The organism is Frigoribacterium sp. AC512 (assembly GCF_979258295.1).
Genome location: NZ_OZ409850.1, coordinates 2,224,252 through 2,280,844, shown reverse-complemented (window position 1 = coordinate 2,280,844; position 56,593 = coordinate 2,224,252). Strand labels below are relative to the sequence as shown.

The 56,593-nt window shown below is 73.6% G+C and carries 51 protein-coding genes, 1 tRNA gene and 2 pseudogenes (2 of these 54 running past the window's edge); 35 read left to right on the top strand and 19 right to left on the bottom strand.

Annotated elements, in window-relative coordinates:
- The 5 genes from ACZZ97_RS10380 to ACZZ97_RS10360 all read left to right on the top strand — a co-directional run.
- Positions 1-900, top strand: the 3' portion of a protein-coding gene (locus ACZZ97_RS10380) for a DMT family transporter (protein WP_463473089.1). 84 nt of this gene lie to the left of the window's left edge; only the last 900 of its 984 coding nucleotides appear in the window; its start codon lies beyond the left edge, outside the window; it ends in the stop codon at positions 898-900.
- A gap of 13 nt (positions 901-913) precedes the next feature.
- Complete coding sequence (locus tag ACZZ97_RS10375) at positions 914-2,584, top strand: MmgE/PrpD family protein (protein ID WP_463473793.1); 1,671 nt, start codon at positions 914-916, stop codon at positions 2,582-2,584.
- Positions 2,584-3,483 (top strand): methylisocitrate lyase, encoded by a 900-nt coding sequence (prpB, locus tag ACZZ97_RS10370; RefSeq protein WP_314102526.1) that lies wholly within the window; start codon positions 2,584-2,586, stop codon positions 3,481-3,483. Before ACZZ97_RS10375 ends, prpB begins: the two co-directional genes overlap by 1 nt.
- A gap of 72 nt (positions 3,484-3,555) precedes the next feature.
- The gene (locus ACZZ97_RS10365) at positions 3,556-4,737 is read left to right on the top strand and encodes a bifunctional 2-methylcitrate synthase/citrate synthase (RefSeq protein WP_314102527.1); all 1,182 of its coding nucleotides are present in this window, start codon (positions 3,556-3,558) and stop codon (positions 4,735-4,737) included.
- 175 nt (positions 4,738-4,912) lie between these two features.
- Positions 4,913-6,988 carry a thioredoxin domain-containing protein gene (locus tag ACZZ97_RS10360; protein WP_463473088.1) on the top strand — a complete coding sequence of 692 codons (2,076 nt, stop codon included), beginning with the start codon at positions 4,913-4,915 and terminating at the stop codon, positions 6,986-6,988.
- A 114-nt stretch (positions 6,989-7,102) separates the two neighbouring features.
- On the opposite strand, the gene ACZZ97_RS10355 is transcribed toward ACZZ97_RS10360, so the two are convergent.
- From ACZZ97_RS10355 to ACZZ97_RS10340, 4 genes are all read right to left on the bottom strand, one after another.
- Complete coding sequence (locus ACZZ97_RS10355; RefSeq protein WP_463473087.1) at positions 7,103-7,936, bottom strand: sulfurtransferase; 834 nt, start codon at positions 7,934-7,936, stop codon at positions 7,103-7,105.
- Positions 7,937-8,104: 168 nt separating this feature from the next.
- Positions 8,105-8,704 (bottom strand): CoA-binding protein, encoded by a 600-nt coding sequence (locus tag ACZZ97_RS10350; protein WP_463473086.1) that lies wholly within the window; start codon positions 8,702-8,704, stop codon positions 8,105-8,107.
- A gap of 1 nt (position 8,705) precedes the next feature.
- Positions 8,706-9,998 carry an O-acetylhomoserine aminocarboxypropyltransferase/cysteine synthase family protein gene (locus ACZZ97_RS10345; RefSeq protein WP_463473085.1) on the bottom strand — a complete coding sequence of 431 codons (1,293 nt, stop codon included), beginning with the start codon at positions 9,996-9,998 and terminating at the stop codon, positions 8,706-8,708.
- Positions 9,999-10,102: 104 nt separating this feature from the next.
- On the bottom strand, positions 10,103-11,818 hold the full coding sequence (locus ACZZ97_RS10340) for a dolichyl-phosphate-mannose--protein mannosyltransferase (RefSeq protein WP_463473084.1): 1,716 nt from the start codon (positions 11,816-11,818) through the stop codon (positions 10,103-10,105).
- Positions 11,819-11,886: 68 nt separating this feature from the next.
- On the opposite strand from ACZZ97_RS10340, the gene rsmI reads away from it, so the two are divergent.
- From rsmI to ACZZ97_RS10310, 6 genes are all read left to right on the top strand, one after another.
- Entirely contained in the window at positions 11,887-12,717 is an 831-nt protein-coding gene (gene rsmI, locus ACZZ97_RS10335) for a 16S rRNA (cytidine(1402)-2'-O)-methyltransferase (RefSeq protein ID WP_463473083.1), read from the top strand.
- A 75-nt stretch (positions 12,718-12,792) separates the two neighbouring features.
- Positions 12,793-14,361 carry a methionine--tRNA ligase gene (metG, locus tag ACZZ97_RS10330; protein ID WP_314103335.1) on the top strand — a complete coding sequence of 523 codons (1,569 nt, stop codon included), beginning with the start codon at positions 12,793-12,795 and terminating at the stop codon, positions 14,359-14,361.
- Positions 14,362-14,408: 47 nt separating this feature from the next.
- Positions 14,409-15,311: a TatD family hydrolase gene (locus ACZZ97_RS10325; RefSeq protein ID WP_314103350.1), complete on the top strand. Its 903-nt coding sequence runs from the start codon at positions 14,409-14,411 to the stop codon at positions 15,309-15,311.
- On the top strand, positions 15,311-16,150 hold the full coding sequence (rsmA, locus tag ACZZ97_RS10320) for a 16S rRNA (adenine(1518)-N(6)/adenine(1519)-N(6))-dimethyltransferase RsmA (RefSeq protein WP_314103338.1): 840 nt from the start codon (positions 15,311-15,313) through the stop codon (positions 16,148-16,150). The genes ACZZ97_RS10325 and rsmA overlap by 1 nt, the downstream gene beginning before the upstream one ends.
- 43 nt (positions 16,151-16,193) lie before the next feature.
- Complete coding sequence (locus tag ACZZ97_RS10315) at positions 16,194-16,760, top strand: hypothetical protein (RefSeq protein WP_463473082.1); 567 nt, start codon at positions 16,194-16,196, stop codon at positions 16,758-16,760.
- Between the two features lie 13 nt (positions 16,761-16,773).
- Positions 16,774-17,712, top strand: a complete 939-nt coding sequence (locus ACZZ97_RS10310; RefSeq protein WP_314103343.1) for a 4-(cytidine 5'-diphospho)-2-C-methyl-D-erythritol kinase — start codon at positions 16,774-16,776, stop codon at positions 17,710-17,712.
- A 92-nt stretch (positions 17,713-17,804) separates the two neighbouring features.
- On the opposite strand, the gene ACZZ97_RS10305 is transcribed toward ACZZ97_RS10310, so the two are convergent.
- Complete coding sequence (locus tag ACZZ97_RS10305) at positions 17,805-19,496, bottom strand: glycosyltransferase family 39 protein (protein WP_314103345.1); 1,692 nt, start codon at positions 19,494-19,496, stop codon at positions 17,805-17,807.
- On the opposite strand from ACZZ97_RS10305, the gene ACZZ97_RS10300 reads away from it, so the two are divergent.
- The gene (locus ACZZ97_RS10300; protein WP_463473081.1) at positions 19,495-20,736 is read left to right on the top strand and encodes a ThiF family adenylyltransferase; all 1,242 of its coding nucleotides are present in this window, start codon (positions 19,495-19,497) and stop codon (positions 20,734-20,736) included. The two genes, ACZZ97_RS10305 and ACZZ97_RS10300, sit on opposite strands and share 2 nt — an antisense overlap.
- A gap of 168 nt (positions 20,737-20,904) precedes the next feature.
- Here the strand turns inward: ACZZ97_RS10300 and ACZZ97_RS10295 are convergent, their stop codons facing one another.
- The 7 genes from ACZZ97_RS10295 to ACZZ97_RS10265 form a co-directional block, all read right to left on the bottom strand.
- The gene (locus ACZZ97_RS10295; RefSeq protein WP_463473080.1) at positions 20,905-21,174 is read right to left on the bottom strand and encodes a MoaD/ThiS family protein; all 270 of its coding nucleotides are present in this window, start codon (positions 21,172-21,174) and stop codon (positions 20,905-20,907) included.
- Positions 21,175-21,176: 2 nt separating this feature from the next.
- Positions 21,177-22,289, bottom strand: a complete 1,113-nt coding sequence (gene moaA, locus ACZZ97_RS10290; RefSeq protein WP_463473079.1) for a GTP 3',8-cyclase MoaA — start codon at positions 22,287-22,289, stop codon at positions 21,177-21,179.
- A gap of 199 nt (positions 22,290-22,488) precedes the next feature.
- Positions 22,489-23,730 carry a sulfate/molybdate ABC transporter ATP-binding protein gene (locus ACZZ97_RS10285; RefSeq protein ID WP_463473078.1) on the bottom strand — a complete coding sequence of 414 codons (1,242 nt, stop codon included), beginning with the start codon at positions 23,728-23,730 and terminating at the stop codon, positions 22,489-22,491.
- On the bottom strand, positions 23,706-24,506 hold the full coding sequence (locus ACZZ97_RS10280) for an ABC transporter permease (RefSeq protein WP_399540362.1): 801 nt from the start codon (positions 24,504-24,506) through the stop codon (positions 23,706-23,708). Before ACZZ97_RS10280 ends, ACZZ97_RS10285 begins: the two co-directional genes overlap by 25 nt.
- A gap of 118 nt (positions 24,507-24,624) precedes the next feature.
- The gene (gene modA / locus ACZZ97_RS10275; protein ID WP_314102907.1) at positions 24,625-25,488 is read right to left on the bottom strand and encodes a molybdate ABC transporter substrate-binding protein; all 864 of its coding nucleotides are present in this window, start codon (positions 25,486-25,488) and stop codon (positions 24,625-24,627) included.
- The gene (locus ACZZ97_RS10270) at positions 25,485-25,967 is read right to left on the bottom strand and encodes a TOBE domain-containing protein (protein WP_463473077.1); all 483 of its coding nucleotides are present in this window, start codon (positions 25,965-25,967) and stop codon (positions 25,485-25,487) included. The genes modA and ACZZ97_RS10270 overlap by 4 nt, the downstream gene beginning before the upstream one ends.
- A gap of 37 nt (positions 25,968-26,004) precedes the next feature.
- Positions 26,005-27,459, bottom strand: a complete 1,455-nt coding sequence (locus ACZZ97_RS10265) for a glycosyltransferase 87 family protein (RefSeq protein ID WP_463473076.1) — start codon at positions 27,457-27,459, stop codon at positions 26,005-26,007.
- 69 nt (positions 27,460-27,528) lie between these two features.
- On the opposite strand from ACZZ97_RS10265, the gene ACZZ97_RS10260 reads away from it, so the two are divergent.
- Together ACZZ97_RS10260 and ACZZ97_RS10255 are read left to right on the top strand one after the other, a co-directional pair.
- Positions 27,529-28,869 (top strand): molybdopterin-dependent oxidoreductase, encoded by a 1,341-nt coding sequence (locus tag ACZZ97_RS10260; protein WP_314102912.1) that lies wholly within the window; start codon positions 27,529-27,531, stop codon positions 28,867-28,869.
- Entirely contained in the window at positions 28,869-29,381 is a 513-nt protein-coding gene (locus ACZZ97_RS10255) for a hypothetical protein (protein ID WP_463473075.1), read from the top strand. Before ACZZ97_RS10260 ends, ACZZ97_RS10255 begins: the two co-directional genes overlap by 1 nt.
- Before the next feature lie 150 nt (positions 29,382-29,531).
- Here the strand turns inward: ACZZ97_RS10255 and ACZZ97_RS10250 are convergent, their stop codons facing one another.
- The 5 genes from ACZZ97_RS10250 to ACZZ97_RS10230 form a co-directional block, all read right to left on the bottom strand.
- The gene (locus tag ACZZ97_RS10250; protein ID WP_314102921.1) at positions 29,532-30,263 is read right to left on the bottom strand and encodes a class I SAM-dependent methyltransferase; all 732 of its coding nucleotides are present in this window, start codon (positions 30,261-30,263) and stop codon (positions 29,532-29,534) included.
- A gap of 2 nt (positions 30,264-30,265) precedes the next feature.
- Positions 30,266-30,937, bottom strand: a complete 672-nt coding sequence (locus ACZZ97_RS10245; protein ID WP_463473074.1) for a TIGR04282 family arsenosugar biosynthesis glycosyltransferase — start codon at positions 30,935-30,937, stop codon at positions 30,266-30,268.
- Positions 30,934-31,602 carry a glycosyltransferase family 2 protein gene (locus ACZZ97_RS10240; RefSeq protein ID WP_123548036.1) on the bottom strand — a complete coding sequence of 223 codons (669 nt, stop codon included), beginning with the start codon at positions 31,600-31,602 and terminating at the stop codon, positions 30,934-30,936. The genes ACZZ97_RS10245 and ACZZ97_RS10240 overlap by 4 nt, the downstream gene beginning before the upstream one ends.
- 185 nt (positions 31,603-31,787) lie before the next feature.
- Positions 31,788-32,843, bottom strand: coding sequence for an NAD-dependent epimerase/dehydratase family protein (locus ACZZ97_RS10235; protein ID WP_463473792.1), 1,056 nt, complete (start codon positions 32,841-32,843; stop codon positions 31,788-31,790).
- Positions 32,844-32,911: 68 nt separating this feature from the next.
- Positions 32,912-33,799: an MTAP family purine nucleoside phosphorylase gene (locus tag ACZZ97_RS10230; RefSeq protein ID WP_463473073.1), complete on the bottom strand. Its 888-nt coding sequence runs from the start codon at positions 33,797-33,799 to the stop codon at positions 32,912-32,914.
- A gap of 38 nt (positions 33,800-33,837) precedes the next feature.
- Between ACZZ97_RS10230 and ACZZ97_RS10225 the strand changes: the two genes are divergently transcribed.
- From ACZZ97_RS10225 to ACZZ97_RS10200, 6 genes and pseudogenes are all read left to right on the top strand, one after another.
- Positions 33,838-35,088, top strand: a complete 1,251-nt coding sequence (locus ACZZ97_RS10225; RefSeq protein ID WP_463473072.1) for a molybdopterin molybdotransferase MoeA — start codon at positions 33,838-33,840, stop codon at positions 35,086-35,088.
- Positions 35,081-35,611, top strand: coding sequence for a cyclic pyranopterin monophosphate synthase MoaC (gene moaC, locus ACZZ97_RS10220; protein WP_463473071.1), 531 nt, complete (start codon positions 35,081-35,083; stop codon positions 35,609-35,611). The genes ACZZ97_RS10225 and moaC overlap by 8 nt, the downstream gene beginning before the upstream one ends.
- Positions 35,608-36,135, top strand: a complete 528-nt coding sequence (locus ACZZ97_RS10215) for a MogA/MoaB family molybdenum cofactor biosynthesis protein (RefSeq protein WP_463473070.1) — start codon at positions 35,608-35,610, stop codon at positions 36,133-36,135. Before moaC ends, ACZZ97_RS10215 begins: the two co-directional genes overlap by 4 nt.
- A complete protein-coding gene (locus ACZZ97_RS10210) occupies positions 36,128-36,688 on the top strand; it encodes a molybdenum cofactor biosynthesis protein MoaE (RefSeq protein WP_314101941.1) in 561 nt (186 codons plus the stop codon). Before ACZZ97_RS10215 ends, ACZZ97_RS10210 begins: the two co-directional genes overlap by 8 nt.
- 64 nt (positions 36,689-36,752) lie before the next feature.
- A pseudogene (locus ACZZ97_RS10205) lies at positions 36,753-37,221 on the top strand (ATP-binding cassette domain-containing protein); the annotation flags it as partial.
- A 227-nt stretch (positions 37,222-37,448) separates the two neighbouring features.
- A complete protein-coding gene (locus ACZZ97_RS10200; RefSeq protein WP_463473791.1) occupies positions 37,449-38,567 on the top strand; it encodes an ABC-F family ATP-binding cassette domain-containing protein in 1,119 nt (372 codons plus the stop codon).
- Positions 38,568-38,771: 204 nt separating this feature from the next.
- On the opposite strand, the gene ACZZ97_RS10195 is transcribed toward ACZZ97_RS10200, so the two are convergent.
- Positions 38,772-39,371: a MarR family winged helix-turn-helix transcriptional regulator gene (locus ACZZ97_RS10195; protein ID WP_314101945.1), complete on the bottom strand. Its 600-nt coding sequence runs from the start codon at positions 39,369-39,371 to the stop codon at positions 38,772-38,774.
- 143 nt (positions 39,372-39,514) lie between these two features.
- Between ACZZ97_RS10195 and ACZZ97_RS10190 the strand changes: the two genes are divergently transcribed.
- The 5 genes from ACZZ97_RS10190 to ACZZ97_RS10170 all read left to right on the top strand — a co-directional run bounded on the left by ACZZ97_RS10190 (position 39,515) and on the right by ACZZ97_RS10170 (position 42,921).
- Positions 39,515-39,664 (top strand): hypothetical protein, encoded by a 150-nt coding sequence (locus ACZZ97_RS10190; RefSeq protein WP_463473069.1) that lies wholly within the window; start codon positions 39,515-39,517, stop codon positions 39,662-39,664.
- Between the two features lie 28 nt (positions 39,665-39,692).
- Positions 39,693-39,764, top strand: a tRNA-Gln gene (locus ACZZ97_RS10185).
- Positions 39,765-39,846: 82 nt separating this feature from the next.
- Positions 39,847-40,341 carry a hypothetical protein gene (locus ACZZ97_RS10180; protein ID WP_463473068.1) on the top strand — a complete coding sequence of 165 codons (495 nt, stop codon included), beginning with the start codon at positions 39,847-39,849 and terminating at the stop codon, positions 40,339-40,341.
- 127 nt (positions 40,342-40,468) lie between these two features.
- Positions 40,469-41,902 (top strand): bifunctional UDP-N-acetylglucosamine diphosphorylase/glucosamine-1-phosphate N-acetyltransferase GlmU, encoded by a 1,434-nt coding sequence (gene glmU / locus ACZZ97_RS10175; protein ID WP_463473067.1) that lies wholly within the window; start codon positions 40,469-40,471, stop codon positions 41,900-41,902.
- A gap of 41 nt (positions 41,903-41,943) precedes the next feature.
- The gene (locus ACZZ97_RS10170) at positions 41,944-42,921 is read left to right on the top strand and encodes a ribose-phosphate diphosphokinase (RefSeq protein WP_314101950.1); all 978 of its coding nucleotides are present in this window, start codon (positions 41,944-41,946) and stop codon (positions 42,919-42,921) included.
- 148 nt (positions 42,922-43,069) lie between these two features.
- On the opposite strand, the gene gndA is transcribed toward ACZZ97_RS10170, so the two are convergent.
- Positions 43,070-44,473 (bottom strand): NADP-dependent phosphogluconate dehydrogenase, encoded by a 1,404-nt coding sequence (gene gndA / locus ACZZ97_RS10165; RefSeq protein ID WP_244644803.1) that lies wholly within the window; start codon positions 44,471-44,473, stop codon positions 43,070-43,072.
- 220 nt (positions 44,474-44,693) lie between these two features.
- On the opposite strand from gndA, the gene ACZZ97_RS10160 reads away from it, so the two are divergent.
- The 10 genes and pseudogenes from ACZZ97_RS10160 to ACZZ97_RS10115 form a co-directional block, all read left to right on the top strand.
- On the top strand, positions 44,694-45,215 hold the full coding sequence (locus tag ACZZ97_RS10160; RefSeq protein ID WP_314101954.1) for a gluconokinase: 522 nt from the start codon (positions 44,694-44,696) through the stop codon (positions 45,213-45,215).
- Between the two features lie 224 nt (positions 45,216-45,439).
- The gene (locus ACZZ97_RS10155) at positions 45,440-46,075 is read left to right on the top strand and encodes a 50S ribosomal protein L25/general stress protein Ctc (RefSeq protein ID WP_146903971.1); all 636 of its coding nucleotides are present in this window, start codon (positions 45,440-45,442) and stop codon (positions 46,073-46,075) included.
- 103 nt (positions 46,076-46,178) lie between these two features.
- Positions 46,179-46,766, top strand: a complete 588-nt coding sequence (gene pth / locus ACZZ97_RS10150) for an aminoacyl-tRNA hydrolase (protein ID WP_146903974.1) — start codon at positions 46,179-46,181, stop codon at positions 46,764-46,766.
- 95 nt (positions 46,767-46,861) lie between these two features.
- On the top strand, positions 46,862-50,512 hold the full coding sequence (gene mfd / locus ACZZ97_RS10145; RefSeq protein ID WP_463473066.1) for a transcription-repair coupling factor: 3,651 nt from the start codon (positions 46,862-46,864) through the stop codon (positions 50,510-50,512).
- 64 nt (positions 50,513-50,576) lie between these two features.
- On the top strand, positions 50,577-51,272 hold the full coding sequence (locus tag ACZZ97_RS10140) for a MazG nucleotide pyrophosphohydrolase domain-containing protein (RefSeq protein ID WP_463473065.1): 696 nt from the start codon (positions 50,577-50,579) through the stop codon (positions 51,270-51,272).
- Between the two features lie 596 nt (positions 51,273-51,868).
- Positions 51,869-53,113: a histidine--tRNA ligase gene (gene hisS, locus ACZZ97_RS10135; protein WP_463473064.1), complete on the top strand. Its 1,245-nt coding sequence runs from the start codon at positions 51,869-51,871 to the stop codon at positions 53,111-53,113.
- 98 nt (positions 53,114-53,211) lie between these two features.
- Positions 53,212-54,492: a phosphopyruvate hydratase gene (eno, locus tag ACZZ97_RS10130; RefSeq protein ID WP_463473063.1), complete on the top strand. Its 1,281-nt coding sequence runs from the start codon at positions 53,212-53,214 to the stop codon at positions 54,490-54,492.
- A 132-nt stretch (positions 54,493-54,624) separates the two neighbouring features.
- Positions 54,625-55,161, top strand: coding sequence for a septum formation initiator family protein (locus ACZZ97_RS10125; RefSeq protein WP_463473062.1), 537 nt, complete (start codon positions 54,625-54,627; stop codon positions 55,159-55,161).
- Positions 55,158-55,658: pseudogene (locus ACZZ97_RS10120) on the top strand (DUF501 domain-containing protein); the annotation flags it as partial. The gene ACZZ97_RS10125 and the pseudogene ACZZ97_RS10120, both read left to right, overlap by 4 nt.
- Before the next feature lie 131 nt (positions 55,659-55,789).
- A protein-coding gene (locus ACZZ97_RS10115; RefSeq protein WP_463473061.1) for a S8 family serine peptidase crosses the window boundary here: on the top strand, positions 55,790-56,593 show its 5' portion. Its footprint extends 471 nt past the window's final position; 804 of the gene's 1,275 nt are visible here — the first part of the coding sequence; it begins with the start codon at positions 55,790-55,792; the stop codon falls past the right edge of the window.

Genomic DNA, 56,593 nt, shown 5'->3' with positions numbered 1-56,593 from the left:
GCGACCGGCGCGGCGACCATGTGCGTCGGCGGTCTGCTGCTCGCGCTGACGGCGCCGAGGCGGGCCGCGTCGGTGCTCCGAGGAGGCGGCGCCTCCTGGCGCTGGATCGTCCCGGGAGCGCTCGCGGTCGTCGCGTACCCGCTCGCGTTCTACTCGTCGATGTCGCTGGCCGGGGTCGCCGTCGGCAACGTCGTCTCGCTGGGGACGGCGCCGCTCTTCGCGGCGCTGCTCGAGCGGCTGCTCGACCCGGCCGCGCGCCGGCGACGGCTCGACCGGTGCTGGGCGGCCTCGGCCGGAGCGGCAGTCGCCGGGGTCGCGCTGCTCGCCGCGTTCGGGCACGGCGGCTCGCCCGACGTTGCCGGGGCGGCGGCATCGGCGACGTCCGGGCCCGGCGCGACGTTCCTGGCCGGGGTCGCCCTCGGCCTGCTCGCCGGTCTCGCGTACGCGACCTACACGTACACGGCAGGCCGCCTCCTCGATCTCGGGCACAGCTCGCGCGGCTCCGTGGCCGCGCAGTTCGGCGTCGGGGCGGTCGTCCTCGTGCCGGTGCTGCTGCTGACGGGCGGCCCGATCGTGCAGACGGGCACTTCGGTCGGCGTGCACCTCTACCTCGCGCTCGGGCCGATGTTCGTCGCGTACCTGCTGTTCGGCGCGGGGCTCCGCACCGTGTCCAGCTCGCGGGCGACGACGGTGACGCTGCTCGAGCCCGTGGTGGCGACGCTGCTCGCGGTGCTCGTCGTGGGGGAGCGGCTGGCCCCGCCCGGGTGGCTCGGCCTCGCGCTCGTCCTCGCCGGGGTCGCGGCCGTCGTCACGTCGCGGCCGACGCCGACGCCGCTGACGCTGACGCCGACGCCGCCGGAGCCCGATGCCCCTCGACGATCGGTCGGCTCCGACGCCTAGGGTGGGTCGGGTGATGCTCATCGACGTGCACGTCCACCGTTCCGACGACCCGCTCGCGCGGCACGACGAGCTGGCCCACCGGCTGGCCTCGGTCGCGGTCGATCCCGTGGCGGTCGACGACGACGTGGCCGAGATGGTGGTCAACCGCGTCATCGACAACGCGGCCGTCGCCGTCGCGAGCCTCGGCAGGGCGCCCGTCACTGCGGCCCGGGCACAGGCGGCTGCACGGCTGCAGCACCGCGCCCGGCACGCCGGGACCGGACGGGGCGACAGCGGACGCGGCGGCAGCGGCCACGGTGACAGCCCCGCGGACACGACCGACCGCCCCGAGAGCACCCTGCGTGCCGCGGGCCCGGCCGGCATCGCCAGCTCGGACGCCCGCAGCCCGCGCGCGGGCTCGACCGTCTTCGGCCTCGACCCCGAGCTGCGCGTCCAGCCCGAGTGGGCCGCGTGGGCGAACGGCGTCGCCGTCCGCGAGCTCGACTACCACGACACGTTCCTCGCCGCCGAGTACTCGCACCCCGGCGACAACATCCCGCCCGTGCTCGCCGTCGCGCAGCACGTCGGCGCAGACGGCGAGCAGCTCGTCCGGGGCATCGCGGCCGGCTACGAGCTGCAGATCGACCTCGCCCGCGCGATCAGCCTGCACGCCCACAAGATCGACCACGTGGCGCACCTCGGCCCGAGCGCGGCGGGCGGCATCGCGGCACTGCTCGGCCTCGACGTCGAGCGCACCGCACAGGCGATCGCCCAGGCGCTGCACACGACCACGGCCACGCGGCAGTCGCGCAAGGGCCTCATCTCGACCTGGAAGGCCTACGCGCCCGCCTTCGCCGGCAAGCAGGCGATCGAGGCGATCGACCGGGCGCTGCGCGGCCAGACCAGCCCGAGCCCGATCTACGAAGGGGAGGACGGCGTGGTCGCCCGCCTGCTCGACGGCCCCGACGCGCGCTACTCCGTGCCGCTGCCCGGCCCCGGCGAGGCGAAGCGGGCGATCCTCGACAGCTACACGAAGGAGCACTCGGCCGAGTACCAGGCCCAGGCCTGGATCGACCTCGCCCGCCGTCTCGGACGCGAGCGGCCCGAGCTGCGCGACCCGGCCGCGGTGCGGAGCATCGTCCTGCACACCAGCCACCACACGCACGTCGTGATCGGCTCGGGCGCCGGCGACCCGCAGAAGTACGACCCGACCGCCAGCCGCGAGACGCTCGACCACTCGATCCCCTACATCGTCGCCGTCGCCCTGCAGGACGGCGAGTGGCACCACGAGCGCAGCTACGCGCCCGAGCGTGCGCAGCGCCCCGACACGGTCGAGCTCTGGAGGCGGATCACGACCGCCGAGGACGCCGAGTGGACCCGGCGCTACCACTCCGCCGACCCTGCAGAGAAGGCGTTCGGCGGGCGGATCGAGGTGGAGTTCACCGACGGCTCGCGGCTCGTCGACGAGATCGCGGTCGCCGACGCGCACCCGCTCGGTGCACGTCCCTTCGCGCGCGAGGACTACGTGCGGAAGTTCCGCACGCTGGCAGAGGGGGTGCTGGCGCAGGAGGAGGTCGAGCGGTTCCTGGGGCTGGCGACGCGCCTCCGCACGCTCGAGCCGCACGAGCTCGCCGGGCTGACGCTCACGCCCCCGGCGGGCTCGCTCGACCGGTCCGACGCGGCCTCGCCCGACGGGCTCTTCTGATGCTGTACTCGACGACGACCCCGGCCGAGAAGCGGCGCCGGCTCCGCGAGGCGCTCGCCGGTGACCGGCTCGTGCGCCTGCCGGGGGCGTTCAACCCGCTCAGCGCACGGCTGATCGAGCGGAAGGGCTTCGAGGGCGTCTACGTCTCGGGCGCGGTCGTCGCGGCCGACCTGGGGCTGCCCGACATCGGCCTCACGACGCTGACCGAGGTCGCGACCCGGGCCGGCCAGATCGCCCGGATGACCGACCTGCCGACGCTCGTCGACGCCGACACGGGCTTCGGCGAGCCGATGAACGTCGCCCGAACAGTGCAGACGATGGAGGACGCCGGGCTCGCCGGCCTGCACGTCGAGGACCAGGTGAACCCCAAGCGCTGCGGGCACCTCGACGGCAAGCAGGTCGTCGGCCTCGACACGGCCGTCAAGCGCGTCCGCGCCGCCGTGGAGGGGCGCCGCGACCCCGACTTCCTCGTGATGGCCCGCACCGACGTGCGCGCGGTCGAGGGCTTCGACGTCGCCGTCGACCGAGCGAAGGCGCTCGTGGACGCGGGGGCCGACGCGATCTTCCCGGAGGCGCTGACCGGCCTGGCCGAGTTCGAGGCCGTCGCCGAGGCGGTCGACGTGCCGGTCCTCGCCAACATGACCGAGTTCGGCAAGGGCGAGCTGCACACGGCCGAGCAGCTGCGGAGCGCGGGGGTGCGGATGGTCATCTGGCCGGTCACGCTGCTGCGCCTCGCCATGGGCGAGGCCGGGCGCGGGCTCGACGAGCTCGCCGCGACCGGCACCCAGGCGCGCCTCCTCGACCGGATGCAGCACCGCGCCGACCTCTACGACCTCGTCGACTACGAGGGCTACTCTGCCTTCGACGGCGGCGTGTTCGACTTCACGGTCGAGCGCTGAGCCGCAGCACCCGCACCGCACCGCACCGCAGCACCGTCGCACCACCTCGCCTCACCTCACGAAGGAGTGACCATGAGCGACACCCTCACCGCACCTCCCGCGCCCGAGCTGCACAAGGGGCTGGCCGGCGTCGTCGTCGACCGGACCGCGGTCTCGTCGGTCGACGCGGCCAGCAACTCCCTGCTCTACCGCGGGTACCCGGTGCAGCAGCTCGCCGCCTCCTGCGACATCGAGGACGTCGCGTTCCTCCTGCTGCACGGCGAGCTCCCGACGCCGGAGCAGCGGTCCGCGTTCGACGCCGAGCTGCGGGCCGCGCGTCCCCTCGCGCCGGGGCTGCAGCACGTCATCGACCTGATCCCCACGTCGGCGCACCCGATGGACGTCGTCCGCACGGCCATCAGCGCCCTCGGCGCCGCGGAGCCCGAGCCGAGTCGCGCCCCGGGCGAGCACGACCCCACCGACACCCGCCGCCTCGCGACGCGGCTCTTCGGCGCCCTGCCCGCGGTCATCGCCTACGACCAGCGCAGGAGGCGCGACCTGCCTCCGGTGCGGCCTCGCGACGACCTGGGCTACAGCGCCGACTTCCTCCGGCAGGTGTTCGGGCGCGAGGCCGACGATCTCGACGTGCGGGCGTTCGACACGTCGATGGTGCTGTACGCCGAGCACTCGTTCAACGCGTCGACCTTCACGGCGCGGGTCGTCGCGTCGACGCTCAGCGACCTGCACTCGTCGATCGTGGCTGCGGTCGGCGCCCTCAAGGGCCCGCTGCACGGCGGGGCGAACGAGGCCGCCCTCGAGCTGCTCGTCCGGGTCGCCGACGAGGGCGGTGCCGAGGGCGCCGCGGCCTGGCTCGACGGCGCCTTCTCGCGCCGCGAGAAGATCATGGGCTTCGGGCACCGCGTGTACAAGAACGGCGACAGCCGAGTGCCGACCATGGAGGAGGCGCTGGCCGGCCTCGTCGACCGGGCCCGCGCCTCCGGCGACTCCCGGGTCGACCAGCTCGCCGCCGTCTACGACGCGTTGGCCGCCGGCGTGCTCGAGCGCAAGGGGCTGAAGCCGAACGTCGACTGGCCGTCGGGCTTCGCGTACCACCTGATGGGCTTCGACACGGCGGTGTTCACGCCGCTGTTCGTCGCGTCGCGGGTGCTCGGCTGGAGCGCCCACGTGATCGAGCAGCGCGAGGCCAACTCGCTGATCCGGCCGCTGTCGCACTACGACGGCCCGGCGCTGCGCGACGTGCCGTCTCGCGGCTAGTCGCAGCGGCTGCGGCCGCCGCTGCACGCCCGTGCGCGGCGAACCGCGTTCCGAACCATGAACCGCGTCATATCGCAGTTCATGGTTCGGAACGCGGTTCATCTCGGTCGGAGGTACCCTCCGCCCGGCGCTGCGCGACGTGCCGCGCGTCGGCGCACGCGCCTAGCGTGGAGGCATGACGAACCGACTCTCCGACGCCGTCAGCCCCTACCTGCGCTCGCACGCCGACAATCCCGTCGACTGGTGGCCGTGGGGCCCGGAGGCCTTCGCCGAGGCCGTCCGGCGCGACGTCCCGGTGCTCGTCTCGATCGGCTACTCGACGTGCCACTGGTGCCACGTCATGGCCCGTGAGAGCTTCAGCGACCCCGAGCTCGCGGCGCACCTGAACGAGCGGTTCGTCGCGATCAAGGTCGACCGCGAGGAGCACCCCGACGTCGACTCCAGCTACCTGGCCGCCGCCTCGGCCTTCACCCCCCAGCTCGGCTGGCCCCTCACCGTCTTCACGACGCCTGCCGGCCAGGCGTTCTTCGCCGGCACGTACTTCCCGCCGCAGCCCGTGCAGGACCACCCGGCGTTCCGGCAGGTGCTCGACGCCGTCACCGAGGCGTGGACGACCCGCCGCGGCGAGGTGGACACGACCGCCCGCGGAGTGGCGGCCGCACTGGCGGCGCAGCCCGCTCCTCCTGCGGCCGGCTCGGTCGAGCTGCTCTCGGCCGCGGCCCTGTCGCACGCGGCCGCCCGCGTCCTCGCCGCCGAGGACGTCGAGCACGGCGGGTTCGGCGGCGCCCCGAAGTTCCCCGTCGCGCCGGCCCAGCTGGCACTCCTCGGGCTCGGGGCCGGGGGAGACCGCGCAGCACTCGCCCTCGCCTCCCGGACCCTGCGGCGCATGGCCGCGTCGCCTCTGCGTGACCCGGTCGAGGGCGGCTTCTTCCGCTACTCGACCCGGCGCGACTGGGGCGACCCCCACTTCGAGCGGATGCTCTACGACAACGCGTTGCTGCTGACCGCGTACTCGCGGCTGGCCCTGCTCGAGCCGGCGGAGCCCGTCGGCACCGACACCGGTACCGACACCGACACCGACACCGACGGTGACGGCACGGACGAGACCGCAGGAGGTGCAGCTCGCGGACCTGCGCCCGCCCTCGGACCGCTCGAGGTCGCGGCGGGCATCGCGGGGTTCTTGCTCGGTCGTCTCCGCACGCCGCGCGGCGCCTTCGGCTCGGCTCAGGACTCGGAGAGCACGATCGACGGTCGCCGCGTGGAGGGCGAGTTCTACGCACTGGACGCCGCCGAGCGCGCTCGGCACGATGCTCCGCCCGTCGACGACAAGGTGCTGACGGGCTGGAACGGCCTGGCGATCGCGGCGCTCGCCGAGGCCGGGGCTCGACACGACCGCCCGGACTGGGTGGCGGCCGCACGCGGCGCCGCGGACGTGCTGCTCGACGAGCACGTGACCCCGGACGGGCGGCTGCTGCGCGCCTCCTCGTCGACGGGGGTGTCGGAGGCGGTGGCCACGCTCGAGGACCACGGCATGTTCGCCGAGGGGCTGCTGCAGCTGACGCTCGCCACGGGGCTGCCCCGGTACGCGGTCGCCGCGAGGTCGCTGCTGTCGGCGTGCCTGGTGGACGAGGAAGGGGGCGTGCCCTTCACGGCGCCGGCGGGGCCGGACCCCGTGCTGAGGTCACAGGGGACGGCGCTCGCGGCGGACCCGTCCGAGGGCGCCTACCCGTCCGGGGTCGCCGCGACGGCCGTCGCCGCGCTCACGCTGCACCGGCTCACGGGCGACGCGCGGTGGCGCCGGGCTGCGGAGCTGGCCGTCGGCCCTGCCGCCGACGCGGCGCTCGACTCGCCCGTCGCGTACGGGACGACGTTCTCGTTGCTCGCGGAGCTCGCCGCGCCGTCCACGCAGCTGCTCGTCGTCGAGCCGTCCGTCCTCACGCCGGTCGTCGCGGCCCAGGTCGAGGGCGAGCTCTCGGCTGCAGCAGGGGAGGCGCCGTCGGTCGCGATCGACCTGGGAGGGCGCGCTCGTCGCACCCTGGGCCCCGGTGTCCTGGTGGGCGTCGTCGACGAGGACTCCGCCGTGGCGCTCGCGGACGCCGGGTTCGAGCTCTTCGCGGGTCGCACGGCCGTGCAGGGCCACGCGACCGCGTACCTCTGCCACGACTTCGTCTGCCGGCTGCCCGTCACCGGCGTCGAGGAGCTCGACCGCGACCTCGCCGAGCAGGCCCGCTCGCAGGCGCGTGACGACTAGACGCGGCACTCCACGCAGGCGCTGCGGTGAGTCGGCGACCCGCCCGCAGCTGCCGTCGGGGGCGTGTCGTCTGGCTCGAGGGCGAGAAGACCCGCACTCGACCGAGGGCAGAGGTCAGGCCGCGAGCGACTCGAGCGGTGCGCCGTCGTCGCCCGTCCACTCGTCGAGCGAGCCGTCGTACAGGGCGACGTCGTCGTGCCCGACGAGGACCAGGGCGAGGGCGTCCGCGCTGGCCGCGATGCCCTGGCCGCAGTAGACGACGACCTTCTCGGCCGCCAGGACCGGCGCGAACGCCGCCTCGAGCTGCGCGGGCTCGGCGAAGTGCAGGCCGTCGTCGACGAGCTCGGTGGACGGCACGTTGATGCTGCCGGGGATGTGGCCACGACGAGGTCGTGACCCGGCGACGCCGTCGAAGTCGGCACGAGGCGAGCCGCAGACGAGCGCCGCCTGTTCGTCGCCGCGCACGACGGCCTCGACGAAGGGCTTGTCGACCCACAGCCCCGGGCGCTCGTGCGCGACGAACACGGACGGCTCGGGCTCGACGGCTCCGACGTCGACGGGACGCCCCTCGGCAGCCCAGGCGGAGAAGCCCCCGTCGAGGACGGCCGCGTCGTCGTGGCCGGCCGCGCGCAGCAACCACCAGAGCCGGGCGGCCCACGGGCCGCCCGACGAGTCGTAGGCGACGACCGTCGTGCCGGCGGCGATGCCCAGGGCGCCGGCTGCCTCGGCGAAGCGCTCGACGTCGGGCCGGGTGAACGGGAGCGCCGCCCGGTCGTCGCTGAGGTCGTGGATGAGGTCGCCGAACACGGCCCCGGGGACGTGCCCCTGCTCGAGGTACTCGCCGCGGCCGGTGGTGAAGCGGCCGGTCGCCTCGCCGTCGCGATCGCGCACGGGGAGCACCGAGACGTCGACCACGACCATGTCGTCGGCGCCGAGGTGGTCGGCCACCCACTGGCTGGAGACGAGGGGGAGGAGATGACGGGGGACATGCGGGCCACCGTAGCGCCCGCCCCCGTCATCGAGCCTGCGCCCCGTTCACAGAGCGTCACGGGCAGCCGTCACGACGTCCGCCACGACGGCCGGCCGGGCTGCCGTCCGGGCCGGTCGCGACCGCTCTCAGCGTCCCGAGCGTCGCGACGAGATGACGCCGGTGTCGAAGCCCATCAAGTTCAGCCCGCCGTTGAACCGGGCGTGCTCGACCTTGATGCAGCGGTCCATGACGACGGTCAGGCCCTTCTCCTCGGCGTACCGCGCCGCCTCCTCGTTCCAGATGCCGAGCTGCACCCAGATGGTGCGGGCCCCGCTCGCGAGCACGTCGTCGACGACCGACGGGATGTCGCTCGCCTTGCGGAACACGTCGACGATGTCGGGCACCTCGGGCAGCGAGGCCAGGTCGGGGTACGCCTTCTCGCCGAGGATCACGTCGGCCCGGGGGTTCACGAAGTAGACGCGCAGGTCGCTCGACTGCTGCAGGTAGGTGCCGACGAAGTAGGAGGAGCGGGTCGAGTTCGGCGAGGCGCCCACGATCGCGACGCTCTTCGCGGAGCGGAGGATGGCCTGCCGCGCACGGGCGTCCGGCCCGACCCAGGTGCGCTGCGACTTCAGCAGCTTGGCGAGCGGCGAGCTCGACGGCAGCTCGCAGGTGCGCCCGTTGGCGAGCTGCGTCGTGACGGTGTCGCTGTCCGTGCTCGTGCCTGTGCTGGTGCTGGTGCTCACGTCACGCCTCCTTCGTCGCGGCGCTGAGCGCCTGGTCGAGGTCGTCGATGATGTCGGCGGCGTCCTCGATGCCGACGCTGATGCGGACCGATCCCGGCAGCACTCCGGCGTCCACGAGCTGCTGCTCGCTGAGCTGCGCGTGCGTCGTCGACCCGGGGTGGATGACGAGGGTCTTCGCGTCGCCGATGTTGGCCAGGTGGCTCGCCAGCTCGACCGACTCGATGAACGTCTTGCCTGCGGCGCGTCCGCCGGCCAGCTCGAAGGTGAAGACCGAGCCCGGTCCCTCGGGCAGGTACTTCTGCGCGCGCTCGTGGTGCGGGTGCCCGGGCAGGCCGGCCCAGCGCACGCGCTCGATGCGCGGATCGGCGTCGAGCCACTCGGCGACCTCGCGCGCGTTCTCGACGTGCGCGCGCATCCGGAACGGCAGGGTCTCGACGCCCTGCGCCAGCAGGAACGCCGAGTGCGGCGCCAGCGCGGGCCCGATGTCGCGCAGCTGCTCGGCCCGCAGGCGGGTGAGGAACGCGTACTCGCCGAAGTTGCCCGACCAGTTGAGCCCGCCGTAGCTCGGCACGGGCTGGTCGAAGAGCGGGAACCTCGCGCTGTCCCAGCCGAAGCGGCCCGACTCGACGACCACGCCGCCGAGGGTGGTGCCGTGCCCGCCGAGGAACTTCGTCGCCGAGTGGATCACGACGTCGGCGCCCCACTCGATCGGTCGGTTCAGGTACGGGGTCGCGATGGTCGAGTCGACGATCAGGGGGATGCCCGCGGCGTGCGCGACCTCGGCCAGGCCCTCGAGATCGGCGATCTCGCCGGAGGGGTTCGCGACCGTCTCGACGAAGAGCAGCTTCGTCGCGGGGGTGATCGCCGCGGCGTAGTCGGCCGGCTCGCTCGACTGCACGAAGGTCGTCTCGACGCCGAAGCGCCGCAGGGTCACGTCGAGCTGCGTGACCGACCCGCCGTAGAGGGCGGCGCTCGCGACGATGTGGTCGCCCGCCCCGGCCAGCGAGGCGAAGGTGATGAACTGCGCGCTCAGCCCGCTCGACGTCGCGACGGCGCCGAGGCCGCCCTCGAGGCTCGCGACGCGCTCCTCGAAGGAGGCGGTCGTCGGGTTCGCCAGGCGGCTGTAGATGTTCCCGTACTTCTGCAGCGCGAACCGCGCCGCCGCGTCCTCCGTGTCGTCGAACACGAAGGCGCTCGACTGGTAGATCGGGAGCGCGCGCGCCCCGGTCGCCGAGTCGGGGACGTTGCCCGCGTGGATCGCACGCGTGCGGAAGCCGTAGTCACGATCTGCCATGCGGCCACGCTAGCCGCTGGGCGTCACGGGACGCCTCGGTGCGTAACGCAGCTTCACAGGACGAGCCGCGCCTCCACGGCGGGGAGGAACGACCGGGGGCGACGCTACTTCCAGCTGGGGATCCAGTAGTGCAGCCGGATGAACTCCCAGTCCTCGAGCTGCGCCGTCCAGAGCGGGTAGAAGAAGACGGTGACGGCGATCGAGACGACGACCACGATGCCCGTCACGACGATCCCGCTCAGCCGTCGGTCGGGGTGGTCCGTCCGGCGGCCGAGGACGATGCCGAGCACCCCGGCCAGCCCGAGCAGCAGGTAGGGCTCGAAGGCGATCGTGTAGAACTGGAAGACGGTGCGGCCCGAGAACGCCAGCCAGGGCAGGTAGCCCGCGGCGATGCCGACCAGCACAGCCCCGACCTGCCACTCGCGGCGGCGGACGAGGCGGTACGCGAGGTACGCGCAGGCCGCGACGGCCGCGTACCAGATGAACGGGTTCGCGATCGAGGTGATCGCCATGCCGCAGCGGGCCACCTCGCAGGCGCCCTGGCCCTGGTCCAACCCCTGGTAGTACATGCTCGTCGGCCGCAGCATGAGCAGCCAGCCGAACGGGTTCGCCGCGTACGAGTGCGGGGTGTGCAACCCGACGTTGAAGGCGTAGACGCCCGCCTCGTAGTGCCACCAGTTCTGCACCGTGTCGGGGACCCAGGCGAGCGCGCCCGACCAGCGCTCGCCTCCCTCGGAGACCCAGTTGCGGTAGTAGCCGCCGTCGGTGACGAACCAGCCCGTCCAGCTCGCGACGTAGGCCACGGCGGCGATCGGCACCGTGAGCAGGAAGCTCAGGGGCGCCTGGCGGAACAGCGTGCCCGAGAGCCAGAACTCGACGCCCGCCCGGCGACGCGCGAGCACGTCGACGACGACCGTGTAGACGGCGAACACGGCCAGGAAGTAGAGGCCGTTCCACTTCACGCCCGTCGCGAGGCCGCACATCAGCCCGGCGGTCACCAGCCAGGGACGGCCCCAGAGAGACGGGCCCCAGGCGGTGTCGCGGCCGGCCGCGCGCCTCCTCGCGAGCCAGGCGTCGAGGGACCTCGCGCTCTGCCTCCGGTCGAGCAGCACCGCCCCGAAGGCGAGCAGGCCGAACAGCATCACGAAGTTGTCGAGCAGCGCCACCCGCGACATCACGATCGCGTGCCCGTCGATCGCCATGAAGGAGCCCGCGAGCGTGCCGACCAGCGTCGAGCGCGACAGGTACGTGCCGATCACCGCGACGAGCGCCACGGCGACGATGCCCGCGACCGCCGTGCTGATCCGCCAGCCGGCCGGGTCGTCGGGCCCGAGTGCCCACATGCCGAGGCCGATCAGCCACTTGCCGAGCGGAGGGTGGGCCACGAAGGAGGGGGCGGCCAGGAAGCCGTCCGCCCCGCCGGCCGCGAAGGCGGCGTCGTAGTCGCTCGGCCACGAGCCCTCGTAGCCGAGGTTCCAGAGGCTCCAGGCGTCCTTGACGTAGTAGGTCTCGTCGAAGACGAGGGTGCCGGGCCGGCCGAGGTCCCACAGGCGCAGTGCGGCGGCGAGCAGGGTGACGAACAGCGGTCCGCCCCAGGCCCAGGCGCGTCGTCGCGCGGGAGTCGAGAGGACGCGGCCCCACCACGCGTCGATCCGGAGCGGCGGGCGGGGGGCGACCGGAGCTGTGGCCGTGCCGCTCGTCGCGTCTCCGGTCACCGCCTCGAGGTCGACCCGCACGTCGGGCTCAGCCGGGGCGACGCGCCCCGCGGCCGTCCCGGTGTCGAGCAGCGCGTCGAACTCCCGATCGCCCTGGCTGCTCATCCGGCCATCGTATTCGGCCCGCATCGGGCTCGTCGGCGGCCGCGGCCCGGCCAGGGGACAATGGGCAGGTGATCGTCCTCGCCGCCACCCCCATCGGAAACCTCGGCGACGCCTCCCGGCGGCTGGTCGAGGCCCTGACGAACGCCGAGGTCGTCGCGGCGGAGGACACCCGCACCGCCATCCACCTCATGCGCGCCCTCGGGGTCGAGAACCGTCCCCGCCTGATCGCCCTGCACGAGCACAACGAGCGCGAGAAGGCGGCAGAGCTCGTCGAGCTGGCCCGGACGGCCGACCTGATCGTCCTCACCGACGCGGGCATGCCCGCGATCAGCGACCCGGGATTCCCCCTCGTCGAGGCGGCCGCGGCCGCAGGCGTCACCGTCACGGCGATCCCCGGTCCGTCCGCCGTGCTCACCGCGCTCGCCGTCTCCGGCCTGCCCACCGACCGGTTCAGCTTCGAGGGGTTCCTGCCGCGCAAGCAGGGCGACCGCCTCCGGGTGCTCGGGGCCCTCGCCGACGAGCGCCGCACGATGGTCTTCTTCGAGTCGCCGCACCGTCTCGGCGACTCGCTCGGCGACGTGGTCACGACGCTCGGCGCCGATCGTCGCGTCGTCGTCTGCCGCGAGCTGACCAAGCTGCACGAGGAGGTGCGGCGCGGCTCCGCCTCCGAGCTCGCCGCCTGGGCGGCCGAGGGCGTTCGAGGCGAGATCTGCGTCGTGGTCGAGGGCGCCCCCGAGCGCGAGTTCGACCTGGCGGCGGGCCTCGCGCAGGTCCAGGCCCTCGTCGCCGACGGGGCCCGGCTCAAGGAGGCGTCGACCGACGTGGCCGCCGCCACCGGCCTGTCCCGCCGCGACCTCTACCAGGCCGCCCTCGCGGCGAAGGCCCCCCGCCCCTCCTGAACCCCCGGCGTGGGCGGCAGCCGAGGAGGCGCCGGCCGCGTCGCGGCGTCGGCGGCCGCACCTAAGATGGTCCCCATGCCCGCCGGCGACTCCTTCTTCATCGCAACGCCCATCTTCTACGTCAACGACGTGCCGCACATCGGCCACGCCTACACCGAGGTCGCGGCCGACGTGCTCGCCCGCTGGCACCGCCAGCGCGGTGACGACACGTGGCTGCTCACCGGCACGGACGAGCACGGCCAGAAGATCCTCCGCACCGCGACCAGCCACGACGTGACGCCGCAGGCGTGGGCCGACAAGCTCGTCACCGAGTCCTGGAAGCCGCTGCTCGAGACCGTCGGCATCAGCAACGACGACTTCATCCGCACGACCGACGAGCGCCACGAGAAGGGCGTGCAGCGGTTCCTGCAGAAGCTCCACGACGACGGCTACATCTACCAGGGCGAGTTCGAGGGCTTCTACTGCGTCGGCTGCGAAGAGTACAAGCAGCCGGGCGACCTCGTCGACGGCACCGGGGCCTTCGAGGGCGAGCAGGTCTGCGCGATCCACTCGAAGCCCGTCGAGCTCTTGAAAGAGAGCAACTACTTCTTCCGCATGAGCGACTTCGAACAGCGTCTGCTCGACCTGTACGAGTCGCAGCCCGACTTCGTCCAGCCCGAGAACGTCCGCAACGAGATCGTGCAGTTCGTCAAGCAGGGCCTGCGCGACCTGTCGATCTCGCGTCAGACGTTCGACTGGGGCGTCAAGGTCCCGTGGGACGAGAAGCACGTCGTCTACGTCTGGTTCGACGCGCTGCTCAACTACGTCACGGCCATCGGCTACGGCGTCGACGACGAGCAGTTCGACCGCCGCTGGCCTGCCGTGCAGCTCGTCGGCAAGGACATCGCTCGGTTCCACGCCGTCATCTGGCCCGCCATGCTGATGGCCGCCGGCCTGCCCGTCCCCAAGGCCGTCTTCGGCCACGGCTGGCTGCTCGTCGGCGGCGAGAAGATGTCGAAGTCGAAGCTGACCGGCATCGCGCCGCAGCAGATCACCGACGTCTTCGGCGCCGACGCGTTCCGCTACTACTTCATGCGGGCCATCACCTTCGGCCAGGACGGCAACTTCTCGTGGGAGGACATCTCGGCCCGCTACCAGGCCGAGCTCGCGAACGGCTTCGGCAACCTGGCCTCGCGCGTCATCGCGATGATCACCCGCTACTTCGACGGAACCGTCCCCGTCGCGGGCGAGCTGACCTCTGCCGACCTCGCCGTCCGCGAGACCGAGCTGCGGGTCACGGCCGCCGCCGACGGCGCGATGGACCGCTTCGCCATCAACGAGGCGCTCTCGTCGATCTGGGAACTCGTCGACGTCCTGAACGGCTACATCACCGAGCAGGAGCCCTGGGCCCTCGCCAAGAAGGACGACCAGCGCGATCGCCTCGCGACCGTGCTCGCCACCGCCCTCCGCGGCCTCGGCACGCTCACGGTGCTGCTGTCGCCGTTCATGCCCACCGCGACCCGCACCCTGTGGGAGGCGATCGGCCAGGGCGAGCTCACCAGCCAGCCCGTCGACCGCGCCGCCGAGTGGTCGAGCGCCCCGACGGTCCAGCCGCTCGCGGCCGGGCTCTTCCCCCGCATCGAGCAGCCCGAGCCGGCCGCATGACCGACGAGCGCAGCAGCGGCGACGAGCGCAGCAGCGACGCGACGCCGATGCACGTCCGTCACCGCTCCTCCACCGAGTCCGGCGGGCAGACCCGCGACCTGACCTACCCGCCGAGCCCGCAGGCGCTCGTCGTGCCCGTGTACGACAACCACACGCACCTCGAGATCGCCGACGGTCAGAACGCGCTCGACTACCGCGAGCACCTCGACCGAGCCTCGAGCGTCGGCGTGCGTGGCGTCGTCCAGGTCGGCACCGACCTCGAGACGTCGCGCTGGTCGGCCGACATCGCGGCCCGCGAGCCGCGCGTGCTCGCCGCGGTCGCGATCCACCCGAACGAGGCGCCGCTGCTGGCGGCGCGCGGCGAGCTGGCCGACGCCCTCGACGAGATCGACGAGCTGGCCGCCCGCCCCCGCGTCCGTGCCGTCGGCGAGACGGGCCTCGACTTCTTCCGCACGGGGGCAGAGGGCCGCGACGCGCAGCTCGAGTCGTTCGCCCGGCACGTCGAGATCGCGAAGAAGCACGACCTGGCCCTGCAGATCCACGACCGCGACGCTCACGACGACGTCGTCGACCTGCTGCTCGAGCTCGGCGCCCCGGCGCGCACGGTGTTCCACTGCTTCAGCGGCGGCCCCGAGCTGGCGAGCATCCTGGCCGAGAACGGCTGGTACGCCTCCTTCGCCGGCACGGTCACCTTCAAGAACGCCGCTCCGCTGCGCGAGGCGCTCGTGCAGCTGCCGCGGCACCTGGTCATGGTCGAGACGGACGCGCCGTACCTGACGCCGACGCCGTTCCGCGGCCGGCCGAACGCGCCGTACCTCATCCCGCACACGCTCCGGTCGATGGCCGAGACCATCGGCACCGACGTCTCGATGCTCGCGGCGCAGATCTCGTCCAACACCGAGCTGGTCTACGGCTCGTGGACCGACGAGCCCGTGACGGTCGAGGGCTGATGTCGCGCTCGACGCTGCTCGGCCCCGCGGAGATCCGCGACCTCGCCGACCTGCTGGGCATCCAGCCGACGAAGAAGCTCGGCCAGAACTTCGTCCACGACGCCAACACGGTGCGGCGCATCGTCGCCGCGTCCGGGGTGTCCGCGGGGACCTCCGTCGTCGAGATCGGGCCCGGCCTCGGCTCGCTCACGCTCGGCCTGCTCGAGGCGGGCGCGGACGTCGTCGCCGTCGAGATCGACAAGCGCCTCGCCGCCCAGCTGCCGACGACCGTGTCGCTGCTGCAGCCCGCGGCCGACCTCTCGGTGGTCGTCGACGACGCCATGCGCGTCGTCGAGCTCCCCTCGGCGCCGACGCACCTCGTCGCGAACCTGCCCTACAACATCAGCGTGCCGGTGCTCCTGCACTTCCTCGAGCACTTCCCGACGCTGACGCGCGGCCTCGTCATGGTCCAGGCCGAGGTCGGGCTCCGCCTCGCTGCCGAGCCCGGATCCAAGATCTACGGCTCCCCGAGCATCAAGGCGGCCTGGTACGGCGAGTTCTCCACGGCCGGCCAGGTCAGCCGCCAGGTCTTCTGGCCCGTGCCGAACGTCGACAGCATCCTCGTCGCCTTCGACCGCAAGGAGGCGCGGGGCACCGAAGAAGAACGCCTCGCGGTCTTCGAGCTGGTCGACGCCGCGTTCCAGCAGCGCCGCAAGATGCTGCGGCAGTCGTTGTCGGGCGTCTACGGCTCGTCGGCCGCCGCGTCCGAGGCGCTCGAGGCCGCAGGCCTGCCGCCGACCGAGCGCGGCGAGCAGCTGACCGTGGACGACTTCCTGGCGCTGGCACGGGCGACGCGCTGAGCCGCAGGGCGCGCGGCGCGCTCGTCGCTGGCAGGCTGGCGGCGTGAGCACGCAGGGCAGCGACGACCACCAGCGGAGGCGACCCGCGGTCATCAGCGACGCCCGCCTGGCCTCGGGCACGGGCCGCAGCAGCGAGCAGTGGTTCGCGTTGCTCGACGCCGCGGACGCCACGCGGCTGTCCCACGCGCAGATCGCACGCCTCCTCGTCGACGAGCACGAGGTGCCCGGCTGGTGGGCCCAGTCGATCACCGTGCGCTACGAGCAGGCCCGCGGAATGCGGCTCCCGGGGCAGCAGCCGGACGGCACGTTCTCGGTCGCGGTGAGCCGCAGCCTGAGGGGCGGGCCCCTCGAGCTGCTCGACCTCGGCGTCGAGCGCTTCGCGTCGTTCGCCGGGGGAGCACCCGAGGCCACGAGTCACTCCGTCGGGCACCCGACGGCACGGTGGCGGCTCGAGGGCGACGTGCGCCTGCAGCTGATGGTCTCGCCCGGCACGGGCGACAAGTGCAGCGTCAGCCTCACGCAGAGCCGTCTGCGGCTCCCCGAGCGCGTCGAGCCTGCCCGCGAAGCCATGACCCGGGCGTTCCGGGTCATGGGGGACCGACAGAACTGACTAGGTTGGGAGCATGAGCTCCGTGGCCGGCCCGACCGTGGTCCACACCCGTGCCCCGGGCAAGATCAACGTGTTCCTCGCCGTCGGCGACCTGCAGGACGACGGCTACCACGAGCTCGCGACGGCCTACCAGGCGGTGTCGCTGTACGAGGACGTGCGGGCACGCAAGGCGGACGACTTCACCGTCCGGGTGACCGCGGGCCCCGGCGTGGACGTCTCGGGGGTGCCGACCGACGAGAGCAACCTCGCGGTGCGTGCCGCCCGCCTCCTCGCGACGACGACCGGCTACCGGGGCGGCGTCGACCTCAGCATCGAGAAGGCGGTGCCCGTCGCGGGCGGCATGGGCGGCGGCTCGGCCGACGCGGCCGCGACGCTGCTGGCCTGCGACGCCCTCTGGGGCACGGGCCTCGGCCGGGACGACCTGCTCAAGCTGTCGGCCGAGCTCGGGGCCGACGTGCCCTTCGCCTTCGCGGGCGGCACCGCCGTCGGCACCGGCCGCGGCGACGAGCTCAGCCCAGCGCTCGCCAAGGGGCAGTTCCAGTGGGTGCTGGCCCTGGCCGACTTCGGGCTGTCGACGCCGACCGTCTACCACGAGCTGGACGAGCACCGGCTGCGCCACTCGAGCGACATCTCGCCGGTGCGCCAGCCCGTCGTCGACACCGGCGTGCTGCAGGCGCTGCGCGCCGGCGACGCCGAGCTGCTCGCCGACGTGATGCACAACGACCTCCAGGCGCCCGCCCTGCACCTCGAGCCGGGGCTCGGCCGCGTGCTCGAGCTCGGCGAGGGCAACGGCGCCCTCGCCGGGATCGTCTCGGGCTCCGGGCCCACCGTCGCCTTCCTCGCACCCGACCTCGACGGGGCCCTCGAGCTGCAGATAGCGCTCAGCGCGGCCCGCCTCACTGTCGTGCGGGCGACGGGGCCCGTGCACGGCGCACGCGTCATCACCGACTAGGAGGCGCGGTCGCGGCGCGCCTCGACGCTCGCGCTCTCAGACGGCCGGCCTGGTCCGCACGGCCGACCCGCGCCTCCTCGGCTTGCCTCGGCTCAGCGTGTGAACTTGAGCACGTTGGTGCGGGTGAGGCCCCACTCCTGGTCGAGCGTGAAGCCGACCGAGCCGAGCTGTTCGGTGACGCGGGGCCGCCAGTCCTGCTTGTCGCTCGTGATGAGCCAGACGACGTCGAGGTCGTCGGTGCGGTCGAGCACGTCCCCGAGCGGGTACTGGGTCTCCCAGAGGCCGTCGGTCTCGTAGCCGGGCGTCTCGAGCGTGAAGTCGGACATGCCGCGGAAGGCCTCGGGGTAGGTGTCCTGGATGATGCGCGACGTCGCCTTGGGATGGCGTCGGACGGGGCCGAAGACGACCCCCTCGCGGGTGCCGGGGGCCTCGGTCGCCCGCTCGCCGGCGACGAGGTCGGCGACCTGGTCCCAGGCGGACGAGTCCTTCGCCTCGGGCTGTCGCTGTTCGACGTACGTGGGTGAGGTCAGCACGACGGCGACGAGCAGCACCAGCGCGATCACGCGACGCCACGGGATCGCCGCGACCGCGACGGCCATCGTCATCGCGATGGCGGGCGTGCCGAAGGTCAGGTAGCGCGGCGAGTAGAGCGGGTCGACGACGAGCGAGACGCCCACGAGGCCGACGGTCGGCACGACCATCCACGGCAGCACGACCTCGGCGAAGCCGCGGGCGGCGGGCACGAGGCGGAGCGACAGCACGACGAGCGTCGCGCCGGCGCAGACGAGCGCGAAGACCGCGAAGTTCTCGTTGCCCTGGAACCACTGCGTCACGAGCACGCCGCGGAGCGTGCTGAAGCTCGGCCGTTCGATCCAGCTGACCTGGCTGTTCTGCGAGGCGATGAACCAGGCCAGCGGCAGGCTCGCGAGGCCGGCGACCCCGGCCCCGGCGAACCAGCCGAGCAGCGCCCGGCGCGACGACCGCACGGAGGTGGCGCCCGAGGCGGGCACGACGGCCACGGCGCCCGTGCGTGCCCACTCGTCGACGGCCGCGCGCTCGGCGGCGTGGTCGCGCCGGTCGCGCAGCACGCGGACGAGCATGGTCAGGGCGTGCCCCACGACGAGCAGTGCGATGTAGAGGAAGAAGGCGCAGGCCACGACGGCGAGCACGGCGTAGCCGACCCACCAGAGCGTGATCGAGCGGCGGGTGCGGGCGTGGCCGTCCTCGGCGGTGCGCCGGGCGGCCACGACGAGCACGAGCGTGAGCGCGACGGCGAAGAGGGCCGAGAGGGCGTACGAGCGGCCCTCGCCGCCCATCCAGGTCACGCGCGGCAGCAGCACGAAGAGCAGGCCCGCGACGACGGCGGTGCGCCGGTTCACGAGGATGCGGGTCAACGACACCGTGAGGCCTGCCGCGACGCCGGTGGCGAGGGCGCTCGGCACCCGCAGCGACGTGGGCGAGTACGGGAACACGTCGAACCAGAGGTGCATGAACGCGTAGTAGGCGGCGTGCACGAGGTCGACGGTGTGGATCATGGCCCAGAGCTGACCCCAGGTGCGGGTGGCCGAGACGACCGTCGCGGCCTCGTCGTACCAGACCGACGGCACCCACAGGAAGGCGCCGGAGACCAGCGTCGCGAGCACGCCGACCAGCACCGCGTCGGTGTGGCGACGGCCCAGGAGGCGCGCGGGCGACGAGCGCGTCGGCGGCTGCTCGGGCTCCGCGTCGCGGGCTACTGTGGGCGGGGTCGTGTCGTCCGCGGCCGTTCTCCGGAGGTCTGCCATGTCGTCACTGCCCCCTCTCGTGTCGGTCGCGTCGGGCTCGTCGGGGCCGGTGGCCGGGGACGAGACCGACGAGCGCTGGTCGCGCACCGTGCGGCTGCCGGGCTTCGGCCTCGAGGCCCAGGCCCGACTGCGCGCGGCTCGCGTGCTGGTCGTCGGCGCCGGCGGTCTGGGATCTCCGGCTGTCCAATATCTCGCAGCCTCGGGTGTGGGGACGCTGGGAGTGGTCGACGACGACGTCGTCGACCGGTCGAACCTACAGCGTCAGGTGCTCTTCGGACCTGGGGACGTGGGCCTGCCGAAGGCGCGGATCGCCGCCGAGCGCGTGCGGGCGACCGCCCCCGACACGCACGTCGTCGTGCACCCCGTCCGGCTCTCGGCCGACACCGCCGCGATCCTCGACGGGTACGACGTCGTCGTCGACGGCAGCGACTCGTTCGACACCTGCTACGTCGTCGCCGACGAGGCCGCGGCCAGGGGACTACCCGTCGTCTGGGGCAGCGTCGCCCGGCTCGACGGCCAGGTCAGCGTCTTCTGGGACGCCGCGCCCGACGGTCGCGACGTCGACTACCGAGACCTGCACCCGTCGCCTCCGGCTGGCGGCTGGGACGAGTCCTGCGCCGACGTCGGGGTGCTCGGGCCGCTCTGCGGCACCGTCGGCTCGGTCATGGCCAGCGAGGTCGTCAAGCTCGTCACGGGCGTCGGCGAGCCCCTGCTCGGTCGGGTCGTGACGATCGACGCGGGCTCCGCCTCGTGGCGCGAGAGCCGCCTCCGACGCGCTCCGCACCGGGCCCGAGAGCGGGCGGCGGCGAACGAGGCGCGGACGGCCGGGGCCTCGGGGGCGTCGCACGGCGGACACGAGGAGGCGCGGGCCGGCTCGCCGACACCGGTCGCCGACCAGCCCCGCGGCACCCGCAGCCCCGACGTGTCCGCCGACGAGCTCGCCGAGCTGCTCGCCGCACGGGACGCGGGCGAGGCGGCGTTCACCCTGCTCGACGTGCGCGAGCCCGACGAGCACGACTTCGCGCACCTCCCGGGCGACGTGCTGGCCGCCGGCCTCGGCGTCCGCACCCGTCAGAGGCCCGAGCTCGACCCGGAGCTCCCCGTCATCGCCTACTGCGCCCGTGGCCCGCGCGCCCGGGCGGCCGCCGAGCTGCTCGTCGCCGACGGGTTCGACGTGGCCGTGCTCGACGGGGGCATGCTCGGCTGGCAGCTGCGCGCCTCCTCGGCCGCCCGCCCCTGACGAGCGCACCCAGCCCGGCCTCGTCCTGCCCCGCCAGGGTCTCGACCGTAATTTGAGAGTGATCCGCGTCGCGCGAGTGCAGGAGCGGCGCAGAACAGGTCCCGGATCGCGGATCTGTCTCGCCTCGCGGGCCAGGCCGGGCTGCGTCGCCCAGCCGGCGTCCCGGGCTCAGCCGCCGGCGAAGGGCGGCATGACGTCGACCACGTCGCCGTCGGCCACGACCTGCTCGCGGTCGCGCGTGGTCAGCCCGTCGACGAGGAACGAGCAGCGCAGCAGCACCTCGCGCCAGTCGGCCGCCGACGTGCCCTCGACGGGCCGCACCTCGGTGAGCAGCCGCCCGATCGTCGCGCTCTCGCCGTCCGGAACGTCGACGACCTGCTCGTCGCGGCCGACGGCGGCGCGCGCGGCGGCGAAGAACCTCAGGGTCGTGCGGGTCACGGTCAGCCTCCGATGGCGCTCATGGTGCGGACGGGCTGGACGAAGTCGTCGCGGTCGATGCCGTGCGAGGCCGACTTCGCCCACATCGCGCCGCGCCAGAGGTCGGCGAGCTCGACGTCGCTCGCCCCGGACCGCAGCGGGTCGCGCAGGCCGGTCTCGGCGTCGCCGAACAGGCAGCTGCGCACGCCTCCCTCGGCGGTCAGGCGGGTGCGACGGCAGTCGCCGCAGAACGGCTCGCTGACCGACGCGATGATCCCGACGGTGCCGACGAGGTGCGCCTCGGTGCCGAGCCCGACCGCGTCGAACCGCTCCGCGGGCGCACCGTCGCGCGGAGCCGCGTGCGGGCTCAGCACGAAGCGCTCGGCGAGTCGGCCCCGGATGTCGTCGGCCGTCACGAAGGAGGCGCGGTGCCAGGTGCGGTCCGCGTCGAGGGGCATCTGCTCGATGAAGCGCAGCTCGTGCCCCCGGTCGAGCGACCAGGCCAGCAGGTCGGCGGCCTCGTGGTCGTTGACCCCGGGCAGCAGCACCGCGTTGATCTTGATCGGGGTGAGCCCGGCGGCCGCCGCGGCGTCGACGCCGGCGAGCACCTTGTCGAGGAACGGGCGGCGGGTCAGCGTCTCGAACGTCTCGGCGTGCAGCGAGTCGAGCGACACGTTGATGCGGTCGAGCCCGGCGTCGGCCAGGGCGCGGGCCCGCTGCGCGAGGCCGATGGCGTTGGTCGTCAGCGAGATGTCGGGTCGCGGCTCGAGGGCGGCGACCCGCCGCACGATGTCGACCAGATCGGCGCGCAGCAGCGGCTCCCCGCCGGTGAACCGCACCTGGCGGACGCCGAGGTCACGGACGCCGATGCTCACCAGCCGGACGATCTCGTCGGCGCTGAGGGCCTGGTCCGCGGGCAGCCAGGGCAGGCCGTCGGCCGGCATGCAGTAGGTGCAGCGGAGGTTGCAGCGGTCGGTCAGCGACACGCGCAGGTCGGTCGCCGTCCGGCCGAAGCGGTCGAGCAGGCCGGGGGCCGAGTCCGATCCGGGACGCGCGGGCAGCGCGGCGGCCGCGGCAGCCGTCTCGCCCGCGGCGAGGCGCCGGGGGATCGTGGGCAGACCGAGCGAGACCGTCATCCCCTGAGAGTAGGCGACGCCGCCGTGCGCCGCTGCAAGCCGCTGGCCGCGGACGCGCGCCGCAGGCCGCCGCCGCGCGTCGCGCCCCGCCGCGTCGTCGGTCGGCATGAACCGCGAACCGAACCATGAACTGCGGAACAACGCGGTTCATGGTTCGGTTCGCGGTTCATCACGGAGCCCGTCCCCGGCGCTCACGCGCTCACGCGATCGTGACGCGCCCCGGGTCGAGCAGCAGCCCGACCCGGTCGCCGCGTCGCAGCCGGGCGCCGTCGCCGGCCGCGAGGGGCAGCTCGGCGACGGCCGACAGCGACCCCTGGTCGGTGACGACGGTCACGGCCAGCCGCGAGAGGCGTTGCTCGACGCTCACGACGCGCGCCGGGATCGGGACGGGCGCCGCGCCTCCTGCAGGCTCGCCCGGTCCGTCGTCCCGGGCCCGGCCGGACCGCCCGGCCCGTCCGTCGTTCCCGGCGTGCTCGCCAGCTCCGTCGAGCCCCACCAGCGAGACCGCCTCGACAGGCAGCGACACCCGCGCGGGCCCGTGCGCGAGCGGCCGCGTCGACGACACGGTGAGTCCGCCCGGCAGCAGGGCGCGAGCTCCGTGGCCCGTCGCCGACGACTCCTCGGGAGTCCACACGGTCGCCCCCGTCAGCGACGCCACGTACGAGGTGTGCGGGTCGGTGAGCACCTCGGTCGGGGTCCCGCGCTGCACCACGACGCCTCCCTCGAGCACGACGACGCGGTCGGCGAGCGCGACGGCGTCCACGGGGTCGTGCGTGACGAGCAGCGTCGCGACCCGCACCTCCTGCAGCACGTCGGCGAGCGCCGTGCGCACGGCCGGGCGCTGCTCGGCGTCGAGGGCCGCGAGCGGCTCGTCGAGCAGCAGGAGGCGCGGGTCGGCCGCCAGCGCCCGCGCCACCGCCACGCGCTGCGACTGGCCGCCGGAGAGCTCCGAGGGCCGACGACCGGCGAGCGACGCGAGGCCGACCCTGCGGAGCTCGACATGGGCCAGCTCGCGGGCTGCGCGGGCGGGGACGCCGCGGCTGCGGGGACCGAAGGCGACGTTCTCGAGGGCGGTGAGGTGCGGGAACAGGCGGTGGTCCTGGAAGACGGTGCCGACGCGACGGTCGCGGGCGGGGACCCGGGCGACCGGCCCGTCGTCCGCACCTGGCCCGTCGTCCGTACCTGGCCCGTCCAGGCCGTACCCGTCCCGGCCGTGCCCGTCCAGGACGTGTCCGTCGACGACCACCCGCGACCCGTCGGCGGGCAGCAGCCCGGCCAGCGCCCCGAGCGCGGACGACTTGCCCGCGCCGTTCGGGCCGAGCAGGGCGACGACCTCGCCGGGGGCCACGTCGAGGTCGAGCTCGAGAGCGAACGAGCCGCGGGCCACCCGCAGCCGAGCGCTCAGCCCGCCCTCGCTCACCGCGCCCCCGTCGTCAGCCACCGGTCGCGCAGCAGCGACAGGACCCCGACCCCGACCGCCAGCAGCAGCAGCGAGATCGCGACGGCGCTCTCGGGGTCGCTCTGCTGGGCCAGGTAGACGCTCGTCGGGAGGGTCTGGGTGCGTCCGGGGAACGTCCCCGCGAAGGTGATGGTCGCCCCGAACTCACCGAGGGCCCGGGCGAAGCAGAGCACGGCTCCCGCCGTGACGCCGGGGGCGACCAGGGGCACCGTCACCCGCCGGAACGCGTACCAGCGCGACGCCCCGAGCGAGGCGGCCGCGTCGTCGAGCCCGCGGTCGACGCCGCGGAGCGCCCCCTCGACGCTGAGCACGAGGAACGGCATCGCGACGAACGTCTGCGCGATCACGACGGCGGCGAGCGTGAACGGGATCGTGATGCCGAGGGCGGCGTCGAGCGGGCGGCCGAGCAGGCCGTTGCGCCCGAGCAGGTAGAGCAGCGCGATGCCGCCGACGACCGGCGGCAGCACGAGCGGCACCGTGACTACTGCTCGCAGCAGCCGCCGCCAGACGACCGGCCACGCGTCGCTGGCCGTCAGCAGCCACGCCAACGGGACGCCCAGCAGCAGGCTGATCGCGGTCGCGAGCAGCGCGCTCGTGACCGACACCCGCAGGGCGTCGAGCACGCTCTCGCTCGCGAGCCGCTGGCCGAGGGTCGACCACGGGGCACGCACGAGCAGCGCCACGGCCGGCAGCACGAGCAGTGCCAGCCCGACGAGCGCCGGCACGAGCACGGCGACGGGGAGGCGCCGGTCACGCAGCGGGCCGCGGTCGAGCGGCCGACGCGGATCGCGGGGGAGACGCCGGTCTCGGGGGAGGCGCCGGTCGCGTCGACCGGTGCGGTCGCGCCGGTCGGGGAGCAGGTCCACGGCGACCGGGTCAGCCGACCCGGAAGCCGGCGTCGGCGAGCGCGTCCTGGCCGGTCGACGACAGCACGAAGGCGAGGAACGCCTCCGCGAGCCCGGGGTTCGGGGCGTCGGCGAGGCGGGCGGCCAGGTACGAGGTGGTCGGGGTCGACGCGTCGCCCACCTCGATCCCCTCGACCGAGTCGCCGGCCGCCGCGACGTCGGTCTCGTACACGAGCGCGGCGTCGACCTCGCCGAGCTCGACCTTCGTGAGGGCGCTCTTCACGTCGGGCTCGAGCGTCGCCGGCGTGACGCCGACGCCCTCGGCCTCGAGCACCGTCGCGGCGAGCGCGCCGCAGGGCACCTCGGCCGCGCACAGGGCGACCTCCACGTCGGGGGAGGAGAGGTCAGCCAGGGAGGTGACGTCGCCGGGGTTGCCGGCGGGCACGGCGATCTCGAGCGCGTTGCGCGCGAACGTGGCGGGCTCGCCCTCGGCGAGGCCCGCGTCGGTCACGATCTGCATGGTGGCGGCGCTGGCGCTGAAGAAGTCGTCGACCGGCGACCCGGCGACGATCTGCTGGGCGAGTGCCGAGCTGCCGCCGTAGCTGATCGTGACGGTGCTGCCGGGGTTCGCGGCCTCGAAGTCGGCGGCGAGGGCGTCGAAGGTCTCCGTCAGGGAGGCGGCGGCCAGCACCGTGATCTCGCCGGTCGCCGCAGCGGGGCTCGCGACGGGGGTGCCGGAGGCGGTCGGGTCGTCGGCCGCGCCCCCGGAGGAGCAGGCGCTCAGCACGAGCAGCGCGGCAGCGCCCGCGGCGAGGACGAGGGGCCGACGGGCGAAGGGCGTGCGGGCGAAGGGCGTGCGGGCCGAGGAGGCGCGGGTGCGGCGTGCAGGAGTCATCGAGCGGTCTCGCTCTCGGCCTCGGCCTCGGCCGGCGCGGTCGCCGTCTCGCCCAGCCGCCCGAGCGTCACGCTCACGTTCGTCGCCTTCGCGCTCGCGACCACGGGGCTGCCGACCTCGAGGCCCAGCTCGTCGGCCGCCTCCCTGCTGATCAGCGACACGACCCGGAACGGCCCGGCCTGGACGTCGACCTGCGCCATGACCGTGTCCCGGACGATCGCCGTGACGATCCCCGTGAACCGGTTGCGCTCGCTGACGACCGCGCCCGAGGCGTCGCCTCCCGCACCGCCGCGAGGAGGCGCGGCGTGCGCCGCCTGCTCGCTCGCGACGCGGGCCAGCTCCGAGCCGACGACCGCGAGGCGTCCGCCGGGGCCCGGCACGAGCTCGAGGCGTCCGGCCTCGGCCCAGCGGCGGACGGTGTCGTCCGAGACGCCGACCAGTGCGGCGGCCTCGCTGACGCGGTACAGGGTCTCCGGCATGCGTCGATCCTACCGGCTTCGTTCCGCTGCTGCGGCGTCAGTCGGAGATCGCCGCCGCACGTGAGCGTCCACGGCTGACGAGTCGTCGCAGTCGACGGGCGTCGGAGACGACGACGTCCCCCAGCCGCTCGGACCAGCCCGGCCCGGCTCGCCAGATCGACACGAGCAGGATGACGAGCACCGCCGTCGCCAGCGACGCCCGCTGCAGGGCCATGTACGGCTCGAGCTGCCGCACGAGCAGGGCGAGGGGGATCGCGAGCCACTCCCACCGGCCCGTCAGCGCGACGAACGGCACGAGCAGCAGGGCGTACCAGGGGTAGCGCGGGCTGACGGCCACGAGCACGACGCCGATCATCACGAGCTGGCCGAGCCAGGGCCTGTCGACCGGGGTCTTGACCCAGACGAGTGCGGCTGTGACGGCGAGCACCAGCGCGACGACGGGCGTCGTCCACGCGTCGGGCAGGAACGCCGACATGAAGACGAACCGGGAGCCGTCCTCGTAGCCCTCCTCCGTCAGGTACCCGGGCAGGTAGCCGAGCACCTGCCAGCCGGTCGTGGCGACGTAGGGGACGTAGAGCAGCGCGAACGTGACGATCGAGGCGACGACGACCTTCGCCGGCTGACGACGCAGCAGGGCGGGAGCGGCGATCGCCGGGATGAGCTTGGTCGCGACGGCGGCGCCGAGCGCGATGCCGCCCCGCCAGCGACGGCCGGTCGCGACGAGCAACGTGGCCGCGACGACGAGCACGGCCCCCAGCAGGTCGACGTGCGAGTTGGTGATCCCCTCGCCGACGACGAGCGGGCACCAGCCCCAGAGAGCGGCCCAGCGCGGGTCGAGGCCGCGGCGGCGGAGTGTGACGACGAGCGCGACGGTCGTGCCGAACACGAGCAGCGCGCCGGTGAGCTGGAGGGGGAAGAAGCCGACCTCGGGGCCCACGAGGGCCCGCACGCCGGCGAAGTACAGCTCCGCCGCGGGCGGGTAGATCGTCGGGACCTCCGGCCGGTTGATCGCCGTGCAGACGACGTCGCCCGTCTCGGTGTCGTAGGCGCGGTGGATCTGCCGGTCGGGCTGGCTGCACCGCTCGCCGATCGTGCCGTCGTCCCGGGTGAAGGGCGCCGACTCCGGGAAGATCCAGGCGGGGCGCAGGTCGCGCAGCTCGCCCGAGTCGGGGGTGTGCGCGTAGGGCGAGACGCCGTTCACCTGGACGATGCCGTCCCAGGCGTAGCGCGCGGGGTCGGTGCTGGTGTTCGGGTCGCCGGTCAGGGCCGCGCCGCCGACGAGGGCCGTGCCCGCGAGCACGAGGGCCGTGACCGCCCGGGCGGGCACCCGGCGCAGCAGCAGCAGGGCCACGACGAAGAAGGCCCAGCACACCGCGGTCCACACGACGTAGGAGGCGCGGAGCTCCTCTCGCAGGAATCCCAGCTCGAGAACGCCCCACGCCACGGACGCCGCCAATCCGGTGACGGCGACGGCCGCGAATAGAGTACGCACCTGTCCAGTCTGGTCGACGACCGCCTGGGAACCAGGACCACGCACCACATATGTGAAATGATGGCCGACATGAGACAGTTGTTGCTGACGCTCCGCACGGCCGCCTCGTCGCCGAGCCGCAACGCCCGCTCGGCGACCGTCCTCGGCCGGCTGCTCGGCGCGGCGTTCCTGATCTGCCTGCTCACCGGCCTCTACAGCCACTTCCTGCAAGAACCGGCCTCCTGGATGCGGTTCCCCACCTCGCCCGTCTGGCTCTACCAGGTGACGCAGGGCATCCACATCACGGCCGGCATCGCCTCGATCCCCCTGCTGCTCGGCAAGCTGCACGCGGTGTTCCCGCAGCTGTTCCAGCACCCTCCGGTGCGGCACCCGGTGCAGGTGCTCGAGCGCGCCTCCATCGCCCTGTTCATCTCGACGTCGGTGCTGCAGCTCGTCACGGGCCTGCTCAACACGTACCAGTGGTACCCGTGGCCGTTCCCGTTCAAGCAGGTCCACTTCGCCCTGTCGTTCGTGATCATCGGCTCGCTCGCCGTCCACATCGCCGTCAAGCTCCCGCTGATCACCCGGTACTGGCGGGCCCGCGACAGCTACGACGCCGACGGTCGGTTCGTCGAGCCCTCCGGCGAGCTCGACCCCGCGCGGGCCGAGCACGAGGCCGTGCGCGAGCTCGCCCGCATGCGCCGCGACGACGCTCCGACCTCGACCTCACAGCTCACCGGGGGCGAGCCCTCGGCCCCGCAGCCCCGCGGGCTGGTCGGCCGCGTGACCCGCTGGATCGACGACGCCCGCGAGCCCGAGCGCGACCCGGCCCGCAGCCGCGTGTCGCGCCGAGGCTTCTTCGGCGCGATCGGCGCCTCGACCGTCGGCGTCGTCGCGTTGACCGCCGGCCAGTCCTTCACCCCGTTCGAGCCGCTCAACGCCTTCGGTCCCCGGCAGCGCGGCATCGGCCCGAACGACCTGCCGGTGAACCGGACCGCCTCGGCAGCCAAGGTGCTCGAGACGGCGATGGACCCCGACTGGACCCTCACGATCGCCCACGGCGAGCGGACGATGGCCTTCACGGCCTCGGACCTGGAGGCGATGGCCCAAGGCGACGAGCACCTCCCGATCTCGTGCGTCGAGGGCTGGAGCCAGACCGCCCGCTGGCGCGGCCCGCGCCTCGTCGAGCTGATGGCGCTCGTGGGGGCGCCGTCCGACAGATCGCTGCGCGTCACGAGCCTCGAGGAGAAGGGCGGCTACCGCGTCATGCTCATGGGCCCTGAGTACGCGAACGACCCCACCACGCTCGTCGCCCTCGAGGTGAACGGCGGTCGGCTCGACATCGAGCACGGCTACCCCGCGCGGATGATCGCCCCCGGGCGTCCCGGCGTCCTGCAGACCAAGTGGCTCAGCCTGATCGAGGTGATCTGATGACGCGCTCGTCGGCCGTCCCCGCCGTTCCCTCCTCCTCTGCCTCCGGGTCCGGCGCCACCGGGCGCGGCGTCCACGTCGCCCGTGCCGTGCTCGTCGTCGTCGGCATCGCCCTCATCGGCCTCGGCGGGTGGGTGCTCACCGAGACCGTGTCGCCGACACGCTACGGCGGGTTGCTCGTGTGGCTGATCGGCGCCGTGATCGCCCACGACGCGATCATCGCCCCTGTCGTCGCCGGGATCGCCCTGCTCGTCGGGCGGACGGGTCGACGCATCAGCCCCGCGGTGCTCGCGATCGTGCAGGTCGGGATCGTCCTCGGGGTCGTGCTGACGCTGGTCGTCGTGCCCGAGATCATCGCCAAGGCACGGGGGCCGAAGAACGACACCGTGCTGCCGTTCGACTACGGCGTGCGGCTGGGCGTGGCGTGGCTGGTCGTCGTCGTGCTCACGGCGCTCGCCGTGGTCGCGTGGACCGTGCTGGCCCGCCGCCGCGAGGCGCGGCGCGCGGCCTGACCCGCACGGCCTGACCCGCACGGCCTGGTGCTCCCGAGCGGTCTCGGTCTCGATCTCGATCTCGATCTCGATCTCGGCTGAGGGGACGCCGAAGAGACGAACCGACGTGATGTCCCGCGTCGGTTCGTCGCCTCCGCGACGGTTCCCGGCCTAGGAGGCGCGGACGAGCCGGCAGAACGTGCGACGACCGACCGACCAGGTCTGCGACACGCGCAGGCCCGCGGCGGCGGCGTGCCGACCGAGTGCTTCGCGGCCGACCTCGGCCCAGGGGAACGTGGCGCTCGCGCGGCCCTGCTCGTCGACGACCTGGGCGTCGTAGGCGACGTCGGCCGCCGGGTCGGCCGCGGTCTCGACGACCACGGACCCCGTGGGGGCGACGACCGAGGAGGCGCGGGCCACCAGGGCGGTCGGGTCGCCGCCGATCCCGATGTTGCCGTCGAGCAGCAGGGCGACGTCCCACGTCCCCTCGCCCGGCAGGGCGTCGAAGACCGAGCCCGCCACGACGGGGAGCCCGGCGTCGACGGCCATGGCGACGGCGGTGACGGAGACGTCGACGCCGAGGGCGCCGAGCCCGCGGTCGACGGCGGCGCGCACCATCCGGGCGGGGCCGCAGCCGATGTCGAGCACGGACGACGCGTCGAGGATCGTGCTCAGGTCGGCGGCGTCGGCCCCGCGACTCCAGCGGGCGACGTCGAACGCGTCGAGATCGGCGCCGTCGGCGGGCGCGTCGAGACCCGCGCCGCGGCCGGTGTCGACGGAGCGCGAGCCCTGCCGGGCGGTGCCCGGGGAGCGGACGAGCTGGAGTCGCCCCTCGCGGCGGAGGGCGCGCGCGTACGGCTCCGCGCCTCCGGAGCCGAAGGTGGGCTGGGGGTCGGCGGTCATGGTCACGAGAGGGTCTCCTCGGGGGTGGGCCGGGAGGCGTCGGGACCGCCTGCGGTGATGGGGTCGAGTCGGCGCAGGGCCTGCGCGAAGAGGGTGTCGGGGCCGGCGGCGGCGGCGAGCCGCGCGTCGTCGATCGTGTCGACGTCGACGAGCTCGGGCAGCGTGCGGACGCGGAGCCCGGCCTCGGCGAGCCGGCGCCGCTGGTGGGCCCCGGTGTCGTCCTGCGACATCGGGACGCCGCGGAGCAGGTCTCCGGTGGGCCGCTCGAGGCCGAGCGCCCAGAAGCCGCCGTCGTTCGCCGGGCCGAACCAGGCGTCGACGTCGTCGGCCGGCTCGTCGAAGGCGGGGGCGAGGTCCGCCACCGTGAGCTGCGGGGTGTCCATGCCGACGAGCACGGTGCGGCCGTCGACCTCGTCGAAGAGGGCTCCGAGCCGTGCGTCGAGGCCGCCGCCGATCTGGTGGATCACATCGAAGTCTTCGGAGCCGGGGGGCGTTCGGTTGCCGTCGAAGAGCAGGACGCGTCGGCTCGCGGGCAGCCGGCGCACCACGGCGAGGGTGTCCTGGATCGCAGCGGCCGCCACCTCGGCGGCCTGCTCGAGGGTCAGGGGAGGGTGCAGGCGCGTCTTGACCTTGCCCGGCAGCGTCTCCTTGCAGATCACCACGACGGTCGTCATCGGCCTGCCTCCCTGAGGAGCCGCGACATGTCCTCGACGGCCCGGGCGGTGCCGCGGATCGTGCCGGTCACCTTGCTGCGGCCGACGCGCGGCGAGTACGGCACGTCGAGCTCGTGGATGCGCCAGCCCGCCTCGGAGGCGCGCAGCACCATCTCGAGCGGGTAGCCGCTCCGGCGGTCGAGCAGGCCGAGGCCGAGCAGCCCCTCTCGGCTGGCGACGCGCATCGGGCCGAGGTCGTGCAGGGCGACGCCGGAGGCGCGGCGCATCAGGTGCGCGAGCACCCGGTTCGCGACGCGGGCGTGGAACGGCCAGGCGCCGCGCGTCGTCGGCCGTCGGCGACCGAGCACGAGCTCGGCCTCGCCTGCCAGCACGGGGGCGGCGAGCGTCGGCAGGTCGGCGGGGTCCATCGACGCGTCGGCGTCGCAGAAGGCCACGAACGGTGCGGTGGCGGCCTCGAGACCGGCGTGGGCGGCTGCGCCGAAGCCGCGACGCGCCTCCTCGACGACCAGCGCACCGTGCTCGCGGGCGACGTCGGCCGAGCCGTCGGTGGAACCGTTGTCGACGACGATCGCTCGCCAGCCCTCGGGCAGGCGCCCGAGCACCCAGGGCAGCGCCCCTGCCTCGTCGAGACAGGGGAGCACGACGTCGACCTGGGGACTGCTCATCCTGGTGATATTACGGACGCCACCTTGGGAGGGGCCGTGCCCGCCCCGAAGGGGGGCGACCTTGTTCGGTCCGCCCGGCCTGCCTGAGCCGGGAACCCGGGCGGGTCCGTCGAGGACGGTCCGTGGCGACGGACCGTCGGCGACGAACTCGCCCGTGCCGCCCCTCTGGATCTGCAGGTGCGGCGTCAGCCGCGGACGGCCGCCCGCAGCGGGGCCGTCGCGAACTCGCGCATGCCCTCCTCGAACGAGACCGCCGGGCTCCAGCCGAGCTCGTCGCGGAGGCGTGCCGACGAGGCCGTGACGTGGCGCACGTCCCCCGCGCGGTACTGGCCGGTGACCACGGGAGCGGGCCCACCGGCCTCGCGGGCCAGCGCCTCCGCCATCTCGCCGATCGTGTGCACGGTGCCGCTGCCGACGTTGAACGCCCGGAACGAGTCGGGCTGCTGCGCGGCCGTCCAGTCGAGGGCCGCGAGGTTGGCCGAGGCGATGTCGCGCACGTGCACGAAGTCGCGCCTCTGGGCGCCGTCCTCGTAGACGCGGGGCGCCTCGCCGCGCTCGAGCGCGGAACGGAACAGCGACGCCACCCCGGCGTAGGGGGTGTTCTGCGGCATGCCCGGCCCGTAGACGTTGTGGTAGCGCAGGGCGGCGGCGCGGCCGTCGGTGCTGCGGGCCCACGAGGTCGACAGGTGCTCCTGCGTGAGCTTCGTGATCGCGTACACGTTGCGGGGGTCGAGCGGGGCGTCCTCCGCGATCAGCTGCGGCTCGAGGAGCTCGCCCTCGGCGTCGCGCGGGTCGAAGACGCCGGCGTCGAGGTCGGCGATGCGACGGGGGGCCGGCCGCTCGGTCTCGCCCGCGGTCGTGCGGTAGCTGCCCTCGCCGTAGACGACCATCGACGAGGCGACGACGAGCCGGTCGACGCCCGCCCGGTCCATCGCGGCGAGCAGCACGGCGGTGCCGTGCTCGTTGCTGTCGACGTAGTCCGGCGCGTCCTGGAAGTCGACGCCGAGGCCGACCTTGGCCGCCTGGTGGCAGACCGCGTCGACGCCCACGAGCGCCGCGTCGACGACCGCCGCGTCGCGCACGTCGCCGCGGACGAAGTCGACCCGCGGGTCGAGCGTCGGGGGGCCGCCGTGCACGTCGGGTCGCAGCGAGTCGAGCACTCGCACGGACCAGCCGCGGCCCAGCGCCTGCTCCACGACGGCCGAGCCGATGAAGCCGGCGCCGCCCGTCACGAGCAGCAGCCCGGGCGACGAGGAGGCGCTGGTCGCGTCGGCGGGAGCCGTCGCCCCGGAGGCGCCCGTCGTGTCGCTCACGACGTCGCCGACCGCACGGGGCGCGCGAGCACCGCTGCGGTCGCGGCCGCCGGGACGAGCTCGCGCGGCGCGTAGTCGGCCGGCAGCCCCGCGACGATCGCCTCGATGGCGGCCACGATGCGCGGCTGGGCCGCGGCGAGGCGGTCCATCACGAGCTGGTGGCTGACCGCGTCGTCGTCGGTGCCCTCCTGGCCCTCCTCGGGCGCGAGGCCGGCGTCGCTGTCGGTGACGAACGAGATGTTCACGGCGCCCATGCCGAGCTCGAGCGTGAGGGGCACCTCCGGGTACATCGTCATGTTGATCGTGTGCGCCCCGGCCGCGCGGAACCAGAGCGACTCGGCCCGGGTCGAGAAGCGCGGGCCCTGGATGACGACGCAGGTGCCGGTCGGGGCGAACGGCTCGCCCTGCGCCTCGAGGGCCGAGACGGCTGCGGCCCGCAGCACCGGGTCGAACGGGTCGGCGGCGACGAGGTGCTGCACCCCGCCCTCGACGTCGAAGAAGGTGTCGGGGCGGCCCCACGTGCGGTCGATGAACTGGTCGGTGACGACCATGGTGCCCGGCGGGTACTCGGGGCTCACCCCGCCGACGGCGGACGACGAGACGACCGCCTTCGCGCCGAGCGAGGCGAGGGCCCAGACGTTCGCGCGGAAGTCGATGCGGTGCGGCGGCACGGAGTGGCCCTTGCCGTGCCGGGTGAGGAACGCGACGGTCTTGCCGCCCATCTCGCCGATCGTCACCTCGCTCGACGTCGGCCCGTAGGGCGTCTCGACGACGTGGCTCGTCGCCGTGCCGGGCGCGAAGAGCGAGTACAGGCCGGAGCCACCGATGACGGCGACGTCGACGCGGGGGAGGCCGGGGGACGAGGAGGAGGAGGTGTCGGTCACGATCGCTACGCTATCGACGACCGCCGTGAGAGGAACCCGTGCGCACAGTCGAGCAGCACCAGGTAGGCGTCCGGGCGCTGGTGGAGGAGGCGTTGGCGCGGCGTCCTGTGGAGGCCCTCCTCGTCGACCCCGTCCGCATCGCGGCCGAGCCCGACCGGCACCGCCGCCGGGTCCTCGCGGCCGACGTCGTCGCCCCGCTCGACCTGCCCCCCTTCGCCAACTCGCAGATGGACGGCTACGTCCTCGCCGCCCCCGACGCCGCCCGCTCGGGCGACCTCGACCTGGTGGTCGTCGACCCGATCCCGGCCGGCCGCACCGGTCCGGTCCTCCGCCCCGGCACCGCCGCGCCGATCATGACCGGCGCCGCCGTCCCCGAGGGCGCCGTCGCGGTCGTCCCGATCGAGCGGGCCGACCCGCCCGCGTTCCCGGCAGCCGGGAGCACCGCCCGTGTCGGCCTCCGGGGTCCCGTGGCCGAGGGGACCTTCGTCCGCGCCGCCGGCAGCGACGTCTCCGCCGGCAGCGTCCTGCTGCGGGCGGGCACGGTGCTGACCCCGGCGCGCTGGGGGGTGCTGGCCGCCTCCGGGCTGGTGACCGTCGAGGTCGTCCGCCGCCCGCGCCTCCTGCTGGTCTCGACCGGCGAAGAACTGAGCGCGCCCGGTGCCGCGCTCGCCCCCGGCACGATCCACGACGCCAACGGCGCGGGCCTCGCCGCGGCCCTCGTCGACGTCGGCGCCGAGGTCGTCGTCGAGCGCGTCTCCGACGACGCGGACGCCCTGCTCGCCGTGGTGGCCCGGCACGCCGCGTCCGTCGACCTCGTGCTCACGACCGGGGGCGTCAGCGCCGGCGCCTACGAGGTGGTCCGCGACGCCTTCGAGCCGGCCGGCGTCGTGTTCGGGCACGTGGCGATGCAGCCCGGCGGCCCGCAGGGCTGGGGCACGCTCGCCCTCGGCGACCACGACCTGCCCGTCGTCTGCTTCCCGGGGAACCCGGTCAGCGCGCTCGTCTCGTTCGAGGCGTTCCTCCGGCCGGTGCTGCACGACGCGACCGGCGTCGGCCCGGCCCGGCTGCACCGCAGGGCGCCGATGGGGGAGGCCGCCGACTCGCCCGTCGGCAAGCACCAGCTGAGGCGCGGACGGCTCGACGTCGACGGCAGGGTCGTGCTGGTCGGCGGGCCGAGCTCGCACCTCCTCGCCGCGCACGCCGAGGCGACCGTGCTCGTGCACGTCCCGGTCGGCGTCGACCGGCTCGACGAGGGCGACGAGGTCGTAGTCTGGATGCTCGATGAGTGACGACGCGCACGGCGACCCGCCCGCGTCGACCGGGCAGCAGCCGGTCGGCGATCTCACCCACGTCCGCCCCGACGGATCGGCCCACATGGTCGACGTCACGGGCAAGGCCGAGAGCAGCCGCGAGGCCGCCGCGCAGGCCGTGCTGACGACCCGGCCCGACGTCGTCGCCCGCCTGGTCGACGGCACGCTGCCCAAGGGCGAGGCGCTCGGCACCGCGCGCATCGCCGGCATCATGGCCGCGAAGCAGACCCCCGCCCTCATCCCGCTCTGCCACCCCCTGCCGCTCGGCGCGATCACGGTCGACTTCGAGACCGACACCGGGGCCGAGGAGGCGTCGGTGACGGTCGTCGCCCGCGTCCGGACCCGAGGCGTCACGGGCGTCGAGATGGAGGCGCTGACCGCGGCGACCGTCGCGGCCCTCACCCTCTTCGACATGATCAAGGCCGTCGACCACCTCGCCGTGATCGGCGACGTCAAGGTTCTCGAGAAGAGCGGCGGCAAGAGCGGGGCCTGGTCTCGATGACGCCGTCGCCCGCCGTCGAGCCGTCCGCCGCCGACGCGCCTGCCGACGCCCCGCGTCGCGCCGTCGTGGTCGTCGCCTCCACCCGAGCCGCCGCCGGGACGTCGCCCGACCTCACCGGCCCGGTGATCCGCGACTGGTTCGCCGCTCGCGGCTGGCTCGCCGGCGAGCCGGTCGTCGTCGCCGACGGCGCCCCCGTGGGCGAGGCGCTCGCCGCGGCCCTGGCGCAGCGCGTCGACGTCGTGCTCACCACCGGCGGCACGGGCCTCACGCCCACCGACCGGACCCCCGAGCAGACCGCTCCGCTGCTCGACCGCGAGATCCCCGGCATCGCCGAGGAGCTGAGGAGGCACGGCACGGCCGCCACCCCCACGGCCCTGCTCTCGAGGGGGCTGGCCGGCGTCGCCGGCCGCACGGTCGTCGTCAACCTGCCCGGCTCCCGCGGGGGAGTGCGCGACGGCCTCGCCGTCCTCGACCCCCTGATCGACCACCTGCTCGACCAGCTCTCCGGAGGCGCTCATGACTGACTCCCTCGACAGCGCACGACCCGTCGAGGGCCCTGCCCTCAGCGCCGCGGGAGAAGAGGCAGCCGCCGACGCCGTCCTCGAGGCCGAGGGAGGGGACCCCGACGCGGTGGCGACCCCGACCGGCCCCAGCGGGCGGGTGCTGCTCGCCGAGGTGGTCGAGACGGTGCTGTCGGCAGCGGAGTGCTCCGTGATCGTGGCGAGCCGCGCCTCCGGGGCGATCGTCACGTTCGAGGGCGTCGTCCGAGACCATGACGGCGGCCGCGACGTGGCCGCTCTGCACTACGAGCAGCACCCGTCGGCGGGCGACGTCATGGGCGCCGTCGCCGAGCAGATCGCGGCGGAGCACCCCGCGGTCACGGTCGCGGTGCAGCACCGCGTCGGCGACCTCGAGATCGGCGACGTGGCGCTCGCCTGCGCCGTCGCCTCGCCTCACCGCGCCGAGGCCTTCGCCGCCTGCTCGGCGCTCGTCGACCTCGTCAAGGAGCGCCTGCCGATCTGGAAGCGCCAGGCGTTCACGGACGGCCCCGACGAGTGGACGGCGTCGCTGGGCTGAGCGCAGCCGGGCGGCGCCGCGGACGCGGTCCGGCCGGTCAGCCGTCGTCGCCTACGCTCGTCGGGTGGCACACCTACTAGGCGCAGAGAACCTCAAGCTCGAATTCCCGACCAAGGTCGTCCTCGACGGGGTGACGCTCGGCATCGACGAGGGCTCCCGCATCGGCGTCGTCGGCCGCAACGGCGACGGCAAGTCGACGCTCATGTCCGTGCTGGCCGGCCGCCTCGAGCCCGACGACGGCCGGGTCACGACCCGCCGCGGCCTCACGATCGGCATGCTCGACCAGCGCGACGTGCTGCCCGACGACGACACGGTCGGCCGCATGATCGTCGGCGACCGCGACGAGCACGAGTGGGCGGGCGACGCCCGCATCCGCGACGTCATCTCGGGCCTCGCGACCGACATCCCGTGGGAGGCGCGGCTCGGCGACCTCTCGGGCGGCCAGCGTCGTCGGGTTGCCCTCGCGCGCCTCCTCGTCGGCGACTGGGACGTCCTGTTCCTCGACGAGCCCACCAACCACCTCGACGTCGAGGGCGTGGCCTGGCTGGCCGAGCACCTCCGTCGCCGCTGGTCGCCCTCGTCGGGGGCGCTCGTCGTCGTGACGCACGACAGGTGGTTCCTCGACGAGGTCTCGACCGACACGTGGGAGGTGCACGACGGCATCGTCGAGCCCTTCGAGGGCGGCTACGCGGCCTACGTGCTGCAGCGCGTCGAGCGTGACCGCTCGGCCGCGGCGTCCGAGTCGAAGCGCCAGAACCTGATGCGCAAAGAGCTGGCGTGGCTTCGTCGTGGTGCGCCCGCCCGCTCGACCAAGCCCAAGTTCCGCATCGACGCGGCGAACGAGCTGATCGCCGACGAGCCGCCCGCCCGCAACGCCGTCGAGCTGTCGCAGATGGCGACCGCCCGGCTCGGCAAGGACGTCGTCGACCTCGTCGAGGTCGGCGTCTCGTTCGGCGACAAGCGGGTGCTGCACGGCGTCGAGTGGCGCATCGCCCCCGGCGAGCGCACCGGCGTGCTGGGCGTCAACGGGGCCGGCAAGTCGACGCTCCTCAAGGTCGTCACGGGCGAGGTGCAGCCGACGGAGGGGCGGGTCAAGCAGGGCAAGACGGTCAAGTTCGCGATCCTCGACCAGCAGCTCGCCGACCTGCACGAGGTGGCGAACGAGAAGGTGAACGACCTGATCGGCCGGCAGCGCACCTCCTACGTCACGGCCGGCAAGGAGATGACGCCCGGGCAGCTGCTCGAGCGCCTGGGCTTCACCAGCGCGCAGCTGCAGACGCCGATCAAGGACCTGTCGGGCGGGCAGAAGCGCCGTCTGCAGTTCCTGCTGATCCTGCTCAACGAGCCGAACGTGCTCATCCTCGACGAGCCCACGAACGACCTCGACACCGACATGCTCGCCGCGATGGAGGACCTGCTCGACGGCTGGCCCGGCACCCTGCTCGTCGTCTCGCACGACCGGTACCTGCTCGAGCGCGTCACCGACCAGCAGTACGCGGTGCTCGACGGGCAGTTCCGGCACCTGCCCGGCGGCGTCGACCAGTACCTCGCCCTGCGCAAGCAGGCCACGGACACCCAGGGCGGCGCGACCGACCGTCCGACCGCCGTCCAGGGCACGCAGTCGTCGGTCGCCGCCGCGGCCGCCGCGTTGGGGCTGTCGGGGGCCGAGAAGCGCAACGCCGAGAAGGAGCTGGGCTCGATCGACCGCAAGCTCGCCAAGTCGGCGACCGAGCGCAGCGGCCTGCTCGAGCAGTTCGCGGGCTTCGACCAGTCCGACTTCGACGGCCTCGCGGCGCTGCAGGCGAAGCTCACCGCGCTCGACCACAAGACGGCCGAGCTCGAGGTGCGCTGGCTCGAGCTCAGCGAGCTGCTCGCGTAGGGGCTCCCTGGCGCCGCGGCGGCGCGGGGCTCGCCGAGTGGTCGGTCCCGGTCTCTCGCGAGGCCCGGAGCGACAGTGATCGACCACTCGCCGAGCCTGCTCGGATCAGCCGGGCCGCTCGGGTGCGTCGGGTAAGCCGGGTCCGCCGGGTCGGCCGGGTCGCTCGGGTCGGCCGGGTCGCTCGGGTCGGCCGGGTCGGCCGGGTCAGTCGCCGAGCGTCAGGCTGAGACGCCGCAGCAGGTCGCCGAGCCGCTGCTCGTCGACCGGGCCGAGGTCGGCGAGGAGGCGGCGCTCAGCAGCGAGGAGACGCTCGATCGCCGCGTCGACCGCGTCGCCCCCTGCCCGGGTCAGCCGTGCCCGGACGCCACGACCGTCGTTCGGGTCGGTGCGTCGCTCGACGAGGCCGCGCGCGACGAGCCGGTCGATGCGGTTCGTCATGGCGCCGCTCGAGACGAGCGTCTGCTGCAGCAGGGCCTTCGGGCTGAGCTCGTAGGGGCCGCCGGCCCGGCGCAGCGCGGAGAGCACGTCGAACTCCCACTGCTCGAGGTCGCTGGCGACGAAAGCGTCGCGTCGGGCGCGGTCGAGGTGCTTCGCGAGGCGGCCGACGCGCGAGAGCACGTGCAGCGGGGCGAAGTCGAGGTCGGGACGCTCGTGCGACCATGCCGCGACGATCCGGTCGACCTCGTCGCGCGGCTCCGCACCGCCCTGCGGCCCGGCGCCGCCCTGCTGCTCTCGCTCGCGCTCGCGCTCGCGCTCGCCAGGTTCGCGCTGTTCGCGCTCGTCGTCCTGATCGGCCTCGGGCATCTGCTCATCATGGCAGCGCACCTCCTCCCGGACGTCGAGGGCGGGTCATCGCGGTCGAGGGCGGGTCCGCGTCGACCCGCCCTGGACGACGCTGGCCCGCCCTGGACGACGCTGACCCGCACTCGACGTGCAGAGGTGCGGCCATGGGCGACGGTGGCAGCGGCAGCGGCAGCGGCAGCGGCAGCGGCAGCAGCGGCAGCAGCGGCGGCAGCGGCGGCAGCGGCAGCAGCGGCAGCAACGGTGGCAGCAACGGCGGCAGCGGCAGCGGCAGCGACGGCCGAGGCGGCGTCTGACAGAATCGACCCTGCGCCCCGGGCGCGGTCCGCCATGGTGTAACGGCAGCACGACAGCCTTTGGAGCTGTTAGGTCCAGGTTCGAATCCTGGTGGCGGAGCCGATGAGTCGACGCGCCGGCGGAGGCGTGCGTCCGGCACCCGATCCGGTCCGGCGGCCCCGGCTCTCGATAGCCTGCGCCCATGTCGACCACCACGCTCTCCCCGCTCGCCCGTGCCGCCCTGCTCGGCGTCCTCACCGGCTCCCGCTCGGCGACGCCCCTCGCGGCGCTCGCCCTCAGCCGCGACAGCCGCACCCTCACCGGCAGCTGGCAGGAGTGGGCGGTGTTCCGCTCGTCGATCGGGCGTGCCGTGTTCGTGGCCGCCGGCGCGGGCGAGCTCGTCGGCGACAAGCTGCCCTCGACGCCCAGCCGCATCTCGGGCGGCGCGATCTTCGGTCGTGTCGCCGCCGGTGCCGTCGTCGGGTTCGCGATGGGGACCACCGACCTCCGCGCCGACCGAGGGGTGCACGGCGCCCTGCTCGGCGCCGCCGGGGCCGTCGTCGGCAGCTTCGCCGGCTACCTCGGTCGCAAGGCCCTCGTCGAGAGGACCGGCCTGCCCGACCTCGTCGTCGCCCTGCTGGAGGACACGATCGCGATCGGCGGCACCGCCGCCGTCGTGCGCGCCGCCCGCAGCTGAGGTCTCCCCTCCACAGCGCCCGACCCACCGCGCGCCGCGCCGGACACGCCAGGCCGACCTGCGCCTCCTGCGCCGCCCGTGGGAGGATCGCCGATGATCGCCGCACGACCCCACCTCTAGGAGCCCCATGCCCGAACGCAGCCTCGCCGTCGTCGTCCTCGCCGCAGGACAGGGCACGCGCATGAAGTCCTCGACGCCGAAGGTGCTGCACCGGCTGGCCGGCCTGCCGCTGATCCAGCACGTGCTCGAGACCGCGGGGGCTCTGCAGCCCGAGCACCTCGTGGCCGTCGTGCGGCACGAGCGTGACCTCGTCGTGACGAGCATCGTCGAGACGACGCCCGGCGCCGTCATCGTCGACCAGGACGACGTGCCCGGCACCGGCCGTGCCGTCGAGCAGGCCGTCGAGGCGCTGCCCGCCGACTTCGAGGGCGACGTCGTCGTCGTCAGCGCCGACGTGCCGTTCCTCGACCACGCCACGCTGGGCGCGCTCCTCGAGCAGCACCGCGCGGAGGCGGCGGCCGCGACGCTGCTGTCGGCGGTCCTCCCGGACGCCCACGGCTACGGCCGCGTGGTCCGGCGCTCGTCCGGAGACGTCGACCGCATCGTCGAGCACAAGGACGCCAGCGAGGAGGAGCGGCAGCTGCGCGAGATCAACTCCGGCACCTATGCCTTCACCGTCGCGGCCCTGCGCACGCACCTGCCCCGCGTCGGCTCGGCCAACGCGCAGAACGAGAAGTACGTGACCGACGTGGTCGGGCTGCTGACGGCGGCCGGCGAGCGCGTCTCGGCGCGTGCGGTCGACGAGACCTGGCGCCTCGAGGGCATCAACGACCGCGTGCAGCTCGCCGCCGCGGCCCGCCGCCTGAACGACCGCATCGTCGAGCACTGGCAGCGCGAGGGCGTCAGCATCGTCGACCCGCAGACCACCTGGATCGACCGCGACGTCGCCCTCAGCGCCGACGTCGAGCTGCTGCCCGGCACGCAGCTGAAGGGCGCCACCTACGTCGCGGCGGGGGCCGTCGTCGGTCCCGACACGACGCTCGTCGACACCGAGGTCGGCGAGGGCGCGGTCGTGAAGCGCACCGACGCGACCCTCGCCGTGATCGGGGCCCGCGCCTCCGTGGGGCCCTTCTCGTACCTGCGTCCGGGCACCGTGCTCGGCGAGGGCGGCAAGATCGGCACCTTCGTCGAGACCAAGAACGCCGAGATCGGCGCAGGCTCGAAGGTGCCGCACCTCAGCTACATCGGCGACACCGAGGTCGGCACCGACAGCAACATCGGCGCCGGCACCATCACGGCCAACTACGACGGGGTGCACAAGCACCGCACCGAGGTCGGGTCGAACGTGCGCACCGGGTCGCACAACGTGTTCGTCGCCCCCGTTAGGATTGGCGACGGAGCGTACTCAGGCGCAGGGACGGTCGTCCGCAAGGACGTGCCGGCCGGCGCGCTGGCGTTGAGCATCGCCCCACAGCGCAATGCGAGCGGATGGGTCGAGGCGAACCGCCCCGGCTCCGCGGCGGCCGAGGCCGCCGCCCGCGCCGAACGAACGACCGACTGACCCCTGTCGGGTTGGCCCTCAGGGGCCGGAGAGCGAGTGACGTGTCCGGAATCAAGATCACCGGCGAGAACCGACTCGTTCTGGTCTCGGGGCGTGCGCACCCCGAGCTCGCGAACCAGATCGCGTCGGAGCTCGGCTCAGAGCTGATCCCGACCGACGCCCGCACCTTCGCCAACGGCGAGCTCTACGCGCGCTACGACGAGAGCGTCCGCGGCGCCGACGCGTTCGTCATCCAGTCGCACTCGGCCCCGATCAACGAGTGGCTCATGGAGCAGCTGATCATGGTCGACGCCCTCAAGCGCGCCTCGGCGAAGCGCATCACGGTCGTCGCGCCGTTCTACCCGTACGCCCGCCAGGACAAGAAGGGCCGCGGCCGTGAGCCGATCTCCGCCCGTCTCGTCGCCGACCTGTTCAAGGCCGCGGGAGCCCACCGCATCATGAGCGTCGACCTGCACGCTCCGCAGATCCAGGGCTTCTTCGACGGCCCGGTCGACCACCTCTTCGCCATGCCGGTGCTGCTCGAGCACTTCCGCACCAAGCTCGACACCAGCACGCTCACCGTGGTGTCGCCCGACATGGGCCGCGTCCGCGTCGCCGACATCTGGAGCGAGAAGCTCGACGCCCCCCTCGCCATCATCCACAAGCGCCGCGACCCGCTCGTGCCGAACCAGGTCACCGTGCACGAGATCGTCGGCGAGGTCGAGGGCCGGGTCTGCCTGCTGGTCGACGACCTGATCGACACGGGCCGCACCATCGTCAAGGCCGCCGAGGCGCTCAAGGCCGCCGGCGCGATCGGCGTCGTCGTCGCCGCGACCCACGCGGTCTTCAGCGACCCGGCGCCCGAGATCCTCAGCAGCGACTTCATCGACTCGGTCGTCGTCACGGACACCCTGCCGCTCACCGACCACCAGAAGTTCGACAAGCTCGAGATCCTGCCGATCGCCCCGCTGATCGCCCGTGCGATCCACGAGGTCTTCGACAACGGCAGCGTCACGTCGATGTTCGACGGCGCAGCGTAGCGGAGCCGTCGAACCGAAAGGCACAGCCGACGGGGCCCACGAGCACCATCGCGCCTGCGCGAACAGAACGGCCGTGACCGGGTTGATCCCGGCCACGGCCGTTCTGCCTGTCGACGCCCAGACGCCTAGGCGCCTCGACGTCACCGCGTCAGTGCGTCGACGGCTCCGTCTCGATCTCCGAGCGGTCGCCCGACCACAGCGTGTGGAACACGCCGTCCTCGCCGACCCGCTCGTAGGTGTGCGCGCCGAAGAAGTCGCGCTGGCCCTGGATGAGGGCGGCGGGGAGGCGCTCGGACGCGAGCGAGTCGTAGTACGACAGCGCCGACGCGAACCCGGGCACGGGGATGCCCGACAGGGCGGCCTTGGCGACGATGCGGCGCCAGGCCTGCTCGCCGTCGCGGACGGCGGCGGCGAAGTAGTCGTCCTCGAGCAGCGTCGCGATGGTCGAGTCCTTCTCGTACGCCTCGACGATGCGGTTGAGGAACTGCGCGCGGATGATGCAGCCCCCGCGCCAGATCTTCGCCACCGCACCTTTGTCGATGTCCCAGTCGTACTCGAGCGCGCCCGCGATGATCGCGTCGAAGCCCTGGGCGTAGGCCACGATCTTCGACGCGTAGAGCGCCTTCTGCACGTCGTCCTCGAAGCCGTCGCCCGCCTCCTGCACCTCGGGCCGGCCCTTCAGGGTCGCCTGCACCGCCGCGCGCTGGTCGGGCTTCGACGAGACGGCCCGGGCGAAGACGGCCTCGGCGATGCCGCCGACGGGCACGCCCAGGCCGACGCTGTTCTGCACGGTCCAGACGCCGGTGCCCTTCGAGCCGGCCGCGTCGACGATCGAGTCGACCAGCGGTCCGCCGGTCTTGGCGTCGACCTGGCGCAGCACCTCGGCGGTGATCTCGATCAGGTACGACTCCAGCTCGCCCTCGTTCCACTCCTCGAACACGGCGGCGATGTCGGCTGGCTCGTGGCCGCCGACGCGACGGAGCAGGTCGTACGACTCGGCGATGAGCTGCATGTCGGCGTACTCGATGCCGTTGTGGATCATCTTGACGAAGTGGCCGGCGCCGTCGGAGCCGATGTGCGTGACGCACGGCTCGCCCTCGGCGACCGCCGCGATCGACGCGAGGATCGGGCCGAGGGTCTCGTACGCCTCCTTCGAGCCGCCGGGCATGATGGACGGGCCCTTGAGGGCGCCCTCCTCGCCCCCGGAGATGCCGGCGCCGACGAAGTTCAGGCCGCGCTCCTTGAGGGCTGCCTCGCGCCTCCTCGTGTCCTGGAAGTTCGCGTTGCCGCCGTCGACGATGATGTCGCCCTCCTCGAAGAGGTCGGCGAGCTGGTCGATGACGGCGTCGGTGCCCTTGCCGGCCTGGACCATGATGATCGCGGTGCGCGGCTTCTGCAGCGACGCGGCGAAGTCCTCGATCGACTTCGAGGCGACGAAGCCGGCGTCGCCGTGCTCGTCCATCAGGGTGTCCGTGCGCCCGGGGGAGCGGTTGTAGACGGCGACGGTGTTGCCCTCGCGGCTGGCGAGGTTGCGGGCCAGGTTCGATCCCATGACGGCCAGGCCGACGACTCCGATGTTCGCCTGGGCGGTGGGGGTGGACTGTTCTCCGTGCTCGGTCACGGTGCCTCCTTGCGGTCGATGACCCCCGCACACTATTCCTCCGTCCTGCACCCCCGACAAGCACCGTCAGTGCCCTCCGGGGCGCGGACGACACGAGGAGGCGCGTCTACGCTGGTCCGGACGCCGCCGTCCCCGACACCGAGAGGTCCCCGTGCCTGAGACACCGCTGCCCGCCCCGATCCCGCCCGTCGTCGTGATGGGGGTGTCCGGCTCCGGCAAGTCCACGGTCGGGGAGCTCCTGGCCCGCACCGCGGGCGTCCCGTTCGTCGACGCCGACGACCTCCACCCGCAGGCCAACCGCGACAAGATGGCCGCCGGCCACGCGCTCGACGACGACGACCGGGCGCCGTGGCTCGAGATCGTCGCGCAGCGCATCCGCGACGCCGGGGAGGACGGCGTGGTCGTCGCCTGCTCGGCGCTGAGGCGCCGCTACCGGGACGTGCTCCGCGGCGGCGACCCGCGCCTCCGGTTCGTGCACCTCACCGGCGTCCGCGAGCTGGTGGCCGAGCGGCAGAAGGCACGCAAGGGGCACTTCATGCCGCCCGGGCTGATGGACTCGCAGTTCGCGACCCTCGAGCCGCTCGGCGACGACGAGCCCGGCTTCGGCGTCGACGTGTCCGCAGGTCCGGACGAGATCGTCGCGGAGGCGCTGGCCCGGCTCGGGGAGCGCTGACGGTCGCCGACGTCCGCGGGTTGGCGACGCGCCCGGGTGCCCTGTAACGTAGGGGTCGACTTCGGCGAGGGGTGCTCCGGCACCCGTTATCGACGCGGTAGGCAGGCACTCGGTCTCGTGACATCGTCCCCACGGCTGCGAGGTCCCTCCTCACGCGATCTGCGTTCGAGTTGACATCGACCCACACATCCCGGGCCGCCAGGCCCGCAGAAACGGAGACATCCATGGCTGACGACAACACCCTGTCCGCTCTCGTCCGCACCAGCTTCGGCAAGGGCGCGGCCCGCAAGATCCGCGCGAACGACCAGATCCCCGCGGTCATCTACGGCCACGGCACCGACCCCCAGCACGTCACGCTGCCCGGCCACGAGACGATGCTCATCACTCGCCGCTCGAACGCGCTCATCACGCTCGACATCGAGGGCACCCAGCAGCTCGCCCTCGTCAAGGACATCCAGCGCGACCCGGTGAAGCAGGTCATCGAGCACATCGACCTCATCGTCGTCCGCCAGGGCGAGAAGGTCGAGGTCGACGTCCCCGTCCACATCGAGGGCGAGTCGGCTCCCGGCACGATCCACGTCGTCGAGCTCAACGCCATCACGCTCGAGGTCTCGGCCACCGCGATCCCGCAGTCGGTCGTCGTCTCGATCGAGGGCCTCGAGGACGGCGCGCAGGTGCACGCCTCCGACGTCGTCCTCCCCGAGGGCGCCTCGCTCGTCACCGACGCCGAGGTGCTCATCACGAGCGTCTCCGTCCCGCAGCTCGACCTCACCACCGACGCCGTCGACGACGAGTCGGGCGAGGCCGCCGAGGCCGAGGGCGACGTGCCCTCGATCGAGGACGAAGAGCGCTCCGAGTAGCACCGGTCGGATCACCCGCACCACCCGCACCACCCGCACCACGGCGTCGTCCGCGACGCCGACCGCCTGACAGCCCCGCGTGTCTCCCGAGGAGGACCATCCCGTGGACGACTCGCAGTGGCTCGTGGTCGGGCTCGGCAACCCCGGGCCCGACTACGCAGGCACCCGGCACAACGTCGGACAGATGGTGCTCGCCGAGCTGGCGCACCGCCTGTCGGCGAGCTTCAAGAACCACCGCACCAACGCGAGCGTCGCGGAGGGCCGCCCCCAGCCGGGCGGCCCCCGCTTCGTCCTCGCCGCCCCCCGCAGCTTCATGAACCTGTCGGGCGGGCCCGTGGCCGCGCTGCTGAAGTACTACGACCTCGACGTGTCACGGCTGATCGTCGTCCACGACGAGCTCGACATCGACTTCGACTCGATCAAGCTCAAGCAGGGCGGCGGCCACGGGGGCCACAACGGCCTGCGCGACATCATCGCCGCCACCGGCTCGAACGAGTTCCTGCGCGTGCGCGTCGGCATCGGTCGTCCGCCCGGCCGGCAGCCCGCCGCCGACTACGTGCTCAAGGCCTTCTCGTCGACCGAGCGCAAGGAGCTCCCGCTGCTGCTCGGCGACGCCGCCGACGCGGTCGAGATGATCGTCTCCGACGGCCTCACCGCGGCGCAGCTCAAGTTCCACACCGCGAAGGCCTGACCGGGACCCTGCTCGCCCGCGCCCTGCTGCTCGCCGCACCAGGGCGGGGCACCGCGGACCGGCGCACTGTCGGCTGTGCCGAGTAGCCTTGTCCGGTGATACTCGCGGGCATGATCAAGGCGCTCTCGCGCGCCTCCACGTACTCCTCCGCCCTCGACCGGGCCGAGCGCAGCACCGACTACTCGGTGGTCGACGGCCTGCGCGTGCCGCTCCTCGCGGGGCTGCTCGCCAGGCGCGCCGGGCCCCAGGCCATGCTCGTGGTCACCGCCACCGGTCGCGAGTCCGAGGCCGTCCGCCTGTCCCTCGCCAGCTACGTGCCGGGCGCCGAGGTCATCGAGTTCCCCGCGTGGGAGACCCTGCCGCACGAGCGCCTCAGCCCGAGTGCCGAGACCGTGGGCAAGCGCATCCACGCGCTCCGTCGCCTCGCCGCCTGGTCGGCCGAGGCGGAGGCGGCGACCGCGGCCGCCGCCGCGGGCTCGACCGCCGACGCGGCTCACGGCGTGCGTTCGCTCGTCGTCGTCGCGGGCGTCCGCGCGGCCCTGCAGCCCGTCTCCGACAACCTCGCCGACATCGATCCGGTCGTGCTGACCATCGGCGACCGGGGCCACGACCTCTCCGCGATCGCCCTGCGGCTCGTCGACCTCGCCTACGCGCGCGTCGACATGGTCACCCGGCGGGGCGAGTTCGCGGTGCGCGGCGGCATCCTCGACGTGTTCCCGCCGACGGCCGAGCACCCGGTGCGCGTCGACTTCTTCGGCGACGAGGTCGATCAGCTCCGCACCTTCTCGGTGGCCGACCAGCGCAGCCTCGAGGGCGTCGTGAGCACGGTCGAGCTGCCGCCGAGCCGCGAGATGCTGCTCACCGCGCCCGTGCGCCAGCGTGCTCGCGAGATGCAGCACGAGTTCCCGGGCCTCGCCCAGATGCTCGCCAAGATCGCCGAGGGCATCCCGGTCGAGGGGATGGAGTCGCTGGCGCCGGCCCTGGTCGACCGCCTCGTCCCGCTCACCCACTACCTGCCGGCGGGCGCCTCCGTCGCCGTGCTCTCGCCCGAGCGCGTGCAGTCGCGGGCCAAGAGCCTCGCCGAGACGAACCGCGAGTTCCTGTCCGCGGCGTGGAACGCCGCGACCGCCGGGGCCGCCGCCCCGATCGACCTCGACGCCGGCGACTTCCTCGCCCTCCGCGACCTGCGGGCCGCGGCCGGCGACCGCGCGTGGTTCACGTTCAGCGGCTTCGACTCGGGCGAGGTGCTCACCGACGACGAGGCGGCGCAGGCGGCAGGCGACTACGTCCGCGTCGAGGCCGCACCCGTGCCGAGCTTCAGCGGGCACGCCGAGGGCGCGCTCGACCACGTCGTCGGCCGCGTGCAGGACGGCTGGAGCGTCGTCGTCACCGCACGCGGAACCGGGCTCGTCGAGCGTGCCCGCGACGTGCTGTCCGAGCAGGGCGTCGCTGCTCGTCTCGTCGACGCTCTGCCCGACGAGCTCGAGCAGGGCGTCGTGCACCTCGTCGCCGGGGGAGTCGAGGCCGGCTTCGAGCTGCCCTCGGCCAAGATCGCCGTGCTCGGCGAGAGCGACTTCTACGGCCGCTCCGCGAACTACGACTCGCGCCAGGTCAAGAAGCTCGCGAGCCGTCGCAAGAACGTCGTCGACCCGCTCCAGCTCAAGCCGGGCGACGTGGTCGTGCACCAGACCCACGGCATCGGCAAGTTCCTCGAGCTGACCAGCCGCGAGGTCTCGTCCGGCGGCCGCAACGCCGTCAAGAACAGCCGCGAGTACCTCGTGCTCGAGTACGCGCCCTCGAAGCGCGGCTACCCCGGCGACAAGCTCTACGTCCCGACCGACCAGCTCGACCTGCTCAGCCGCTACGTCGGCGGCGAGGCGCCCCCGCTCAGCAAGATGGGCGGCAGCGACTGGGCCTCGGCGAAGAGCAAGGCGCGCCGCGCGGTCCGCGACATCGCGGTCGAGCTCGTCAAGCTGTACTCGGCGCGGATGGCGTCGAAGGGGCACGCGTTCCCGCCCGACACCCCGTGGCAGCGCGAGCTCGAAGAGGCCTTCCCGTTCGCCGAGACGCCCGACCAGCTGACGACGATCGACGAGATCAAGGCCGACATGGAACGGCCGATCCCGATGGACCGCCTGCTCTCGGGCGACGTGGGCTACGGCAAGACGGAGGTGGCCGTGCGGGCCGCTTTCAAGGCGATCCAGGACGGCAAGCAGGTCGTGATGCTCGTGCCGACGACGCTGCTCGTCAAGCAGCACTTCGACACGTTCAGCGAGCGCTTCGCGGGGTTCCCCGTGCACCTCCGGAGCCTCAGCCGCTTCCAGTCCGCGAAGGAGAGCAAGGAGACCATCAAGGGGCTCGGCGACGGCACGGTCGACATGGTCATCGGCACCCACCGCCTCCTGAGCGAGGGCATCGCGTACAAAGACGTGGGGCTGGTGATCATCGACGAGGAGCAGCGGTTCGGCGTCGAGCACAAGGACGCCCTGAAGAAGCTCAAGACCAACGTCGACATCCTCGCCATGTCCGCGACGCCGATCCCCCGATCGCTCGAGATGGCCGTGACCGGCATCCGCGAGATGTCGACCCTCGCGACGCCTCCGGAGGACCGGCACCCGATCCTCACCTTCGTGGGGCCCGAGGGCGAACGGCAGAAGGCCGCGGCGATCCGACGAGAGCTGCTGCGCGAGGGCCAGGTCTTCTACGTGCACAACCGGGTCTCGAGCATCAACCGGGTCGCCGCCGAGATCGCCGAGCTCGTGCCGGAGGCGCGGGTCGCGGTGGCGCACGGCCAGATGGCCGAGTCCACCCTCGAGCAGGTCATGGTCGACTTCTGGGAGCGCAAGTTCGACGTGCTCGTCTCGACGACCATCATCGAGACCGGCCTCGACATCGCCAACGCGAACACCCTGATCATCGACCGGGCCGACAAGTACGGCCTCAGCCAGCTGCACCAGCTGCGTGGTCGGGTCGGTCGCGGCCGTGAGCGCGGCTACGCGTACTTCCTGTACGACCCGGACAAGCCCCTGAGCGAGACCGCCCAGGACAGGCTGGAGACGATCGCCGCCAACAACGAGCTCGGCGCCGGCATGCAGGTGGCCCTCAAAGACCTGGAGATCCGCGGAGCCGGCAACCTGCTCGGCGGCGAGCAGTCGGGCCACATCGCGGGCGTCGGCTTCGACCTCTACCTGCGGATGATCGGCGAGGCGGTCGGCGCGTTCCGCGGCGACGTGGCCGAGGGCCAGACCGAGCTGCGGCTCGAGCTGCCCGTCGACGCCCACATCCCCGACGAGTACGTCGAGAGCGAGCGCCTCCGGCTCGAGGCGTACCAGAAGCTGTCGACGGCCAGCGCCCCGACCTCGAGCGACGACCAGATCGACTCGGTGCTCGACGAGCTCACCGACCGCTACGGCACGCCGCCCGCCTCGGTGCTCGCGCTGATCGAGGTCTCCCGCCTCCGGCGAGCGGCGCAGAAGGCGGGGCTCAGCGAGGTCGTCGTCATGGGCAGCAACCTGCGCGTCGCCGGGGCGGACCTGGCGGACAGCATGCAGGTGCGCCTGCAGCGCCTCTACCCGGGGTCTCGGTGGTTCGGCCAGACGAACTCGGTCAGCGTCCCCCTGCCGGTGCGGCACGGGGAGGGGCTGGTCGACGCCGAGCTCATCCTCTGGGTCGAGCAGCTGATGACCTCGATCTACGGCGCGGACGTGCCGCGGCCCGCCGTCGGCGGCGTCGCCCCCACGGCCTGACACGAGGGGCGGCCCTCCCGGCTGCCCGTCCCCGACGACCCCGGCGGTCAGACGAGGAGGAGCGGTGCACGACGACACAGGACTCGAGGCCGAGGTCCGGGAGCTCTCCGACGTGGTGGAGGCGCTGCTCGCTGACCAGGGCGGCTGCGGGTGGAACCGCGCGCAGACGCACGAGTCGCTCGTCACCTACCTGGTCGAGGAGTGCGCGGAGCTGGTCGAGGCGATCGAGGACGGCACGGTCGACGATCGTCGTGAGGAGCTCGGCGACGTGCTCTACCAAGTGGTCCTGCACGCTGCGATCGCGGCCCGCGCCTCCGACGGTGCCTTCGACCTGGCCGACGTCGTGCGCGACGTCCGGCTCAAGACCGTGCGCCGGCACCCGCACGTGTTCGGCGGAGAGGACGCGGCCGACGTGGACGACATCGTCCGTCTCTGGAGCGCTGCGAAGGCCGTCGAGAAGGCGAGCCGGTCGAGCGCGTACGACGGCGTGCCACGCGGGCTGCCGGCGTTGTCCCGCGCTCAGAAGCTGGAGGGCAGGCGCGTTGCCGCCGGGGCGGCTCCGGCCGCCGGGCGAGCTGCGGACGCCGGGCGAGCTGCGGACGCGGCCGACGACGCCGAGCTCGTCTGGGGGCGTGATCTGCTCGCCGTCGTGGACGAGGCCGGTCGGGACGGCATCGACGCCGAGCGAGCCCTGCGCCGAGCGGTACGAGAGCGCGAGACGCTGTTGCGGGCCGTGGAGCCACGCCGCGACGGCGCCTGACCAGGGACGGACCCGACGGGGAGGGGGCGCCTCCCTGACCCGAACAGGAAGGCGCCCGCGCGTGGTCAGGCCGGGACGGGAGGCCCACGCGCCTGGGAAGACGCGGGCGTCTCGCGACGAACCGACGACAGACCACACCGTCGACAGGGCGCTCGTTTCTCCTGGGGATCAGTCCAGAACGAGCACCGTGACGACTCCATGAATGTAACCCGTGAAGCGTGACATGTCAACCGACACGGCGGAGTACGGTGCGGGCGGGACCTTGGTTCTGGCTTGCCCGCCTCGCGCCGTGGCTCACCAGGCGCGGCTCCCTACCCCGAAGGCGGAGGGGCCGCACGGAAAGGGGTCGCACAGAGCTGGCGGGGTTGCCGCGCTGTGCGCACCTCGACTGCTCGCGTCAGGCAGCGCAGACGACGGGATGACGGACCGGGCGTTGAGCCCGGTCCGTCGCGACGCCCCACCGCAGGGAAGGCGGGCGCCAGGTCGGCGGTGCGCAACCCGATTCGCTCCGCCGACACCTCGACAGTACATGCAATGTGACATATGGGCAAGCTCTGGTCGCGATCGTCGTCCGCCGGCTCTGGGATGATGGTCGGATGCCGTCACACGTGACCCCGCCGCGCGGGATGAGAGACTTCCTGCCCGCCGACAAGCGCCGCCGCGAGCGGGTCCTCTCCGTGGTCCGAGACGTCTACCGGGCGCACGGCTTCGACGAGATCGAGACCCCCGTCGTCGAGTCGAGCGAGTACCTCTTCTCGGGCCTGGGGGGCGACAACGAGAAGCAGGTCTTCGCGGTGCTCCGACGCGGTCTCGACGACGAGGCGCTGCGGGCGGCCTCGTCCGCCCTCGAGCTCGCCGACCTCGGCCTCCGCTTCGACCTCACGGTGCCGCTGGCCCGCTTCTACGCCTCCCACCGCGCCGAGCTGCCGACCGTCTTCCGCAGCGTGCAGATCGCGCCGGTGTGGCGGGCCGAGAAGCCGCAGAAGGGGCGCTACCGCCAGTTCGTCCAGTGCGACATCGACATCCTGGGCGAGGCCGGCCAGCTCGCGGAGATCGAGCTGATCTCCGCCACCACCGCCGTCCTGGCCGCCCTCGGACTCGAGGGCACCACGATCAGGGTCAACGACCGTCGCGTGCTCCTCGGGGTGCTGTCGCACTGGGGAGTGCCGGCCGAGCTGCACGACCGTGCGCTCCTCGAGATCGACAAGCTCGACAAGATCGGCGTCGAGGGCGTCGCGGCCCAGCTGGTGTCGATCGGCGTCGAGGCGCCCGGCATCGCCGAGCAGCTGGCCCAGCTCGGCGACGCGACCTGGGACTCGGCGACCGCCTCCCCGCCTCCTTCGTGGCTGGACCAAGGGGCGTTCGGCGACCTGCTGGCGCTCCGGGCGGCCCTGCCCGAGGCGAGGCTCGTCTTCGACCCGACCCTGGTGCGCGGCATGGGCTACTACACGGGCACGATCTTCGAGGTGGCGCACCCCGACTTCTCGTACTCCCTCGGCGGGGGCGGTCGCTACGACGGCATGATCGGGCGGTTCCTCGGCACCGACGTGCCGGCCGCGGGCTTCTCGCTCGGCTTCGAGCGGATCGTCGACCTCGTCGAGCTCGACGACGCCGACGACGACGGCCTCGTCGTCCTCTACGACAAGGCGGTCGCGCCGGTCGAGCTGCTCGCCCTGCAGAAGGCCCTGGTGTCCCGTGGGGAGGCGCGGGTCCGGCTGCAGAAGCGCGCCAAGAACGTCGGGGGCCAGCTCGACGCCCTCGCGGCGGCCGGGTTCCGGCGCTTCGTCGCGGTGCGCGGGGGAGAAGCCCCGGACGACCTCGAGGTGCGGCCCCTGGGCTGACTGCCGCCCCGCCCCGCCCCGCTCGGCGTCGGCCCGCGCGGCTAGGATCGACACGACCGCGTGCCCCGCACGCACACCGACGACTAAGGAGTTCATCCGTGGCAGAAATCGACGCAGTAGGCGCACGCGAGATCCTCGACTCGCGGGGCAACCCGACGGTCGAGGTCGAGGTCCTGCTCGACGACGGGACCGTGTCGCGCGCGGCCGTCCCCTCGGGCGCATCGACCGGGGCCTTCGAGGCCTACGAGCTGCGCGACGGCGACGAGAGCCGCTACCTCGGCAAGGGCGTCCTCAAGGCCGTCGCCGCCGTCATCGACGAGATCGGCCCCGAGGTCGAGGGCATGGACGCGACCGACCAGCGCCTCGTCGACGCCGCCATGATCGAGCTCGACGGCACCGAGAACAAGTCGCGCCTCGGCGCGAACGCCATCCTCGGCGTCTCGCTGGCCGTCGCCCGCGCCGCCGCCGACTCGGCCGACCTGCCGCTCTTCCGCTACCTGGGCGGCCCGAACGCGCACACCCTGCCCGTGCCGATGCTCAACGTCATCAACGGCGGCTCGCACGCCGACAGCAACGTCGACATCCAGGAGTTCATGATCCTGCCGATCGGCGCGACGTCGTTCGCGGACGCCCTCCGCTGGGGTGCCGAGACGTACCACGCGCTCAAGAGCGAGCTGAAGTCGAAGGGCCTGTCGACGGGCCTCGGCGACGAGGGCGGCTTCGCGCCGAACCTCGAGAGCAACCGTGCCGCGCTCGACCTGCTGGTCGAGGCGATCACCAAGGCCGGCTTCACCCCCGGCAAGGACATCGCGCTCGGCCTCGACGTCGCCTCCAGCGAGTTCTACGCCGACGGCTCGTACACGTTCGAGGGCGAGAAGCGCGACTCCGCGTTCCTCGCCGGCTACTACGCCGACCTCGTGTCGGCCTACCCGCTCGTCACCATCGAGGACCCCCTCGACGAGGACGACTGGGAGGGCTGGGCCCACCTGACGAGCGAGATCGGCTCCAAGACGCAGATCGTCGGCGACGACCTGTTCGTCACGAACCCCGAGCGCCTCGCCCGCGGCATCGCCGCCGGCGCCGGGAACTCGATCCTCGTCAAGGTCAACCAGATCGGCACGCTGACCGAGTCGCTCGACGCCGTCTCGCTCGCGCAGCGCAGCGGCTACACGACCGTGCTGTCGCACCGCTCGGGCGAGACCGAGGACACGACGATCGCCGACCTCGCCGTCGCGACCGACGCCGGCCAGATCAAGACGGGCGCCCCCGCCCGCAGCGAGCGCGTCGCGAAGTACAACCAGCTGCTCCGCATCGAGGAGGAACTGGGCGACGCAGCCCGGTACGCCGGCTACTCGGCGTTCCCGCGCTTCTCGGCGTAGCGCCACAGAGCCGTGCCCGACGGGGCCCACGTCCTCGACGTGGTCCCCGCACCGAGGCCCGTTCCCCCTGGGGAGCGGGCCTCTCGGCGTTCCGTGACCCTGCCCCCTCGCGGGTCGTCTACCCTCGGGAGCATGCCCCGTGAGTCCCCGACCCGACGCGTGCCCGTCGCCTTCGCGTCGGGCGAGACCGTCGCGGGCGGCTGGCTCCGCAGCATCCGCTTCTCCGGCTTCAGCCTGCTGATGCTCGTCATCCTCGTGCTGTTCGTTGTCGTGCTCGCGCCGTCGCTCCGCACCCTGGTCCAGCAGCAGCAGCAGATCGCGGCCCTCCAGCAGGACGTGCGCGACCAGCGCGACGACGTCGACGACCTCCAGGGCGACGTCGCGCGGTGGAGCGACCCCGCGTACATCGAGGCGCAGGCCCGAGACCGGCTGCTCTACGTCTACCCCGGCGAGTACAGCTACCTCGTGATGGGTGCGGACGCCGACGCGGCGGCGCCGTCGCAGGCGCCCATCAGCGACACGCTCCAGACCCCGCAGGTCGACTGGGTCGCCGCGATGATGTCGTCCGTGATCGAGGCCGGCCTCAGCGACGAACCCGCGACCGAGCTGGTCGCGCCCGACATCGGCGGCGCGCCCCTGCCGTCCTCCACGACAGGCGGCACCCCGTGACGACCCCTCCCTTCGAGCCCGTCAGCGAGCGCGACGTCCAGCTCGTCACCGCGATGCTCGGTCGCCCCGCCCGCGACGTCATCGGCATCCCCGCACGCTGTGTCTGCGGCAACCCGACCGTCGTCGCGACGAAGCCGCGCCTCGGCGACGGCACGCCGTTCCCGACGCTCTACTACCTGTGCCACCCGGGGGCCACGGCCGCGATCTCGACCCTCGAGGCGAACGGCGTCATGGCCGAGCTGACCGAGCTGCTCGCCGCGGACGACGACCTCAGGAGGCGCTACCACGACGCCCACGACGCCTACCTCGCCGACCGCGAGGGCATCGAGCACGTGGCCGAGATCGCGCACGTGACGGCCGGGGGCATGCCCGAGCGCGTCAAGTGCCTGCACGCCCTCGCCGGGCACGCCCTCTCGGCGGGTCCGGGCGTCAACCCGCTCGGCGACCTCGCCGTCGAGCGCTCGAGCTGGAGCCCTGACGTGTGCCGTTGCGGCGACTACCTGGGCGAGGCCGGCGCCGATGCGAGCGACGAGGCGGCGGCGGCCGACGGGAGCGCTCCGAGCGCGGCGACCGGTGCGGGCGGCGCGACCGCCGCCTCCTCCGCTCCGCCCGAGGCAGGCTGACGCAGGTGCGCCGCACCGGGGGGCGCGCGGCGACCAGGGCGCTGGCGACGAGCGTGCTCGTGGTGGCGACGGCCGCGGGGCTCACGCTCGTGCCCGCCGTGGCGGCGTCCGCCGACAGCATCCGCGACGCGCAGTACTGGCTGTCCGACTACGGGGTGCAGCAGGCGTGGCAGACGACGCGCGGCGCGGGCGTCACGGTCGCCGTGATCGACACGGGCGTCGACGGCTCCGTCCGCGAGCTGCAGGGGGCCGTCGTCGGGGGCACGGACATGTCCGGGCAGGGCTCCGCCGACGGCCAGAGCCCGGTCGGCGCCGACGACCCTGCCCACGGGACCCTCGTCGGCTCCCTGCTCGCGGGGCGCGGCACGGCGACCGGCGACGGCGTGATCGGCGTCGCGCCCGAGGCCGACCTGCTCTCGATCTCGGTGGGGTTCGGCGCCGACGCGGTCGACTCCGACCAGCAGATCGCCGACGCCGTCACCTGGGCCGTCGACCACGGCGCCGACGTGATCAACATGTCCCTGACCCGCAACACCCTCGACTGGCCCACGAGCTGGGACGAGGCCTTCCTGCACGCGCAGGAGGAGGACGTCGTCGTCGTCGCGGCGGCCGGCAACCGCGGCAGCGGCACGACCGAGGTCGGGGCGCCCGCCACGATGCCGGGTGTCCTCACCGTCGCCGGCGTCGACCGCTCGGGCGCGGCGAGCTTCGACGCCTCCAGCCAGGGCATCACCATCGGCGTCTCGGCCCCCAGCGAGAAGCTCGTCGGCGTCGGCCCGGGCGACGTGCACTACAGCTGGAGCGGCACC

Coding starts and splice junctions, on each gene's coding strand:
- ACZZ97_RS10200 (WP_463473791.1), top strand. CDS start 37,449: ATGCGCAAAGAGCTGGCGTGGCTTCGTCGTGGTGCGCCCGCCCGCTCG.
- metG (WP_314103335.1), top strand. CDS start 12,793: ATGCCCGCCGGCGACTCCTTCTTCATCGCAACGCCCATCTTCTACGTC.
- ACZZ97_RS10195 (WP_314101945.1), bottom strand. CDS start 39,371: ATGCCCGAGGCCGATCAGGACGACGAGCGCGAACAGCGCGAACCTGGC.
- ACZZ97_RS10255 (WP_463473075.1), top strand. CDS start 28,869: ATGACGCGCTCGTCGGCCGTCCCCGCCGTTCCCTCCTCCTCTGCCTCC.
- ACZZ97_RS10375 (WP_463473793.1), top strand. CDS start 914: ATGCTCATCGACGTGCACGTCCACCGTTCCGACGACCCGCTCGCGCGG.
- ACZZ97_RS10345 (WP_463473085.1), bottom strand. CDS start 9,998: ATGGCAGATCGTGACTACGGCTTCCGCACGCGTGCGATCCACGCGGGC.
- ACZZ97_RS10360 (WP_463473088.1), top strand. CDS start 4,913: ATGACGAACCGACTCTCCGACGCCGTCAGCCCCTACCTGCGCTCGCAC.
- ACZZ97_RS10305 (WP_314103345.1), bottom strand. CDS start 19,496: ATGGCAGACCTCCGGAGAACGGCCGCGGACGACACGACCCCGCCCACA.
- hisS (WP_463473064.1), top strand. CDS start 51,869: ATGCCGTCACACGTGACCCCGCCGCGCGGGATGAGAGACTTCCTGCCC.
- ACZZ97_RS10365 (WP_314102527.1), top strand. CDS start 3,556: ATGAGCGACACCCTCACCGCACCTCCCGCGCCCGAGCTGCACAAGGGG.
- ACZZ97_RS10250 (WP_314102921.1), bottom strand. CDS start 30,263: ATGACCGCCGACCCCCAGCCCACCTTCGGCTCCGGAGGCGCGGAGCCG.
- ACZZ97_RS10270 (WP_463473077.1), bottom strand. CDS start 25,967: ATGCCGGAGACCCTGTACCGCGTCAGCGAGGCCGCCGCACTGGTCGGC.
- prpB (WP_314102526.1), top strand. CDS start 2,584: ATGCTGTACTCGACGACGACCCCGGCCGAGAAGCGGCGCCGGCTCCGC.
- modA (WP_314102907.1), bottom strand. CDS start 25,488: ATGACTCCTGCACGCCGCACCCGCGCCTCCTCGGCCCGCACGCCCTTC.
- ACZZ97_RS10240 (WP_123548036.1), bottom strand. CDS start 31,602: ATGAGCAGTCCCCAGGTCGACGTCGTGCTCCCCTGTCTCGACGAGGCA.
- ACZZ97_RS10155 (WP_146903971.1), top strand. CDS start 45,440: ATGGCTGACGACAACACCCTGTCCGCTCTCGTCCGCACCAGCTTCGGC.
- ACZZ97_RS10340 (WP_463473084.1), bottom strand. CDS start 11,818: ATGAGCAGCCAGGGCGATCGGGAGTTCGACGCGCTGCTCGACACCGGG.
- ACZZ97_RS10210 (WP_314101941.1), top strand. CDS start 36,128: ATGACTGACTCCCTCGACAGCGCACGACCCGTCGAGGGCCCTGCCCTC.
- ACZZ97_RS10245 (WP_463473074.1), bottom strand. CDS start 30,937: ATGACGACCGTCGTGGTGATCTGCAAGGAGACGCTGCCGGGCAAGGTC.
- gndA (WP_244644803.1), bottom strand. CDS start 44,473: ATGGGATCGAACCTGGCCCGCAACCTCGCCAGCCGCGAGGGCAACACC.
- moaA (WP_463473079.1), bottom strand. CDS start 22,289: ATGACGGTCTCGCTCGGTCTGCCCACGATCCCCCGGCGCCTCGCCGCG.
- ACZZ97_RS10215 (WP_463473070.1), top strand. CDS start 35,608: ATGACGCCGTCGCCCGCCGTCGAGCCGTCCGCCGCCGACGCGCCTGCC.
- ACZZ97_RS10180 (WP_463473068.1), top strand. CDS start 39,847: ATGTCGACCACCACGCTCTCCCCGCTCGCCCGTGCCGCCCTGCTCGGC.
- glmU (WP_463473067.1), top strand. CDS start 40,469: ATGCCCGAACGCAGCCTCGCCGTCGTCGTCCTCGCCGCAGGACAGGGC.
- ACZZ97_RS10190 (WP_463473069.1), top strand. CDS start 39,515: ATGGGCGACGGTGGCAGCGGCAGCGGCAGCGGCAGCGGCAGCGGCAGC.
- rsmA (WP_314103338.1), top strand. CDS start 15,311: ATGTCGCGCTCGACGCTGCTCGGCCCCGCGGAGATCCGCGACCTCGCC.
- ACZZ97_RS10325 (WP_314103350.1), top strand. CDS start 14,409: ATGCACGTCCGTCACCGCTCCTCCACCGAGTCCGGCGGGCAGACCCGC.
- ACZZ97_RS10300 (WP_463473081.1), top strand. CDS start 19,495: ATGTCGTCACTGCCCCCTCTCGTGTCGGTCGCGTCGGGCTCGTCGGGG.
- ACZZ97_RS10260 (WP_314102912.1), top strand. CDS start 27,529: ATGAGACAGTTGTTGCTGACGCTCCGCACGGCCGCCTCGTCGCCGAGC.
- moaC (WP_463473071.1), top strand. CDS start 35,081: ATGAGTGACGACGCGCACGGCGACCCGCCCGCGTCGACCGGGCAGCAG.
- ACZZ97_RS10125 (WP_463473062.1), top strand. CDS start 54,625: ATGCCCCGTGAGTCCCCGACCCGACGCGTGCCCGTCGCCTTCGCGTCG.
- ACZZ97_RS10310 (WP_314103343.1), top strand. CDS start 16,774: ATGAGCTCCGTGGCCGGCCCGACCGTGGTCCACACCCGTGCCCCGGGC.